The sequence below is a fragment of the Paenibacillus sp. J22R56 genome (genome assembly GCF_056269375.1).
The window spans coordinates 288,358-346,028 of the sequence record NZ_JBWDNV010000011.1 but is presented as its reverse complement, the minus strand read 5'-3'; the positions used below and the strand labels follow the sequence as shown (position 1 = coordinate 346,028).

Genomic DNA, 57,671 nt, shown 5'->3' with positions numbered 1-57,671 from the left:
CTACAAGGCTGCCAATCCCCGGCTGGTAGAAAAGGTCTGGACCTTTGCCTGCAGGACCATCGAGGGCAAGTACATCCGGCTGGTCGTTCATCGCTACCGGTTTGATGTTAATTTTGATCCCTGTTGCGGCTGTGTATTTGTCCGCTGCTGCTTGGATAACTGCAAGTTTATCTTCTGCAGTGTCTGGCCAGATTGTCAGTTCCGCAGGCTTCTCTTCCGTTGGACCTGTGACTTCTGTTGTTGCTGCTGCATCCGCACTTGGTGATTCCGAAGCTGGTGCATTAGCGTTTGTATTTGCGCTAGCGTTGGTTGATGCGCCTGTGTTACTGTTGCCGTTATTGTTGCTGCCGCATGCTGCGAGCGACATCGATACAGCCAGCAAGCTAAGCGTAATAAGCATTTTTTTGCTCTTTAACATGGTTGTTGCTCCCTTCCCTTTATCAACTCTTTGTCGTTTGTTGACCCCGGTTTGCCGTGGTTCATGAGTTAATTGTAAGAGTTCAGGGGGAGGCCTAACTACCAATCCGGTGACCTGAAAGGATACGATTGTGACCTGTCGTACACAGAAGGCTGTGTTGGATGATATCCAGTAAAAAGGCTGTCACGAGCGTTACTTGTTCGTCTACATTGGATTCTGTGCAGTAAAAAGATCACTAATAGCCAAGTAACCTTCATATTGCTGAAGTATGCTGGATGGAATCCAACATGGATATTGAGAAGAGGCAAAAGGGAGATTTATCTTGGAGCAAATCCAACATACGAGCACAGAATACTGGGCTTGAATTGCGATATGCTTTTGCAGGCCATCAATCAGGGGATGTGTAGATTACTGGGTGCTTAGAGCAGGTGGAGGTTTATAATCAGGTACAATTAAGAATCAGTCAAAAGGCTGCAATAAAATAAGGACCGTCTCCTTGGGAAGACGGCCCATTGCTTTATTGCGGTGCTGACAGCACCGTTCGGAAGCCCGCATTGCCTGTTGAGCTGTCCGGGGTGTTTTTATTACGTGCCGCAACCCGGTATCGGTTGCAGTAAGAGGTGTGGCATAGATAGGAACCACCTCGCATTACTCTTCCTTCCCCGCCGCGCGGGCCTTGCGGATTGTCATTCTCGCCGCTTTGGTAATAGGCTGGGCTGAACCAGTCCGAGCACCATTCCCATACATTGCCCGCCATATTATAGAGACCATAACCGTTAGGCTTGAAGCTTCGTACTGGAGCGGTTCCGAGGAAACCATCGCTGGCGTGATTTTTGACCGGGAACTTGCCCTGCCAAATGTTGCAGTGATGCTCGCCGCCTTGCTTCAGTTCGTCCCCCCAAGGATAACGCTTCTGAACAAGACCGCCTCTGCCGGCATATTCCCATTCCGCTTCCGTAGGAAGCCTTCTGCCTGCCCACTTGCAATAGGCCATCGCATCATTCCAGGATACATGAACAACCGGGTGATCCTCCCGGCCTTCGATACCGGAATCCGGTCCCTCAGGATGATTCCAATCCGCCCCTTCAATAGGGAACCACCATGGAGCAGACTGTGGAGTCATCGTTACTTTTGCCGCTTCCGCTTCCGATACAAAAGAATGGAACACATAAGACCAGCCGAATTGCTGGGCTTCCGTCACATAACCGGTTGCCGCGATAAACCGTTCGAACTGTTCATTCGTTACGGCACACTCATCCATATAAAAGTCCGAGACCGTAACCGCATGGATCGGTCCTTCTCCATCAGCAGGGAAACCTTCCTTATCGTTAGTACCCATAAGAAAGGTTCCTCCTGGAATGAGGACCATTCCTGTCGTATCCTCATTTGAAGGCTTAGCTTTCACCATTTGAACGCCAGCTTTTAGCTTAAGGTTCTTAGGCGCAATTACAACAGACGAACGTTGCGTTGAACAACAAGATTTCAATGGATTGTCTTGCGAATCTTCTGCCATATTCGTATTCCTCCCTGCTTAAGCCAAACCTAATCTGACATACTGTTCCTCTGGTGCTCCGGCTTGCTTCATTCCATTAATGAGCAGCTCGATCATTCGAGCCTCTGCCGCTTCATCATGCAGCGGATGTTCCTGGGCTTCATCATTCGCAAGGTCATAAAGACGTGTCTCCATAACGAATTGATTCCGTGCATACTTCGAGCCTTCCGTGCTTTCCGGAATCTTGAAGACTGGATAAGACGTATAAGGCAGGAATCGTCCCGCTTCGATCTTTTCAGGGGCGATACGTCCTAGATAAGAGCGGAATGTCGTTGGCATCGCCGTGTACGTATAACACGGATAATTATCCGGGGAGACCGGTGCGCGCATATAAGTATAACGACCGTCCGTTACGTTCACGCACATCCCGTGATAACCGTATAAAGCAGCCTCACGAATTTGCTCCTGCGTTCCTTCTATTAATAGTCGAAGCGAAGCTCCTTGTACCGTTTCCGGAATTTCCACGCCCATGTAATCAAGAATAGTTGGCATGAGGTCAATATTTTGTGTAAGCGCCTTGATCCGTGTCCCCGCTCCCTGACCTTCAGGAAACCTGATCATAAGCGGAATATTAGCTAGTTCATTGTAAACATGCATCACGTTTTTACCCGTCTGCTCATGTTCACCGAGTAATAAGCCATGGTCAGTCGTGAAGATAATCATCGTATCATCCAAGATATCCAGCCGTTCCATCGTTTCAAACAACTTGCCAAGCCACAAGTCAATCATAGTAAGGGTCGCAGCATAACGCTTCTGGATATGGGCAAGGGCATCGGGTGGTACATCAACCGTGCCATACTTTGGCCAGCTATAAGCCGGACCTTCATAGTTATCTTGATACATCTCCAAATAATGATCAGGTGTATCAAAAGGCTCATGCGGATCAAACGCCTCAACGGTCAGAAAATAACGGTCTTCGCGTCCATTCCTCTCCAGCCAATCACATGCCGCTTGAATCGTCCGTGGTCCCGGATAGTCTTCCTCCCGGATGAACTGCGACCGATTCTTATCACATTGCTCCCTCACTTGTCCGTAATACTCAGCCCGCTTCGGCAGATCTGCGACAGAAGACAACCAAGGATCATCCTCCTGCCCCCGGTGGAAATCCCAAGTCGAGAAAGACTGGCAGTAATTGTCTCCACCTGTCGCAAAGTAATGATAATGATCGGTGACGATGTGACTGAATACACCAGCTTCCCGAAGTGCAGCCGGCAAGGTTTGGTCAAACGGCTCGATGCCGCCCCACCCTTTTTCAAGAAAAGCAGCACGCCCGGTCATCATATCTCTGCGAGCCGGCATACATGGTAATGAGCCGGACCAGTGTTGGTCGAATACAACAGACTGCTCAGCAAGCCGATCTATGTTCGGCGTTATCACGCCTTCTCCGCCATACGCGGATAGAGCACGTCTATTCAAAGTGTCCAGCATAATCATAATAGTTCTCATTTGAGCACCTCTTATTTCCCAAATAGTGAGTACATATTAAATACCCCCTACTATAGCAAACTCTTAAAGGAGTGAATAGTAGCTACGGAATCACTATAAAAAAATGATCGCCTCTCCCAAGGGAGAAGCGATCACTCGTTTGCCTAACATTTATTATTTTGCACCTGCACTAACGGATTGGTACCATTCATTCACTTCTTGCGTAATTTTGTCGCCGCCGGAAGATTTCCACTTCTCTACGAATTTGTCGAAGGAATCAACAGAAGCTTTGCCGTAGATGATCTGGGAGAATGTATCTTTCTCCATCTTCGTTAAGATATCGCTGCTCGTTTGCATTGTTTCTGTTGGAGCACCTGTGAACATTTGCGGCATAACCGCATCCTTCTGTTCCAGAACGATCTTAGCTGCTTCGAGAAGTGGCTGAGTCGCGCTTAATTTGTTCTTCTTCTCAAACGGTGTAGTTGCCTCTTCGCCATTCGCCAGCTTTGCAAGCACTTGCATATTCAGACCTGGAATACGTGCTCCGTCAAATGTGAGCGTATACTTCTCTGGAGCAAAGCCGCCTGTGCTTGCAGCATCTTTTTTCACTTCACCGTCTACCATTACCCAGTCATAACCTTCTGCCATACCATTCTCGAACTCGCCGCCAGCTGGAGGATTCGCGAATTGTTCGAACAGGTAGTTCTGATATTCGAAGAACGCTTCTGGATGCTCCATCTCTGCATTAATCAACACAACACCGTTGGAGTTAGTTGTGCCATGACGTCCCACTTTACCGTCTGGTCCAGCAGGTAGCGCGTAAGCTTTGTATTGTGCGTCTTTATTGTTTTTCTTCACATCTTCAAGCGGCCATGCCGGCATCCAGTGAGGACCAACAACGATACCTGCTTTGCCTGCTGTGAAATCTTCCGACGCTTTCGTCTCGTCGTACAAGCCTGCTTCTGTCGGCAGGTAGCCTTTGCTCATCCAGCTTTGAAGCGTTGCGAGTGCTTGCTTCGAGCCTGCAGATACGGAACCGTATTCGAGGGTACCGTCTGCTGCTTTATTCCATTGGTTTGGCTGCGTGCCATACATGCCGAAGATCCAGCCTGCATCAGACATCCACGTGTTAAGCCAGTTTTTGAAGCCAATCGCGAGACCGTAAGTATCTTTCTTGCCGTTGCCATCCGGATCCTGATTGGTGAAGGCATCCATCACTTTTTCGAGATCAGCCAAGGTCTTAGGAGCTGGAAGTCCAAGCTTCTGCATCCAGTCTTCGCGAATCCACATAACCGGGTCGCCATTGTAAGCGTAATCGAGAATTGGAATACCAACTCGCTTGCCATCCTCCATGTACGGATACCATACAGTAGGATCTTCGTTCATAGCATCTTTCCAAGTTTGGCTGGCATATTTGTCGAATAGTTCACCAGCATCTATGAAACGTCCGGAGTCGATCAGTTCTCTTACGAGGGTGAAGTCACCGCGGTAGGAGATGATGTCCGGCATTTTCTCATTCGTCGCAAGAGACAAGCGAAGCTTTGTTTCAAAAGCATTGTTCGTCGAAGGAGCAATCCATTGGTTCTTCAACTGAATGCCGAATTTATCAAGTGCCCACTTCGTATGTACGTTATTGTCGGCATCTTCACCTTCTTTGAACGTTACATCCGGGCCCCATGGGCGCAAGTAGCTGATTGTAATCGGTGGATCATATTTCTTGAGCTCGTTTGTTGCATTTTCTGCAGCAGCGTTATTAGCAGGCGCATTGCTGGCATTTGTACTTGCATTGGCATTGTCCGGTGCATTGTTATTGTTGCCGCACGCACTAGTGATCGCTGTTAGGGACATAACTCCCGCGAGCACCATCGTAGGCAGCAACTTTCTTTTATTTTCTTTCAACTGCATTTCCCCCAGTGCAATGTAGTAGTTTACAAAACCTATATTAAGGAGTTGGACTACCTCGTTCTATACTAAGATTGCAACATCAATTGCACTTCCTTAGGATGTTAAAAATTGAATATATATCTTTAAAATTTTACTGTACGAGGCCGCTAACTACTAGCCGGGAATTATTTGCACAAAAACGGTGCAGGAGCCTCCTGCACCGTTTTCTCGCTTTAGTTGCTCGTATATTTCATCCAATCATATTCGGCATAGAGCGGATTGGCGCCGTTATAAGCACCAAGCCAGCTGTCTACACCTGTTCCGTTCCAGATGTTCATCATGATTTTGCCTGGATTGGTTGGGATCGTTGAAGTAGCCGTATGCTTGAGCACACCATCAACATACCACTTGATAGAGCCTGCCTGCCAATTAAAAGCATAAGTATGGAAGCCTTGCGACGCATCGAAGCCTAGATCTACCACTTTCTCATGTCCGCCTACGCCATTGGTGAAGTAATTAAACTGCACCTTGGTCGTATCTTTGCCTAGGAACTCAATATCAATCTCATCCCATGGCGTGCCATCAGCCGGGCCGGTGTAAGTGAAGAAAGAAGATACGATACCTGTGTTTTTAGCCGGCTTCATGCTGACCTCATAGAGACCATAACCATACTTGTAAACGGAACGGTATTCCGCGCAATCAAATACGTTGTAAGCAGAGCTTGTTAAGCCCAGCTTCAAATGGCCGTCGCTCGTAAAGCTCACATTATTTGCACGCCAGGTACAGTTAAACATACCGCCGTTCGAGTAGCCATCTGCCTTTTGCCAGGTTGCAGGATTATAGTACGTCAAAGGTTCCCAAAACTCAGTAGCTCCGTACGAACTTGAAACGAATAACATCGAGACAATTGCCGAACCAGCCATAACGAGTGATGCTTTCTTTTTCATACAACACCTCCAAATGTGATAGGACACTATAAATCAGCCAGCCTTCCCCTATCCCTCCTTCCAACCGTACATTTTCGATCTATAAAATGATGTTAGACCGGTCCCAAATTGACCAGATTTACATCCGAGATCGTAATGGTTGTATCACCGGCATTGCCGCCCGCAATATTACCCATATCGAAGGAAATACGAGAAGGATCATAGCTGCCATCTGTCACATCAAAGGTAAAGGTGAAGGTCTGCTCCTCTGTCGTCAGATCGACCTGCTGGCCGAAGTAACCATGCCACGCATATCCAGCCGGAACATCTACCCAGCCAATGCCAATTCCTAATTTTCTAGCCGTATTAGCCTTTGCTTTGAAAGTAAACTGATACTTAGAGCCTTGCTGAATCGCGAAGCCCTCTTGAATCACTTGACGATCCCAAGCGTTATCGCCTACTGAGCCGATGGAAGCCTCGAGCTTGTTATTATTTGCGGCGATAGCTAGTTGACCTGGAGCTGCCGTATAGGAGAACCATCCCTCTGTCCCACTTGTAAAACCGCCATTTTGCAGCAGGTTTACGTTAAGAGGCTGCCCTCCTGTCTCTGCCGAACCATTCACTTCATACAGCATAATGTGATCGATCGTAACCGAGTTTGCCCCTTCAGTTGCTGCCGAATTGCCTAATCCAAACACAAGGACAGAAGCCGGATCGGAATCACTATCCATTGTAAAATCGTAAGCAAAATGAGCCTGGTCTGCAGTCAGTCCAGCTGTCTGCTCCAGATACTTGGCGAATTCGCCGCTGCTCTGCGAGACAACAACCTGTATATTTTTCGAGCTCGATGCAGACGCATCAAACTCCAGCCTGTAAGATTTGCCCTTCACCATGTTCACATTGCTTTGCTGCAGCGTATAATCCCACCAGTTCTCACTAGTACCAGGCAAAGTCGCAACAAGCTCGCCACCACTTGACCTGCTGAGGGAAGCCGGGGCACCAGGAGTAAGATTCCAACCACTCACGTCCGTATCAAAATCACCGTTTGTTACGATATTAGGCGACATATCTACCCAAAGAGTGTTGTAATCGTATCCCTCGAAATCAATGTAATAGCTGTTATCAGCTTCCAATTCTACTGGGTCCAAATAAATCGTCTTATACTTCTGCCATCCGTCTGTGCTGCCAAGGTCATAAGTTGACTGTGCAATAAGGCCACCTGTCTCGTCTTTGACGTTCAAACGGACTTGCGAATCCTCTTGGCCACTCGCTACTCTCGCTGAAATCGCATACTTACCAGAACGCTCTACACGAATCTTGTATCTCAGCGTATCGCCTTCATCCATATAGGCGACATTCTTGCCACCTTCACTTGCGCTCTCAAGCTGCAAACCCTGCATTTCCCACGCGCCGGCAGCAGGAATATGAGTATAACCCGATACCGAGACAGGTGCGCCACGCTTCACCAATCGAACATTGTCTACCAGTACCTTGCCGTTCTCTCCGCCAAATAACAGCTTGAGCTCCGCTTCAGCCTTATCTGAACCATCCCCGATCACAACCTCTGTCGAGTAGGTTTGCATCGTTGTTCCAAGCGAAATTTCACTACCACTTGGAAACAAAACAGGGTGGCTGCTGGCCACATCAAGATTCATCTTACGTGCCGTGTCAGACTTCGCATCAAAATAAATCGCGTACTCGCTGTTTTTCTCCAGCACCAATCCTGGTTGAGAGACGGTTACAGCATCCGCTTCCGCTCCTCCATTGGCAACATCAACAACCAATTGCCGCTCCATCACAGGGAACGCGAGGAAATTATTCACGCTGAAATCAGCTGACGCATCCTCGGCTACTGAAGTTGTCCAGAAGGCCAGTCGATTCGAGCCTTGATCAAATGTACCGTTATAGATGAGGTTGCCATCCGGCAGCGTCGTCCGTTCCACCGGAACTTCCGGCTGCGGTGAGGCATCCCCAATCTCTACAAGCTTCACATTGGCGAAGTAGGCACTCGTTGCAGCATCTTTACCAAGGTTAAATTCAAATCTAGCATTATTGTCGGTGCTCTCTACCATATCAAAGGTATATTCATAAGACTGCCACTCCGTCGTCAAATGGCTCTGCTGTTCGCCAGAGTAGACCTTCCAGTTCTTCTCAAACTGGTTCACCTTCGACATAATGTTCAGTTCTGCATCCGCTTTGGCATCATAAGTTACTTTATATTTCTTACCCTTTTGCAGGTAGACCGGCATTTGGGTCAGTTGTACGGAATAGACCTGGGTACCGGCATTCATGATCGATACTTTAGCCGTTTTCCCTTTTGCCTCATCATCCACAACAGCCACTTGACCACTTCCGCCTTCGTTCAAAAGGAACTGCCAATATGGTGGAACTCCGTTTGCATCCGTAGCTTGCGTAAACTTCTCATTGTAGAGCAAATTACCGTCCTCTTGCGCCGCACGTTTTGGTTCAGGTGCAGGAGGATTACCCGTTACGTCTTGCCAGCTGTCCAAGTTCTTATATTCGTATACCCGTACAAAGTCCACGTTCATCTGATCTGCTGTAAAATCTCCGTTTGGCGCTCCCGGCCAATCTCCGCCTACGGCCAGATTCAGAATCATGTAAAAGGGTCTATCAAATGGTGCGGGATATGTATAATATTCTGGCTGCCCCGGTCCCTTGGTCTTCCAATCTCTAACTTCATGATAAAGCTGGCCATCAACATAGAAACGAATAACCCCTGGCAGCCATTCTAATTGAAAATCATGATAGTCGTCGGCAAAGGTCGCACCATTCTGCAGCACATAGCTGTTCTGATCGGAGCCATGCGAACCGTCCGGTTGAACACTGTCATAGTGAAGCGTACCAAAGACCTTATTTTTATTCGCTCCGCCAATTAGCTCCATTATGTCAATCTCACCGGAAGCCGGCCATCCGCCGTAATGCGCTTCATCGGTTGGCAGCATCCACAATGCAGGCCACATGCCCTGCTGAACAGGCAGCTTGGCGCGAACGACCATTTTACCGTAAGTCCAGTCGCCTTTTTCTTTCGTTATCAGCTTCGCAGACGTATAGCTGCTGCCCTTATACTCTTCTTTCTTAGCCTTAATGCTCAGGACACTACGGTCTCCATCCTTCTCAATAGCGGCATTATTTGGCGAGTAATATTCCAGCTCATTATTGTAGACAACACCCGTGTCCACAACTGTCCATTTGGTTGTATCAATAGCGGACTTATTGAATTCATCATTCCAGACCAGCTTCCAATCCTTGTCTGGGATCGTCGTAGACGGTACTGGTGTCTCGCCTGAAGCTACCGGCGGGTTTGTTGTGGTTGGCGGATTCGTTGTACCGGATGCTCCGGCTCCTAATGAAGTCTCCGTACCCGTAGGAATTGGCTTATCATTCACCGTAACACCATCGGACTGAACCTGAAGTGTCCCAACCTCACTATCTTCAGACCATTCGAAATCCGTTGGTGTTAGTATCCTTACCTGCTCTGCATGAGTACCATCCGAGAAAACAACTCGAACGGGGCTTCCAGGTTTGTTAATGGATACGTTATTCAGCTTTACACCATTAAAGACAACCGAGTGGCTTCCGCCGCCCTTAATAACGGTCTTGCCTGTCACCGTAACACCGGCAAGCGTTACGTCGCCTTCCTTAATTCCTTCAGCCAGCAGCAGACTGCCATGCACCGCTGTATTCTTGACCGTAACATCGGTTGCGCGGATGATCAGATTGCCCTCTACTTTGGAAGCATCATAGACGACTGGCTTCGTGATCAAATCACCAATCATGCCGGACAAGAGAACAGCAGATTCAGCACGTGTAATTGGCGAATTTGGCTGCAGCTTATCGTTGAAGCCTTTCATATACTTCTCATCTACCAAATAAGAAAGCGCTTTCTTTGCATAGCTGGAAACAGCCTCATAATCCTTAAACTGCTTAAGTTCGGCATCGGATTCGTTACCTGTTGAGAGCTCAAACGCCCGATCAATCATAACCGCAGCATCTTCTCTCGTAATCTGTGCATTTGGTGCAAAATGATCAGGGTCAATTCCATTCACAACGCCTGATCCGCTTGCTCTTGTAACCGCATCATAATACCAGGCATCCACTGCTACATCATCAAAGTCTGCTGATTCCGTGCCAGCAAAACCAAATACACGATCCAGCATCGTAATAAATTCAGCTCTGCTGATCGACGAGCCGGGTTTAAAGACCCCCGTACCGTAACCGCTTACAATACCAAGTGAAGCCATACGGTCTACCGCAAATTTTGCCCAGTGCCCTTCAAGATCTTGAAACGACTTCATTGGAGTTGACTCTGCAGCATACGTACTATTCACTCCGATAACGGGGCTGGCAAAGGAAGCCAACAGACTGCAAATGACCATTCGAGACATCCATTTTTTAACCATAGTATTTCCTCCTTATTTTGTTTTTTATAGATGAGGCCGCTTGCGCGGCCACTTCTTCCTACAGTTGTTATGGCTATTCTTTTACCGCGCCGATGACCATCCCTTTTACGAAGAAACGCTGAAGGAATGGATACACAAGAAGAATCGGAAGTGCGCCGATAAAGATCTGCGCAGCACGTACAGTACGATTCGAAATGTTCTCTAGTTGTTTCGCATCGACATTGATCTTACTGAAATCCTGCTGCACGATGATCGTTTGAAGCAATGAAGCCAGCGGATAATCCTTGATATCCCGCATATAGATCATCCCATCAAACCAGGAGTTCCACTGGTAAACCATCGTGAACAACGACAAGGTTGCAATGGACGGCATAGACAAAGGAATGAACACAAGAATAAGCGTTTTGAGCTGACCTGCACCGTCCAGATGTGCTGCTTCCTCAAGCTCTTTGGGCAAGCCGCGGAAAAAGTTCAGCATCAGAATGATGTTATAGACCGACACTGCACCAGGCAGAATAAGTGCCCAAATGGAGTCCATAAGTCCAATCTTTTGAATCAGAATGTAGCTTGGAATAAGTCCCCCGCTGAACAAGATCGTAAAGACAAAGATCCAGATGTACATCGTGCGTCCTTTGAAATTCTGGTCATCCTTCGACAGGGGGTAGGCAGTCAGCAACACAATGATCATACCAATCACCGTAGATAATACGGTCCGTTCAACCGATATCCACAAGGAGTTAAGGAAGTTGGAATTACCGAACGTCTTCTCATAAGCATCTGTCGTAAATCCCATTGGCCAGAAGCCTACGAGATTGGCATTAGCTGGTGCCATACTGCTGAGCGATACTGCAAGGATATGAATAATAGGCAGAATACATAAGAGCGATAGAAGGCCTAGAAATACATAGTTGCCAATATTAAAAAGCCTGTAGCCTAACGTTTTGTAATACAAAAGTAGAACCCCCTTAGAAGACGCGATAGTTCGCAAATTTATAGGCTAATCGGTACGAAGTGGCAATGAGCACAATTCCGACAACGGATTTGAACAGGCCAACCGTCGTTGCAAAGCTCATTTTCCCATTCAGAATCCCAAGCCGATAAACGAAGGTGTCGATAATATCTCCCTTCTCATACACGAGAGGGTTGTAGAGGTTGAAGACCTGATCAAAGCCTGCATTCAGAATATTGCCAATCGATAACGTTCCAAGCACAATGGCAATTGGCATCAGCGCCGGCATCGTAATGTGAATGGTCTGTCTCAGCCTAGTCGCGCCATCTACCTCTGCCGCTTCATAAAGCGCCGGATTAATTCCCGCCAAAGCAGCAAGGAAGACAATCGTTCCGAATCCAAATTCCTTCCAAACATCACTGATAATCAAGGTAAATCGGAACCAGTTATTATCCCCGAGGAAGAAGATTGGCTTCATTCCAAGTGTCGTCACTAACTTATTGACGAGCCCTCCGTCTGGAGACAAAATATCGAGCAAGATGCCCCCGAGAATAACCCACGACATAAAATGCGGCAAGTAGACCAGCGTTTGTGTTACCCGCTTAAATGCCATCATCCTAATCTCATTGAGCAGAATGGCGAATAGGAACGGAACAACCAGTCCGGCAGCCATCTTGAAGAAGGCAATAACGAGCGTATTCCAGATCACCTGATCAATATCCGGGTATTTGAACAGGAAGCGGAAGTTGTCTAGTCCTACCCATTCGGAACCGGTTAATCCTTTCCAAGGCTTAAAATCTTGGAAGGCAATAACAATCCCGGCCATCGGGACGTATTGAAAAATAATGACAAGCAAAAGCGCCGGCAAGAGCATCAAGTGAAGCGGCCAATTCCGTTTCATGTTCCATTTGTTTTTGGAAACACGGCGTTTTTGTTGTTGCGTTGTTGATGGTATAACTGTGTCTTTCACCGCGGCATCCCCCATGTTCTGACAAAATATTTTACTTTGCTAGGTCGTCCTGACCTTGTAATATAACGATTATAGCAACGCCGATTTCCGATCTATATCCTAATATTGCAACAACGATATTGATATTTTAACTATCTTAGGGGGTCCTCTCTTTGCTGCTTAGCTTTAATGTTTTCACCAAAATCTCACTTTTGGTCCTGCTCCTGCTCATCCCGGTCCTATCCCTTTACACTTACTCCAACCGGGAAAGTGTGCGTGTGATCGAGAATGAAATCCAAAGCGGCACAACCAATCGTTTGTCCTCCTTTGCTGCCCAAGTCGAGTCAAATATTTATCAATTATCACTCTATGGCGTATCGATTGGACAAGACTCCAGTATCCAGGAATTCCAGCGTCCTGACTTTAAAGGGCAGCCCTATGAGCGGGTGCGGTTGAGTGTAGCTATTCTGGAAAAAATGAACCTGTACAACGCGGCTAGCAAATGGCATTCCACAATTACGGTATACTTCCCGCGTACTGGAGATGCTCTGTCGACGGAATATTACAATACGATTTCGTATCAAGAGGATGCTTTTACCAAACCGTTCCTCAAATCATGGGAGTATATGGGGGACAGCTTCGTCTGGTACGCAACCGAGCCAACGACAGCGATGTCCAATCCCCGTCATGCTCGATTGATTACAAAAATCAACTTTCCGATCAATCACATAAAGACCATGCTGGACGAGAACAAAGTGAACAACAGCGGAGATCCTTTCCTGTTCAATGCCTCACAAGGTACAATCCGGAACAAAACGGCCAACGAACCACAGATCGCTCTTTTATCGCAAAAGCTGAAATCATCCCGTCTTGGCGACAAAGGAGGATTCCGCACTAAGCTGGACAACACCGAATACTATGTCTCTTACATCAAATCCAAAAGTCTGGATTGGTATTACGTCGATTATGTTCCGATGCAGCAAATTCTAAGTCCCATCACGAACAGCCGAAATTTATTCTATACCTCGATTGCGGTCCTGCTTGTCATGAGTATTGCGGTTATATTCGTTATCTACCGCAGTGTCCAGCTGCCACTTTTGCAGCTTGTCCGAGGAACCAAACGTCTGTCATCCGGTGACTTTTCGGTCCGTTTGCGCCACTCCGGCAACAGCGAGTTCAGCCTATTGCTGGCGAGATTCAACATTATGGCCCAGAGGATTCAAGAGCTGATTGAGAATGTATACGAGGAGAAGCTTCGCAGACGCGAGGCGACCTTAAAGCATCTTCAATCCCAGATTAACCCGCATTTTCTATACAACTGTTTGTTCTATATCAAGAACATGGCACGGATGAAAAATGAAAAGGCCGTGGTTGCTATGGCGCTGAATTTAGGGGAATATTTCCGCTACATTACAAGGTCCGAGAACGATGTCGCAACCATTCGCGAAGAGGTCAGAATGGTCACCAATTACTTGGAAATCCAGTCTCTCCGGCTTGAGAGGATGCGATTTACGATTGATGTGCCCGATGATATATTGGACAAGACGATTTCCCGACTAACCTTGCAGCCGATTGTTGAGAATGCCATTGTCCATGGTCTTGAGCCGCAGGTGGAGAATGGGGAGATCATCATCCGAGGTTTTCATGAAAATGATGGCGTTTACAGAATTACCGTAGAAGACAGTGGAGTTGGTATGTCCGATGAAAAGATAAATGAGCTGCAGCTCAGCCTTACCAAACCACTAAATGATAAAATGGGCTGTGGAACATGGAATGTGCATCAGAGACTGATTTATTTATTTGGCGAAGAAGCTGGACTCACCTATTCCCGCTCGGAATTAGGCGGAGTCAAGACGACTATTTCTTGGAATGACACAAGTTCTTAATATAAAAGAGTAGGTGAATCAGCATGTTACAGCTCTTATTGGTAGATGATGAACGGTCCGTTGTAGAGACACTAGCGGAGACGATTCCATGGGAAGAATGTGGAATTACGGTTGTCCATGAAGCCTTATCCGGCCCAATGGCCCTTCAAATGATGGAGGATCATGCCATTGATATTGTCATCACAGATATCCGAATGCCGGGAATGTCGGGGATTGAGCTAATTACGCAGATTAACAACAAATGGCCGCATATAAAAACGATTCTGCTCACCGGCTATGCCGATTTTGACTACGCCAAACAAGCGATCGCCCAGAATACTTTCGATTACCTGCTCAAGCCGGTTAGTGACGAGGATCTCCTTGAGTCCGTACAACGTGTCGTTAATCAGATCAAGGAAAAATGGGAAGAGGTTGCTTCCTACCAGAAGACACTTTATACCTTAAACGAGAATCTGCCGCTGCTTCGTGCGAATACGCTGAATGAGCTGCTTAGAGGCAGCTCGCAGGCTGCCGTGGCGGACAAGCTGAAGCTGCTTGGCCTGCCTTTTGCTGATGGAGATAACATAAGTATGATGCTTATTCGGATGGAAGAGCGTTTTGCAGAAATGCCCGGACAAGATGCGGCACTTATGGAATATGCCATCTGCAATATTACAAGTGAAATGATGCAAAATGATTATTATATCTGGCATACTCGCGATGCCCATGATTATATCGTACTGCTGGTCAAGCCAAGGGATTCTTCCTTTGCGGGAATAGATGCGAAGAGTCTGCTTGAACGTTATGCCGCGCAAATCCAAATGAATGTTCAGAACTATCTTAAGGGAGCCATCTCCATACTGGTCGGAGGTTGGGGGCAGTTCCCTAGTCAGGCTAAAGAGATCTACGAGCAAGCCGTTACTACTATGCGCAGGAAGATGGGACATGGGAAAGGATTATTCGTCACCACACAAGAAGCCGTGGAGACTGGCTCGATCCATACGATCTGGTCTTTATACGAACCCCCTACCCTGATCAGTCTTCTGGATGCCGGAAGGTTTGATGACATTGAGGCCAAAATCAGGCATATCTTCCGCGATATGCTGGAGGCGGGCAATGAGCAGGATGTATCCGAGCAGTTAATTGAGGCTTATCACGTGCTGGCAGGAGCTTTTTCGTATATCATCCACAAAAATGGCAAGCTGTTGTCAACGGTTCTGTCTCCTGAAGCCTTGAAGTTCTTCCATTCTCCTGCTTATACCACTGCGGCGCAATTGATGGAATGGTCGATTCGTATTTTGCAGGGAATCCGGGAAGATGCAGAGCAAGAACTGAAGGATAATCATAGTTCCATCGTCCGTTCAGTGCGATCCTTCATCGATATTCATCTGGCGAAGGATGTGTCTTTGCCTGCTATTGCTGACCATGTTCATCTTCATCCTGTGTACCTGTCGAAAATCTATAAAGCTGAGACCGGCGAGCCACTGACGGAATATGTGTATCGGCTGCGCATGGAAAAGGCGGCTTTCCTGCTGCGTACAACACCTGGTAAAGTGTTCGAGATTGCTGAGATTGTTGGCTATAATAACACGGCTTATTTCATCCGCGTGTTTAAGAAGTTCTTTGATGTGACTCCCCAAGAGTATCGGGACGATGCTCGGGTTTAGTTGTGGGTAACGAGGTGGAAGGATATGAAGGGCATGGCACTGCGCAAGTGAATGTTCTTCCGATCGCTGTTGTTTTCAAAGTTTTTCGAATTTAATTGTCTAAGGTTAAACTTTGAAAACAAAGGCGAACGCTCCGCTTCTCCAGAACATTTACTTGCTCCGTGCCACACGTTACGCCACAAAAAAAACTGTTTCATCGTTTTAGGATGAAACAGTTAAGACCTTTGCGGGTCTTTTTTTATTTACCCGCTTCTATCTGGCTCGACGAACCCTGCTGCTCGCACTTTCGACCCCTGTAGTACGGTTTTTGTGACTTATTAGTTTGGCGTGTTCACATGCAAAAAAAGACCCTAAGGGGTCTTTTTTTGCATTGGTTTCACTTGTTCGAAACGGAGCAAGTAAAGGTTCTGAGGAAGCCTTTGTTTCCGGATTCGGACCTCTAGTCCGATTGTTCAAAGAATCCGGAAACAACAGCTCGGAAGAACTTTTAATTGCGAAGTGCTTTTAATCCGTTTCTTCATCGCTTTTTGGACGGAACCGGTCGATAATGTCAATTACGTACTTGACTATAAGCGATAGTCCGCCTATGAAGTACAACGTAATAAGCGTCCATTCCGTCGGGTCCAAAGCTACAATCGATATGAGGAAATATAGCGGATATACGTAGAATAGAATGTCCTTCAGATAAGGAAGAAATGATGTCTGCTTGAAGCTTCCTTCCCAGAACGACTTGGAAAAGGCAATTACGAAATCAATAATCATGAATCCGAATACGCCCCACAACGTGTACTTAATCCAGTCGACAAGTGTAAATGTCACTTCATCATCACCACCTTACTACACCATATGCGATGAAAGGTGACATGTTGATTAAGGTGCCCAAAACTTTTCGACTGGCTTGTGTGAAAATTGACAAATTTCGAAACAGTTAACCTAGACCTTTAGGAAGGTTTCCTTACAGGCTGTTAGCCGCAAATCGTTTGAGTGTATTAATTGCATTAAAGTGAATCCCTTCATGGAACAGGGTATAGCTTAGGAATTCCTCAATGGTGCTTAGGGTCAAACCGTTACCAGTTGTGAGTGGGGCTTTCACCTGCTCGCCTAGACGATACTGCAATTCCTTTTTGATCCGTACAGGCTGCTCAGCAAGCAGCTTCAGCAATTCGTCGAGGGTTGGAAGCTGCTCCTCCTGCCAATCTGCAGGCTTCGTTCCTTTGGCAAACCAACGTTCAAAGTTATCCGGTAATTGCATAGGCTCACCTGCAAACTGAAAAGCGAACTTCTCTTGGATGACAAAAATATGGCCTAGATTCCATCTGATGTTATTATTAAAGCCCTCAGGTAAGTAATCCATCGCCTGTTCCGACAAGCCTTGTGCCGCAGTTATCGTAACTTGACGTACAAAAGCAAGATGATTAAGTAAGGTTTGATTCATATTAATCCTCTTTTCTCATTTTAGACTTCAATCCAAAACCGTCTGATCACATTCCCATTTTCCTCGATGAAGCGCTCATCTTCTTTACCGCCATTGTTTAGAATCGTCTTGGCTGACGCCACATTACTCTCATCGCAAACGACAAGAGCATGGTGAACGCCAAGCTCCTTCAATTTCTGAAGTGACTGCGAAAGCAGCTTCGTCGCATAACCTTTTCTTCTTGCCGAATGGCGGATTCCGTACCCGATATGTCCACCCCTGTCCATCAGCCACGGCGTCAGCTCATGACGGATATTGACTGCACCAACAATTTCCCGATCTGCTGTAGCAAGCCAATAGGTCGTATCAGGTACCCATCCTTCACGCAGATCAATACCACTCGAGTGATCATCCAACCACTGAATCATCGATTCAAAGTCGGAAGGGTCTTGCTCCACCACCCAAGGAACAATATCCTCTCCGCTTGTTATCCATTCCTGATAGAAATCCAGATATGCTTCTTTCCACTCCATAGCAGGACGAACCAAATAGACTTCGCTCATACTATTTGCTCCCCTTCTCCCTGTTCTGCGCCGCTCTATAGGCGGTAATTCGTCCGATTAACTCGTACGGAATAGGCTTATTGAAAGGGAATTGCACGGAGCCTTTGGCCCCTTTATAAGCGGACAACTCCTCCTGAAAAGCACTAACTCCGCCAGCTGTCGGATAGAATCCGATATGCTTTTTGAAAGCGGCATAATAAACCAGATTGCCGTTCAGCTCAAAAGCCGGCATCTGATAGCTGATCTTTTCTTTCGCATCTGGCGCAGCCTCTTTGATCACTTGCCTGATTTTTGTAAGAATGACCTGCAGTTCGGCGGGAAAATCGGCAATATATTCATCAATCGTGTTGTACGTTTTCTTGTTCGCTTCCATGTCAGACCCCTTTCGTCTTTACACATCGTAATTGACAACATAAGGATGCATGTCCGTATTATAAAAGCCTACGCTGTATTCAATCAACTCTTCATCTGCTCCATAAGCAAACCTGGACCTTTTTAGCAAAATAACGCTCTCCGTAGTGATCCCGAGTGATACCAACACGGCTTCAGAAGCTGGCGATACCGCAAACTCATCCCGATAGCGCACTGGCACTACCCCTTGCTCCTCCAGCCAGTCGTAAAGCGATTGAATGGTCAGATTATCATCTGTGCTTTGATGATAGAGCTCGGCATTCAGATAATGTGTGTAATGAATATATGGTTTGCCATTAAGCAGGTACAACCTCTCCACCTTTAACGCTTGTGGACCAAAGAAGCGATACGGCTCTGATCCTTCCTCATTATCGGTGAGTCCTGCACGTATTAGCTGCTTGCCAATCTGATGGCCTTCTTCTACCAACACCTCAGTGAAACGCTTGAGCTTGGACAGCTTGGAGGACGACGTATTGCGGATGACCCTCGTGCCTTTGCCGCTGCTCGTCTCCAAATATCCTTCCTGCACGAGCGCTTTGATCGCATTACGTACCGTTATTTTGCTTACTTGGAATTCTTGCTCGAGCTGCGGCTCCGACGGAATATTCGAATCAACCGGGTACACCCCGTGCAAAATCCGATCCTTAATGATGTCCATCACTTGTATATAAAGAGGCCTGTTATTTCGTATCAGCTTCATTACTGTCTGTTCCTACCTTTCTACCGCTCATTCATCCTAATATCGGCTATTATACTGTTAAGATACATCGATTACCATTGGAGGTCAATGAACATTATAATGTTTGACCGAAATAAAAAAAGAACCAACAAGTTAATGAAAAAATCTTTCAGTAACTTGCTGGTTCTCTTTGTGTAAGCAGTTGATTACAGCGTTGCCGATGCCTTATTCAGCAAGGATGCCAACAGGTCATAATCAACCGGTTGTCCTGACTTGAATTTAATCGTCTTCCGTTCAGGCGGACCTTCGAATTGTCCTTCCGGAAAATCCACTTCTGATGTATTAAAAATAACAAAGCTGACTGCTTCTTTCGCTGTTGAGATGACCGCGGCATACTTGCCATTTTTCAAAAAATGCGGTTTCTTATACTGCATTCTCTCCTCGACCCCTGGCACCGTCTGATGAACCATGTCCCGAAGCTTGTTACATATATCAACTTGCCAAGGCTGAACTAATACGGTGATAAAAGACGTAACCTCTTCCAGTTTCATACGATCCTCTCCCTTAGCTCACTTTCTACTATTCACTATACCATTTTGACCAAATAATAGAAAACATACTTATTGAATAAATATGTACTTAGTTGCATAATTATAGAAACTATTAATTTAATGGGGGAATTATTCTATGTCTTTCCGTTGTGAATCATCTTCATTAACCGACTATTTGGCCGAATCTGAATGGATTGATTATCGTCATCCCTCTATTCTGGCTTTAGCGGAGGAGCTTCATAGTCAGTCCACGAATGAAACAGCATTTATCCAATCTGCCTTCGAATTTGTCCGTGACCGGATCTCCCATTCTTGGGACATTCAAAGCACTCGTATTACCTGCAAGGCCACCGATGTTCTTGCCCACAAAGAAGGCATTTGTTATGCTAAATCGAATCTACTATGCGCGATATTACGGAGTCAGGGCATTCCGGCAGGTTACTGCTACCAACGGCTAACACTTGGGGATACACCAGAAACCGGCTACGTCATCCACGCATTAAATGCCGTCTATTTGCGATCTGCCGACAGGTGGATCCGACTAGATGCTCGCGGTAATAAACCGGGAATTGATGCTCGGTTCTCGCTGGTGGAGGAACAGCTTGCATTTCCTATCCGAGAGCATTTTGAGGAACTGGATTACCCAATCATCTATGTGACGCCTCATCCGAAGACCATCGATGTTCTCCAACGGCATAACGATTGCAGAACGATGTACCTGCATGGTTTACCTGCTGAGTTATAAGTCAGTGTAAACAAATAAATCCCTAGTCAAAATGACCAGGGATTTTCTCCAAAGCTATTTTCAAGCAACCGGTAGAGCTTTCGCTGCTTCAATCGCCTGCTCTAAATCCTGCACAATATCCTTAATCGACTCCGTGCCGATGGAAAGACGGATCAGTCCAGGTGTTACGCCGGCTGCAAGCTGCTCGGCTTCTTTCAACTGGGCATGAGTCGTGCTGGATGGATGAATAATGAGCGACTTCGAATCACCAACATTGGCCAGATGAGAGAACAGCTTCACGTTCTGAATCAGTCGTTTGCCCGCTTCCGCCCCGCCTTTAATCCCAAAGGTAAGAATCGCACCTTGGCCGTTCGGCAAATATTTTTGTGCGAGTTCATAGGATGGGTGACTTGGCAGACCGGGGTAGCTTACCCACTCAACATCCTCGTGGTTCTCCAGATAACGCGCCACTTCAAGCGCATTAGAGCTGTGGCGCTCCAATCGCAGATGCAGTGTCTCCAGCCCTTGAAGCAGCAGGAACGAGCTAAGTGGTGACAGAGCAGGACCCAAATCGCGGAGCAGCTGTACACGGGCCTTAATAATATAAGCGATTGGTCCAACTGCTTGCGTATACACAACGCCATGGTAGCTAGGGTCAGGCTCGGTCAGACCCGGGAATTTGCCGCTGGCTTCCCAGTCAAAGTTGCCACCGTCTACAATAACGCCGCCAATCGTAGTGCCGTGACCGCCGATAAACTTAGTTGCCGAATGCACAACGATATCCGCGCCATGCTTGATTGGCTGCAGCAGATAAGGGCTTGGGAACGTATTATCCACGATAAGCGGAATGCCGTTCTCATGGGCGATAGCCGCTACCGCTTCAATATCAAGCACATCACCTTTTGGATTGCCGATTGTCTCGCCGTAGATTGCTTTTGTGCGATCCGTAATTGCTTGACGGAAGTTTTCCGGGTTGCTGGAATCTACGAAAATAACCTTAATACCAAGCTTAGCGAAGGTGTGAGCGAATAAATTATAAGTTCCGCCGTAGAGTGAAGCGGAGGATACGATCTCGTCGCCCGCACCTGCGATGTTCAAGATCGATGTTGTAATTGCTGCTTGTCCGGAAGCAACCCCTAGTGCACCAACACCGCCTTCAAGCGCAGCAATACGCTGCTCGAATACATCGGTTGTAGGGTTCATGACCCGTGTATAAATATTACCGAACTCCTTCAGAGCGAACAGGTTCGCCGCATGTTCCGTATCCCGGAAGCCATACGAAGTCGTCTGGTAAATCGGTACCGCCCGGGATAAAGTTGTTGGGTCGATCTGCTGTCCCGCATGCACCGCCAAAGTTTCCAAGCCGTAGTTATTTGTTTCGCTCATTGTTCATTCCTCTTTTCCTTATCAGTTTATATAAGATCAAACGTATTGCTGCTCTTCACGGCGGTCCGTCGCAAGCGGCGGCTCAGCCGATAACCGGGAAATTTCATTTCTTTGCTCCTGCGTTAACGTAATTTCCGCTGCAGCCAGGGAGAACTCCAGCTGCTCCACACTACGAGCACCAATGATTGGCGCCGTTATAGCAGGATGGCTGCCAGCCCATGCAACGGCAAGCGAGGCAGGATGGTAACCATGCTCGGCAGCATAAGCCGTAAATCGGTCAGCCGTCTCATAGTAGCTGTCTTCCCCATACCGCGTAGAATAGTTTTTCACCTCAACCAACCGGCCGGAGTCCGGTTTATGGTTCGCGCCATACTTGCCAGTAAGCAGCCCGCCCCCAAGCGGGCTGTACGAGATGACGCCAAGCTGCTCCGACTCTGCTAGAGGCAGAAGCTCAACCTCAGCCTGCCGTTTGACCAGATTGTACATCGGCTGAATCAGTTCAAAGCGAGCGAGGCTCTGGTAAATGGAGATGCCAAGCGCCTTCGCAATTTGCCAGGCTGCCCAGTTGCTCACCGCAGGATAACCAATCTTGCCTTGCTTCTGCAGATCATCCAGCGCACGAATCGATTGCTCAATATCCGTTAATGGATCAAAACGATGGATGAAATAAAAGTCGATCCAATCCGTGCGCAGCCGCTTGAGGCTTGCCTCAACCTGGAGGGTCAAATGCCGGCGTGATGCTCCACGGTCATTTAAACCGGGACCAGCTTGAAACCCTGCTTTCGAGGTAAGAACCAGCTCATTCCGATGCCCGGCGATAAATTCACCCAGCCATTCCTCCGCTACTCCACCGCTGTACACATTGGCTGTATCAAAGAAATTAATACCGGCTTCCCGGCTGCGTTTGTACAGCTCCAGTGAGGTTTCCCGGTCCGCATTCCCGCCAAATGACATGGTGCCAAAACATAAACTCGATACTTGAACTCCTGTCCTGCCAATCGTTCTGTATTCCATAATTCCTCCTGCTTTTATCGAATTGTTTACATCTTGTGCTCATGGTATATGCCGTTCAGCACCCAGTTCCCAACATGATGCAGCTTCAATCTCGCTGGGTCATGAAGAGTGTGAATACGTGCATTTCTCCAATGGCGGTCATAATTGTACTTATGATCCATTGAAGCCGTTCCAGCAACCTCGAATAAAGCATTCGTCACCTCAATGACCGTCTCTGTCATGCTGTATTTCGCAGCATCCACAAGCAGGCCCGCTTGCCCTACATGGTCTTGGTTTGGTAGGATTTCTGATTTATCTATCGCCGCTGCAGCCTTCTCCAGCAAGGCTTCTGAAGCATACAAGCGAATACCCAGCTCACCAAATCGCCGGATCAAATCGGGTTCATCCGAAGCGCTCTCCACACCACTGCCATAGGCAGGTCGGCTCTTTTCCCTCACGAATGCTGCGGCATCTTCGAGTGCAGCTTGTGCAATCCCGGCGTCAATGGCAGCATGCAAAATCTGACCGTACGCCAGATACGTATTTGGCAAATCAAAAATTTGATAATTCGGTAAGACATAATGCTCAGGAATTTCTACGTCCTGCAAAATAACACTACCGCTCCCGGTTGTCCGCTGACCTATCCCGGACCAATCATCAATAACTGTCACCCCTTGGGCATGCCTCGGGACGTATACGATAACCCGTTTATCTTCCTCGTTCAGCGCAGCCACCGGAATCCAGTTGGCATATAAGGCGCCGGTTGAATAATATTTCGTGCCTGCTAACCGGTAGCCCACCTCTCCATCGCTCCTCGTTAATCGGGTCGACATATGTTTGAAGTCCTTCTTTACGCCACGCTCTGCTATTGCATTGCCTAACAATGCCCCTCGAAGCACCTCACCGAAAAAGAGCCTTTTCTGTTCTTCCGTTCCAACCAGCTCAACGACCTTCAAGAAATAATAATGATTCTGCGGAATTTGTCCAATCGAGCCGTCTGCTTTAGCAATTATTCGTATAGTTGCTGTTAATGCCGCCATTGAGATTCCCGCTCCGCCATATACCTTAGGAACAGTTGCCCCCAGCAGACCACTCTCGGATAACTCCCTTAGCTCTGCAAACGGTAATCGCCGTTCACGATCACGTTCCGATGCTCCATCCTTGATCGAATCGGCGTATCGCACTGCAGCTTCGATCACTTCCTCTTCTGTCTTCAGCAGCCTGACAGGCCGCCGATCGGTGAAATAATCCCGTGGCACATCTGTTATTGCATAAGGAGATAGCTCTTTGGGTTTCAGACTTGGAATGGTTCCGCCAGCGAAAAGCTCCCGTCCTTCGATTAGCAAATTCTTTGAAGGATATGCCCCTAGATCCAGCCTCTGCGTCTCCTGTAAAAAATGATTGTCTACGAGCCAGCCCTGAATCTCTTGGAGCTCTGCGATAAGATCAGAGGTCAACTCTATTTCAAGCTGGGCATGCAAATGATCCGAGAACACAGCCGGTATTTCCTTCTCAGGAACTCCCGTAAGATGACCCGTTAGACGGTAAGCTTCCTCTCCATGCCGGCCGGCCCATTCGGCTGCAGCTGCAATATGACCAAGAAGCCGCTTCGCTTCATCAGGATGCTGCTCTACGAACCGTCTCGGAGCGGTTAGAAGAATCGGTACGGCGTATCGTTTGGAATAAATGGAGCGTGCCCCGATGAACGAGCGCAGCCTTTGATCGAGTACTCCCTCCGCATACACAGCGTCAGCTTCACCCGACAGCAAGGCTTCCGTCAGCCTCTTCGCAACTGCTTGTTCCTCCGGAATAGCAGCCGACTGAACGATAAGCTGAGCGATCTTTATTCTGTAAGATTCATAGCTGTTCGTACTGCCTAGAAAATCCTGAACGGCCTTGCTTGCTGCAGCATGCCAAGGATCCAAGGAGCGGTCAGCCAGCTTTGGAATTCCTAGTTCCACCCCGTTCAAATCCTGAATGCCGCGTAGATCAGAATCAGACCGGACAAGCAACGAGCCCCGGCGGAATAACGGAGTTATGCCAAGAATGACACGACTCTCTTTCTCGCTTGCGAGCAAAGATAACCCTTCCAAAGGTTCATCCCAGCGTATCGTATATGTTTGCAAATCATTAAAGCTGATCTCGATTTCATTGGGCTTCATCAATAGTGATATTCCCCGCCGCTTGAAACCTACGATCAGCTCACCTAGTTGATAAGCAAGCCCAAGCGCATGAGGCAACGGTGTCACCGTTCTCGTCAAAAGTTGTACCGGAGTGGTCATCGCCATCCCCCTCCTCTCTACACCCTGCTTTGTACCAAGTTGCGAAGCCGTGCCCCGGGATGACCTTCCTGCAAATGGCGTTTGCCTTGCCCAAAGAGCTTCTCCCGATAGGTGCCCGGTGCATATTCCGTTTTATAAATCCCCCGCTTCTGCAGTTCTGGAACGACCAGATCAACGAAATCTACCAGGCTACCCGGCGTAATCATATGCGTAAGATTAAACCCGTCCACCCCGGTCGCCTCAAAATAACTTTGTATCCCGTCCGCCACCTCCTGAGGATTGCCGACAATCGCAAATCTCCGTTTCATCGTGTCGAAACCTTCCAGCACCTCGCGGACGGTGAGCTTCTTCGGATTATCTTTGGTCAAGGAAGCCGCCCGGGATTGTCCATGCTCCGTATGTTTATATTCAAATACCGCATCCAGATCGGTATATTCCGCTAGATCGTAGCCGCTGGAGCCGCCATATTGCGCTTTCGCCGCTTCCCCGCTCCATAACCGCTTGTACTCTTCGAATTTAGCTTCCGCTTCCTCCGTCGTTTCCGCAACAATGACATTCAAGAACGTAAATGCCTTGATATCATCCGGATTACGGCCGTATGATTCTGCAAGTCTCTTAATCTCTAGAATGGATTGCTTCGTCTGCTCCGGCGTTGGTCCTCCAACGAACAGGCACTCCGCATGCTTCGCCGCAAACTCCTTACCTTTAGGTGATGTACCTGCCTGATAAATAACAGGAGTCCGCTGCGGTGAAGGCTCGCTAAGATGCGGCCCAGGAACACGGAAGAACCGGCCTTCATGATGAATCTCATGCACCTTCGATGGATCAGCGAACACCTTATTCTCCCGATCATTGACGACGGCATCCTCTTCCCAGCTTGCTTCCCACAGCTTATACGAGACATCAAGGAACTCATCTGCCAGCTCATAACGATCATCATGCTTGATCATCTCATCAAGCCCGAAATTCCGCGCAGCGCTTGGAAGATAAGAGGTGACCACATTCCAGGCAAAACGTCCTTTCGTCAAATGATCCAGCGTGCTCATCCGGCGGGCATGCGCATAAGGATGCTCATAAGTTGTGCTGACCGTCAGGGCAAACGACAAGTTCTTCGTCACCTGCGCCATCGCGGGGATAGCAAACGCCGGATCATTGAGTGGTACCTGTACGGCATCCCGAATGGAGGCATCTTTGCTTTTCTTATAGACATCGTATACCCCAATTACATCCGCGAAAAAAACCGCATCAAGCTTCCCTCTCTCGAGCAGCAGCGCAAGCTCCGTCCAATAATCCAAATCCTTGTAACGCCGTGTTCTTTCGTTGTCCGGATGCTTCCAAAGCCCATGCGAATTATGCATCGCACTCGACATTTCGAAGACATTAAACAAGATTTGTTTAGCCAAGATGCCTCACCTTCCCTTTCTTCAAACCTATGCCAGAACAATCTTACTATTCCGATAAAATAAAACGGATATAGAATTTGAGGCTACTCTACCACTGGAGAAAGATGGATGTCAAGCGTAACCTTAGCTATCATAATTTTGAATTTTTAGGGATTGACAGCACCCTTCCTAACGCTTTATAGTAAATCCCAAGTTGGAGACATGGATATAAAAAAATCCGCCTCCAATAAGCAACAAATGGTTAAATAGTGTTGTTTTCGATACAGCTGACTGATCATTTCAGAACTGTGCGAACCATATCTCTGCCTGAGATAGAGGAGCCCAGTCTGATTAAGTGGCCTCTTCTTGCAAATAGAAGAGGCCACTTTTTATTTATTTTTCTGAGTATACATATGCGATTACTAAACTTTGTTCAAAGTAATACGCAATAAAGGAGAGAACTTCACTTGATCAAATTTGAATCGGTGTCTAAAACCTTCCTATCTCAAAAAAAGGTGGTTAACGCAGTCGATAACGTCTCTCTCTCCATTGATAAAGGAGAAATCTACGGGGTCATCGGCTTTAGCGGTGCAGGCAAAAGCACCCTGCTGCGGCTGGTCAATCTATTAGAGAAACCAACGAGCGGAAGAGTAGTCGTCAATGATCAGGACGTAACTTCGATCTCCTCCCGGGAGCTGAGGAAGCTGCGCAGACAGATCGGCATGATTTTTCAAACCTTTAATCTATTTAACTCACGTACCGTATACGGCAATATTGCTTATCCGCTTAAGCTGGCAAGAGTACCAAAAGAACAGGTCAAAGCTCGAGTTGCCGAGCTGCTCCGATTCGTTGGACTCGAGGATAAAGCCGATCAATACCCAGAGCAGCTGTCCGGTGGGCAGAAGCAGCGCGTAGGTATCGCAAGGGCGCTTGCTACTTCACCGGATATCCTCATTTGCGATGAAGCGACATCGGCCCTTGATCCCGAGACAACAGGCGAGATTCTAAAGCTGCTCAAGCGAGTGAATGAGGAGTACAACATTACGATCCTTCTTATTACCCATGAGATGCATGTGATCCGTACGATCTGTGATCGGGTGGCGGTAATGGAGAACGGTCGAGTCATTGAGGAAGGTCAGGTCTTTGATATTTTCGCAAATCCGCAAAAACAAACGACCCGAAACTTCATCAGCTCTGTTCAAAACGACAAGCTTTCTCCGAAGCTGCTGGACATTCTGAAGCAAACCCACAAAGGCAGGCTTTATCGAATCGTATTCAAAGGTGGTACAACAAGCGAACCGATCCTGTCGCAGACCTCCAGGAAATACAATATCGACTTCAACATTATTTATGGCAGCATAAATGAACTGCAGGGGCAGCTGTTCGGCAGCCTGATCGTAGAGTTTCCCGATCAGACGCCGCAACTCGATCCGATGATTTATGAGCTGAGTCAAAATGTGGAAGTAAGGGAGGTTATCGATCATGAAAGTTGATTGGAATACGTTCTGGCCGCGCATATTCGAGGCAACGGGTCAGACGATTACGATGGTGATTTTCACCTTAATATTCGGAGCTGTTCTGGGGTTAATTATCGGGCTCTTACTCTTTGTCACACGCAAGGGTAACATTCTGGAGAACGCCTTTGTTTTCTCCTTTCTTAATATTGCCATCAACATTATACGCCCTGTTCCATTCATTATCTTCCTCGTCACAATTAGTCCATTCACCCGCGCGGTCATTGGAACAACCATCGGTACATGGGCCGCAATCTTCCCGATGACAATCGTCGCCGCCTTCGTTATTGCAAGGGTTGTTGAGAACAACCTCGTCGCTGTTGATCCTGGCATTATTGAAGCAGCGAAGGCGATGGGTGCCAGCCCCGTTCAGATTATTGTAGGAGTTCTTATCCTCGAAGCGCTTGGTCCTCTTATTCTCGGGCTGACGTTTATGACTGTCGCGCTTATTGATTTCTCCGCAATGGCCGGCACGGTTGGCGGAGGCGGACTTGGTGATCTGGCGATGACTTATGGCTATCAGCGATTCGATGGATCCGTCATGTTCGTCACGATCGTAGTTCTTATTATCCTTGTGCAGATCGCCCAATTTCTCGGCAACACGATTTCACGTAAATTTTTACGCCGATAAGACGGGATCTCAATATACAAAAAATAAAAGGAGTGTGTTGAAGATGAAAAAGCAGGTTCTCTTCCTAAGTCTCATGCTGATTTTGATTGTAGGGGTGCTGTCCGCTTGCGGAAGCAACAAAGATTCCAACAATACGACGGCTTCGGCTAACTCGGAGAAGTCGGAGAAGACGGCAGCAGCCAATGCTTCCCCCTCTGCAGCCAATACGGCGGCTGAACAAACACCAGAGCCAGAGAAACCAAAAGAGCCGATTAAAGTGAAGATCGGAGTCTCGGGCACAGACGGTGAGACTTGGCCGCTCTTAAAGAAAAAGGCAAAAGAACAGCTCAATGTGGATATCGAGCTCATTGAATTCTCAGACTATACCTTGCCAAACCTTGCGCTCGCTAACAAAGAAGTAGATGTGAACTCATTCCAGCATCTCGCCTTCCTCAGTCAATTTAATATCGAGCATAATTTGAACATCGTACCTATCGGATCAACTGTCGTCTCTCCGCTAGGCCTTTATTCCAAAAAGTATAAAAATGTGTCTGAAATTCCTGACGGAGCACAAATTGCGATTCCAAACGATCCAGCTAACCAAGGACGCGGCCTTCTTGTCCTCCAAGCAGCAGGCTTGCTGAAACTGAAGGATAATGTTGGTTTGTACGGCACAACAGATGATATTGTAGATAATCCGCATAAGCTGAAAATCGTTACGGTAGTGGCTCAGCAAACGCCACGCGTGTTGCCAGACGTAGCAGCTTCCATCATTAACGGAGGGATTGCAGGTCAAGCAGGACTGAAACTGTCGGATGCGATTTTCCATGATGATCCGTTATCCGAGACAACTCGCCCGTACTTGAACGTATTCGCGACCCGCGTCGAAGATAAAGACAATGAAACCTACCGTGCAATCGCCAAGCTATACCAAGATCCTGAAATTATTGAAAGTGTGAAAAAGGACTCCAACGGCGGCAGTGTTGTCATCGACATTCCGGCCGAAACGCTGCAAGGTGAACTAGACAAACTCCAGTCCGAAATAAAAACAGCTCAGAAATAATCCTCCGCGATTATAAAAAGCCGACCTCTCTGTGCCATGCACAGAGAGGTCGGCTTTTTGACATTAATTAAACGTATACGTCCAGAACCGTTCCGTTCCGAACCGTTCCCGAAGCTCTTTGTCCGTATGATCCTTGTCTCCAAGAATCTCGCCTGCTTGGAACTGGGAGCGATGCGCTTTGATGGAATCCATCTTATTCTTCAGATAATCCCGGACATCAAATGAAATATCCGGCTTGCCAATTGCCTGTTCATGGTTCCGGGAGAACGCCATGCAATACACAGGCGGACGCTCTGCCTCAGGCAGTCTGCCCACCGTGCGAACAACAGCTTCGCCGGTCGCATCATGGTCGGGATGGACACTGTAACCCGGATAAAAAGTGACAACAAGGGTCGGGCGTACTTCTTCTATAAGAGCATTTATATGTTCATCGAGCAGCACTTTATCCTCGAACTCAATCGTTTTATCATGGAAGCCAAGCGTTCTCAAATCCTGTATGCCGATGGCTGCGCAGGATTCTTCCAGCTCCTTCCGGCGAATCTGGGGCAGTGTCACCCGGCTTGCGAACGGCGGAGTTCCCATGTTCCGGGCCATCTCCCCAAGCGTCAAGCACGCATAAGTGACATAAGCGCCTTGGTCTATTAATTGTGCAAGCGTCCCCGACAATCCAAAAGCTTCATCATCAGGATGCGGCAGGACGACTAGAATACGTTGTTCCATATTTATCTCTCCTTAAAGCTTTTTTACAGCACATTGCAGTATATAAGCCAGGAATTTTGTATAAAAGCTGCTTCGGAAGCATTAGTTGCGTCTAGAACGGTTCGCGGCTGAGCTGCAGCGATACAACTAGCTTGCCCTGCTGATCATGGCCGGCGAGAATAAGGCGTTCCGGCTCACTTTCTACATAATGGGTAAGACCTTCCGAGTATACCCATCCGTGATTCATTTTGAGTCCTACACGGAATGGACCATTGCCGGAGATCGAACCATGTGAATATTGAATAACCGCATTGGTTATAAAAGTAGCTGCCGGGTGCTTAGAGGCGTCCATATGAGCCGCGTAAGCTCCTGTCGTCATCTCAAGATGAATATACACATCCTGATCTTTCAAGCTGTCCAGACGTCTTTGTATTTCCGCCGGTTGAATCGGTTGTATCATCTTGGATCCTCCTTAAACGTACAAATCATTTCGAGTAATTGAGAAGATTGTATAGTAAAACGATCGGAATTACAACAATTAGATTAGCTAATCGTTACCGGCTTCTCATAAAGATTAAATTCACCAATCGGATTTACTGCCGTTCCTTTAAACGCATAGCCGCAGCTGTTCTTATAGAAATCGTTCAGCTTCGGATTATTGGCAATACAATCAAGTCGGATACGGTCTTTCCCCGGGAAATGAATGCCTGAGCTCGCCCAACGAATGATCTCTTCACCGAGATTTTTGCCCGCTGCCTCCCGGTTAATATTCAGCCTGTGCAGGTAGACGGAATTCTCATGCCCTTCTTCACCCCATAGCTCCTTGTCCCATGGACTTGCCTGCTGCATGAGCATAACCATACCCATTAAGGTATCGTTCTTGACAAAAATGTACACTTCGCCGCGCTTAATCGCTTCCGGCGTCCGATGGGAGTCTTCTCCTTGCAGCAGACCACTCCATTGCGTAGAACCTTTGCTTTTCAGCCATTCCGCTGTATTAACAAGAAGCTGCAGAACAGCCGCTGTATCTTCTTCCCTTGCCTGGAAGACTTCTATATCTGACTGAATAGTCCCAATATGATCTGTTCGAGTAAACATGATGACTGATCTCCTCCTAATCATAAAGCTACTATAAGTATACAATGTTCGTGCAAGATAAACGAATTTACATCATTAAGCTTTTGCCAAACTCCAGAGCATCCCGTTCTATAGGGACAGAAACACTGTATAAAACCAAACTCAACCACAGGTTGAGTCTCCTGAAAAATCAATTAGGAAGTTATTGTTCGTGCTAAATAACTTCAATAGAATAAGTAAAAACAAAGGAGTGTGAGGGGCTTATGAAAGAGAAGTTAGCGCGTAACATCAGCATTTATCGGAAAGAAAGAGGACTGACGCAAGAGGAACTCGCTACAAGGCTTGGTATTTCTTTTCAAGCTGTGTCCAAATGGGAGAACGCGCAGACGATGCCAGACCTTTCGCTTCTGCCTGAATTATGCCGTACCCTTCAAGTAAGCGTCGACAAGCTGCTTGGATATGTGTCGCAGGATCAGCCCATTACGATCTACGAAGAGGAATATAAAACAGAGAATTTTTACTGGGGAACTGAGCCAAACGGTGGTGTCTATGAGGTGCTGCAGCAATTGCCGCCAACTAGACGACTTAAGCTGCTGGATATCGGCTGTGGTGAAGGCAGAGACGCCGTATTTTTTGCGCGGAATGGGTATGAGGTTACGGGGCTTGATGTGTCGGACGCCGGGATTGAGAAGACGAAACGACTTGCTGACGGGGCCGGCGTCCATGTGGATGTTATCAAAGCGGATGTGTTGGATTTTAGGCTAGACTCGCACTACGACATTGTGTACTCCAGCGGTGTGCTGCACTATATAAAGCCGGAGTTCCGCCAAGAGATTTTCGCGAACTATAAACAGTTTACGAATCCAGGCGGAGTCCACGTTCTGAACGTATTCGTGAACAAGCCATTTATTGCGACACCACCGGAAAAAGAACCTCATGCCTACAAATGGCATTCGGGCGAGCTGCTTACCCATTACCATGACTGGCTGATCAAAGACAGCGCTGAGATCGTGTTCGACTGCAACTCCAGCGGCATCCCTCATCAGCATGCGATGAGCACGATTATGGCTCAGAAGGTACATCTAAAATCGTAAATAGCAGTTCTTGTTTTCATGCTAAAACCAGTCGGGATGCTCACCTCTCATAATTACTCCATCCATGGGAAAAATCATTCTATTAAACTTCCCTGTATTGGCATCAATGGTAATGAGAATATCGTCAAGGTAGATATCCCATACTGTATTCCCTGTTGCTCTATTCCAAAACGTATCATTGTCTAGAATAATATATGTAGGTATACTATCGGTTCTGTAAGTTAAGTCCAAGTGATGATTGACCGAATCGAGATACAATCTCGCTTTCGCTAGAGCCTCTTGTTGCGTAAGCAGCGGTTTTTGCATTTCGTAAACACCATAAATAACTGTAATAATAAACAAAGCGATAAAACAAGAAGCTAATAATTTCTTCACCATCTTAAAGTTACCTCGCTCACATCTTTCGCTAATTGCAAATAAGATGTTAGTCCTCACTTTCTACTCCCAAAAGGCAGCCGATCATTCTGATCAGTTGCCTCTACAGACTACTTATTTATAAAACCGCCCTCTGACACTATTCGCTGTCCCGTAACCCAGCCTGCTTCGTCACTCACTAAGAAGGTAATTAATCTTGCAGCATCTTCGGGCTGTCCAATTCTCCCCATTGGGAACATTGGCAGTAAATAGGACTTAACATCTTCATCCATCCAACCACTATCCGTTGGACCAGGGTCAACTGCATTAACTGTAATCCCGAGTGGAGCGAGGCCAACCGAAAGGGGTCCAATTAATGCGGTTTGTGCACCTTTTGTAGCTAAATAAGCAAGATTATTGGCATCATTACCTTTCGATACCATAAATATGATTCGTCCTGGTATTGAACCTGCATGTGCTTGTTCAAACCTTTGGGCAAATGTCGTAGATAGTAAGCCTGTACCTCTTATATTTACTGCATAATGGCGGTCAATTACTTCAGCGTCGAGGGTCCGGTAGTTTGACTCCGCCCAGTAAGTTGCATTATTTACGAGAATACTAGGAGTTCCCAACGTTTTCTCTGCATAATCAAGAATCTCATTCGCAGCAAGAGGATCAGCCAAATCAACTTCCATATGAGCAGCTCTTACACCTAATTCTTCTAGCTCTTTACGTAGTTGATTCTCCCAGCCGCTATCTTCACCGTATATTTGAATTTTGTCGAAAGAGCCCCAATGTGTAAAAAGAATATCAGCCCCTTCTAAGGCTAATGCTCTACAAATGGCTGTTCCTATACCCCGTTCACGACTGGCACCAGTAACGATGGCCACACGTCCCTTAAGTTTGAGTCCCATTAAGACAATGACCTCCTTTTTAACTCTTCAATTTATTTCCATTATCCTGCGAGTGAGCACAACAGGCAAACCCTTACTCTTCTATTTAATCGCTGAGTCCCAAGCTGCTTTAAATTCAACTACACTAGAATATCTGCTTAATCTATCATCATTCACTGCCTTTAAAGCAACCTCATAAAGCCCCTTTTCTGCTTCCCACTTCTCCAATGAACGGTCAAGCTTACCGCCTAATAGGGCAAAAGCAAACAAGCCCATTGTATACACGTTTGAACGTTATCTATCTCAGCACCTAATATAAACTCTTCAGGGCTCATAAAACGAAAGGTTCCTGAAGTGCGGGATCCCCAAACATCACCCGTGTTATTGTAATAAGGTTTCTTCTGATATAGATCAATATCACATATTTTAATTTCGTTTCTCGCAAAATCATAGAGTAGACTTCCATCAAAAAAATCAATGGCAACATAACCTTTTTGTTCTACAAATTCATGAAATGAAAAAATATGATCCAATGAAATCAACCTTTGTTCTACTGACAAATGTTTAAATCTATAAAACGGGGACTTCGGATCATTATATTTGGCCGGAGATGGAAAAGAGTAATGTGGGTTAAGCGTCTCACCTTCAAACCATTTGAAGATGATTGCATATCCAGAGTTCACTTCAAAATGATCAACCATTTCAATCAGATAGGGATGCCTTAATTGTTGATAAACGCTGACCGCAGCTTTAAGATTCTCAATCGGGATTTCGGTATTCCCGTAGAAGTTGTTTATCATTTTGGCACCTGCATATTTAATAAATAGCTTCTCGCCGTTTTGTTCAACACCAAAGCTAATGTTGCCAGAGTCTTGTTGGTCAAACACTTCAAATACTTTCCCTAATTTCTTCAGCCAATCAATTCAACAAAAGGTATGAACAATCAGGGAGTTTTATTCAATTACTGTCAGGTAAGACAACTACATAGAGATCACAACAAAAACACGCAAGACCATCAGGTCTTACGTGTTCATCCCCATAAAAGCTCATTCTACATTCATTATGTCATTATACTTCTGAGCAATCCTAGCCCAGTCTGATTCCTCTTGCCCATATTGTTGTAACAAAGCTTTAAGCTTATCATCCATCTCTTGATTGACGGCTTGCTGCTCGTGCAAATCGATATCAAGCGCGACCAGCAGGATTTTCGCTATATCCAGATCACTGGCAATAAGCTTGCTCGTATCCTCCGGGAAGAACTTAGTCCACATCAGCGAGGCCGAATGGCTGTCTTCCTTCGAGTACATCAAATCATACATAACCTCGAAATGGTTTAAATACTCCGGACTATCAATTGTTCTAAAAAATACGCTGTCGACAGATAGCTTCGTATTAGGTGTACCTACAAAAAACGTATTTCCCCCAACATCGGTCAATATAAACCGTCTGTCTTCAGCCAGATCCTTCAGCTTGGAAATGCGAGGTATTCCACTGCGTGAAATTTTGCCTGTCTTTTTTTTCAAGGATGAGGTAAAACGCTCATAGATTTGATCGACATCCTCAACCATGATATAGCACATATTCGGGTTTTCATTAGGCAATATTTTTTTGCTGCCATAGAAATGCAATTCAATTGAACCATACTTCAGAACGGCATACGGATTAGGACGTGTGTACAGCTTTTCGATTTGAAATCCTAGAATCTCATAGAATGCTGTCTGCTCTTTGAGCGATGGACATGGTAAAATCGGGATAATCTTCTCCAGACTTTCAACCCCTTAGCCAGATTAGTGTTCTAGACTAATACCTTACTATTCGGCATCAGGTTTCACCCGTGGACCAAACTTCGAAAAATCAATATCCTCCCACCTAAGCGTGTAAGCAGGTGACTCAGGCGCTAATCGATAATCTCCATTCGCCTCATCCACGAAACCAATAGGTGCAAGTATCGTCTGTGCATCAAACTTCCCATCCTGCAGTTCCCGCCATGACTCCCAGGCATATAACTTACCCCAGACTTTGCTTACTCCAATTGATGGTGCAGGCAGCTCACCCGATACGATTGGTGCTTCGCCGCTGCGCCAGTACAAATTGCGATCTGCATATGCCAATCGCTCCTCGCTCCAATTGACATGGCAATACATATTTCCTGAGTTGGATATGATGTTTGACTCAATTACAATATCCCGGTTGCTCTCGCCAACCATCTCTTGCGTACCAATGGCACATTCCGATTCATTATTTGTGATTAGATTGTTGATAATCCGGTTCCCGATCCCTTTCGAGAAAATCGCCATCCACAGCTTGCCTTCCCCCGTCTGGTACAAATGATCAAGTACATTGTGGGTAACCTCTACATCATTGGAGGCGTCATCGAGGTAAATGCCGAACCCAAAGGAGAAATGAATACCGCTGTGATGCAGATGGTTCCCGTGGATACGATTACCTCGGCCGATTCCCCAGGACTCAATAATCCCGCCATCCTGACTATCCGTCATAACGTTGGACAAATCATTATGCCGAATACGGTTATTGCGTGTAAAAAGAAAGGAAGCATGATTGTCCCACGTAACCGATGTCCCCCATAGCTTGGAAGGCATCACCTGATAACGCAGTCCTTTCATCGAAATGCCGTACCGGGGCATATTCGAGATCTGATTATGGGCAATATCACAATCTCCACATTGGTATAGGACAATTCCGCTCCCATGGCCAATGAGCTCTCCCCCGCAGGTAATTACATTATCCGTAATGAGATGACCTTTATTTTGATAGGGAGTTATACAGTCCTGAAACTCCCCCTCACCAGGAGCGTATCCCGATGCGTAAATACCAGTATGACCAACCCGCTCAATTCGATTGTGCACTAGCCTGACCTCTTCCGCACAGCGGTCTAAGTATACACCACAGGTTCCCGACTCCCGAATGACACAATGCGAGAGCTCAATGCTGCGAACATTACGCATATAGACAATACCGTTCCGATTCTCATCTGGTTCGGCGTTATCCATACCTGGTTCTTCTCTCATCATTCGGAAATCTTCATAGAAATCACTGCATTTAAGCGTTAATCCTGTGATGGTCAGCCCCGATACTCTTTGCTCCTCACTATCCCCCTGAATATCCACTAGCCTGGTCATTAAAGGCACTACCACGCGTTGGTCAAGTGGAGTCCCGCTTCGCGGACGATAGTAGAGTACACCAATCTTTTCATCCAAATGAAACTGGCCAGGCTCCCGCAGGAACGTAAGCGAGCCTTGCAAATAATAACGCGAGCCTTCTCCAATCCCCCAGCAGCTTGGTCTCTTAAACATAATTTTGTGCTCAACATCATCAATAACAGCAACCGGAATCGTCTCAGCAAACCAATTCGCTTCCCCGCCGCCCGGCCAGATATAGGCTTGAATCCCCTCTGCAGCTAGCCCTTTCGGAAACTCACCCTCTCGATAACCAATACCTGCCCGTCCATCACCATCAATGGAAAGCGAATGATAATAACCGGATGCCGGCATCCTGACCTTCGCAACACGCTCCCCGTCTGCATATAAGGTTTGAAACCTCACTCCCTCCGGAACTTTCGCCGTCCATATGCCGTCCCCGTAAGGCTCCCACTCCGTCAAAACCATCCCGCCGACCAGTTCAGGTATCTCTCCTTCTGCATTGCGGTAAATAACAGGACAGTTCTTAGCATCCGAATCCTCACACCCAAAGTGAAGTGGTTCATCAAGGGTATAAGTCCCCCCACGGACAATAACGGTTATTCCTCCTGTCACGCCTCTTGCGATCATCGACCGAACGGCTAGTTGTGCTTCGCGTATATCATGGAAAGGCTGCTCCTTACTGCCATTACCGCTCATACCTGCTGACGGACTAACATAGAGTACTTGTATTCCCTGCATTCCTGCACCGCCTTATGATCATCGTTTAGCTCCACACTGCCATATGTACGGAAAGGCTGTAAACTGCACAATATGCTAAAAAGCGTACGATCCCGGTATCTGCCATTTATAAGGTGATTTTAGCTAAAATAACCCTTGCGCAAGCGGTTGATAGCGTTTACAACTATAATATAGACCTCATGCTTGATAAAGGAGTAGGATGCTCATGAAGGCATACGGCTACTTTACATCCAAGAAATATTTTAAACGTGTATTATTCTCAATCATGCTGACCATGGCTCTTATCCTCACAGGCTTATCCGCAGTTAACACCTACTTGCTGGAGAGGTCGGTTAAGAATGTCCAAGAGGAAGCGAACTTAAAGGTTCTTACCCAGACGCAATACAACCTTTCTTATATGAATGAAATTATTGTCCATCTATCTTCTTTCGCCTATCGGGATAATGCCTTGATCCCTCTCATGTTTAGCAGCAATCTTCCCAAAATGGACTATATTCGCGGCTATCAGCAAATGTACAATATGCTCGAAAGCTCTTCCTTCCTGCACTCGATGTCTGTTTATAATGCTACATCCGGAGAGCTTTACGGCTCCTCCAGCGATTTTCTCGTAGACGGCGGTACGACAAAAAACAGCATTCTTCAGTGGCTGCTGCATACCAATGGCAGCTTGCCCGCATCCAGACTCATCCCGTTCAGCTTCAATAACTCCAATGGCATTGACGCCTTTGCTTTTATTGTGACAGATACGTATCGGCCTTTTACCCCGGATCAATCGGCGATTATTTTGTTTATCAAGCCTGACTGGGTATTCGAGAGTCTTAGCAAGCTTAATGGAACCGGGAATGGGAATACCGGGGACATTCTGATTCAGACATCCAGCGGCCAGTTGTTCGAAAGCGGTGATTCCGCCCAGACTTTCAATCAAGAAGATATCGGGCGATTGATTCGTAATGACAACGCAGGGGAACCAAGCGAATCCGGTTTTGTTATTGGCAAGGCCGGAGGGCAGAAGGTTATGGTGACTTATCTTCGTGGTATTGGTGACTGGACCATTCTTTACATGCAGCCTTACAAGCAATTAATGCAAGCCGTCTCAGATATGCGCACACGGAATTTAATGCTTACCGGCGCTTTTATCCTTATTTCCATCGGGATCTCCATCTGGCTGAGCTATAAACTTTATGGCCCCATTGAAACGATGATGAAGCGAATCCTGCCGCATATGCGAAACATTCAGGAGCCTTCCCCAAGATCGCGCAGCGAGCTCGATGCAATGAGTGATGTTTATGAGCAGTTGTCCGGACAGCTGCAGGAGATCAGCTCCGAGCAGATTGTGCGTAAATATTATATCCGTAAATTTTTGACCGACAGCCGGAGCCTTTCGGAAATGGATATGCGGCAGTTAATTATGAAGCATGAGCTGCAGCTTGCACCAAGCGGCCCTTATATGGTGTGTACCCTTCGGCTTGACCGTTACGATGAGTATGATCGAAGAACATCTCCAGAGATGAAGAAGCTGCACAGCTTTGCCATTACGAATATTACAAAAGAAATCATGTCTCAGACATTCGGCTGTGAGATCATCGACATGCAGCAGGATCATTTTACTTTCATCCTATCCGGCATGCCTCTTGATCCAGCGCTCATTAAGCCTTTAATAACTGATGTACAGCAAGTACTGGACCGCTTCTATTCCCTCTCTCTTACATGCGGTATCAGTGACAGCACGGGGCAGCTTAACCAGCTGTCTTCCAGCTACTATCAGTCCTACCAGCTTAGCCAATACAGTATACTGATGGGTTATCAAGCCACTATAGAAGCTCAGAATATACGTACAAATCTGGATAACAAGCAGAAATCTCTGCCTGATGATGTAGAGAAGAAGCTGTCCGAAGCGATCAGGAAAGGGAAACTGACCGACGCCGGAAGTGAGCTTGAACGGGCATTCGACATTCTAGCAAAGCTGCAGCTTGAGGATATGAGAAGGGCTATTTCGGATATGGCGTGGATTATCAAAAATGCAGCGGCCGATATTACGAGCAACCGGATTACCCACCTTTCGATGGATGTCGAGCGTATCCCGCTCCTGCCGCAGGACTACTATACACTCGACGAGCTTCATTTGGCTTTCTTATCTCTATGCACGGCCATTTGTGAAGAAGCAAAGCCCTCCAGTATGGAACGGAATGAAATGATTATTGAGACCGTCAAAGAGCTTATCTGGCAAAAATACGCCGACTACAATCTCAATCAGCAGTCCATTGCTTCAACGGTCAAATTAAGCTCCGCTTATGTTGGCAAGCTATTCAAAGACAGCTGCGGATTAACGATTACGGAATATTTAAATGATGTTCGCTTGAGCAGGGCGCAAGAGCTGCTGCTTAAGGAGGATAGTACAATCATGGAGATCATGGAGAAGGTCGGCTACGGCAATCAAAGCTACTTTTTCCGCTTATTCAAAAGCAAGTTCGGCAGCACGCCAAAAGAATTCCGGATCAAGAAATCAATATCCTAGGCCAAACCGCCTGCTATCCTACCAAGGATGCAGGCGGTTTTTGCATGCCGCAAACCTGTAATAAACAGTAATTCGCAATAAGTACACCTTGCTTCTACAGCTTTTCAATGATTGAACTCTATCTCTGACAATGATGGTCATGGCATGCTGGACTCAGCAAAGAATGGAGGAGATGCACTTGTCCAACGTCCCGTCTGCCGGTGTTCCCAGCGGCCCGGAAACGCCTGCTAGCCTTAAGAAGCCCAAACGAAAAAACTGGCTTGCCAAGGAGTTCTGGCATATCCGCCGAAACCGCGAGCTGCTCTTGCTTGCCCTGCCCGGCATCTTATTCAAATTAGTTATTGCTTACATGCCCATGGTCGGGTTAATCCTGGCCTTCAAATATTTCCGATATGATCAGGGGATATTCGGCAGCAAATGGGTTGGTCTTCAAAACTTCGAGTTTCTATTCAAGGCGCAGGATGCTTTCCGGATTATTCGCAACACGCTGCTGTACAACTTCACTTATATTTTACTCACGATGGCCGTCTCTCTCTTGCTGGCCCTGCTGCTCAATGAGCTTAGCGGAAAGCTGGTAAAAGTGTACCAGACTACCTTGTTCCTTCCCTACTTCATCTCCATGGTACTGGTCGGCTATATCGGCAGCGCCTTTCTGGATTTCCAGAACGGATATCTGAATACGGTTCTTACTTTCTTTGGTGTAAAGACGCATAACTGGTATTTGGAAACAACACCATGGCTGTTCATCCTGCCGCTTGTTGCACTTTGGAAAGGCGTGGGCTTCTCCACTCTTGTCTATTATGCCGGCATTACGGGGATCAGCACCGATTATTATGAAGCTGCAAGGCTGGACGGTGCTTCCCGTGTACAGATGATGACCCGTATAACACTCCCGCTTCTGAAGCCGCTTATCATCATCTTGTTTATTCTTGGTCTCGGCAATATTTTCAGAGGGGACTTCGGGCTGCATTACTTCGTTCCGAATAACGTTGGGCCAAACTTCCCGACCACTGATATTATCGACACCTACGTCTACCGTGCCTTGACGAAGCTTGGAGATATTAACTCCGCTGCTGCCGTTGGGTTCCTGCAATCTGTAGTAGGACTTATAACCGTCGTATCTGCCAACTTGATTGTACGCCGCATTGACAAAGACAATGCGCTTTTCTGACTGAGGAGGCCATCCGCCCATGAAGCTTAAATTCGCTGATTCTATCATTAATCTGTATTTCATTATCGTCTGTTTCTTGATCGCTATGCCCTTTGTTCTTGTGGTCGCCATCTCGCTCACTTCGGAGAACAGCCTTCACGATTTCGGCTATCAGTTTATCCCTAAAGAATGGAGCCTAGAGGCTTACCGCATTGTATTCGAGAAGCCCGAATCCCTGCTGCGGGGCTACGGAGTGACAATTACAATCACCATTGTTGGCACCTTGTTGTCGCTCTTCATGACTGCATTAATTGCTTACCCGATTTCCCGGAGTGATTTCCGCTATCAGCGGCCACTGACGTTTTATGTCTTCTTCACAATGCTGTTCAACGGTGGGTTAATTCCGTTCTACATTCTGATGACTCAGTACCTGCATTTGAAAAATTCACTCGCCGCTCTCATCATTCCTACCGTGATGAGTCCGTTCAACATCATGATTATGAAAGGCTTCCTCGATAAAATATCTAAGGAAATTATCGAATCGGCGAAGGTAGATGGGGCGAAGGAGTATCGAATCTTTTTCCAGATCATATTACCGCTCTCCACACCTGCTCTTGCAACTCTTGGCCTGTTCATCGCCTTTGGCTACTGGAACGAATGGTTCTACGCGCTGCTCTTTATCGACAACGATAAATATGTTCCGCTTCAGCTGCTGCTAGTAAGGATCTTATCGCAAGCCGAGTTTCTTGCAAATTCGCCGATGGCTGAAGTGGCAGATAAGCTCAAATTTGCTCAGTTCCCAACCTTGACCGTCCGGATGGCCATGGCGATTGTTGCGAGCGGACCGATGCTGTTCATCTTCCCTTTCTTCCAGAAGTACTTTGTGAAGGGGTTAACGGTGGGCTCCCTCAAGGGATAACTAATTGAGTGATGGCATCATTCTTTTTAGGAGGTGGTCTGGACATCTAGCTTGTTTTACTTGGCTTTAGCAGGTTTGCTTTAAAAAGTGTAGTAATACTAAACTAGGAACTATAATTGGAGGGTTCATGGTGAACAACAACAAAAAGAATCAATTGATCGCCAAACTTCTGTCTGTCACCTTATTGTTTGTCATTCTCGCTGCTTGCTCCAGCAATAACAACGGGAATAATAATGCAACGCCTGCACCTACTACAGAACCTACTACTGCTGCCAGCGAAACGCCTGCTGAATCAACGGAGCCTGCTTTGGACCCCGTTAAGCTTACGTTCATCTATCCAGTTGCAGCCGATCCAGGTAAAGACCAAAAGCTGGTCAATGAAGAGATCAATAAATATTTGCAGGAAAAAATCAATGCGACCGTTGAGCTGAAGCCACTCACATTCGATGAATACGAGCCGAAGTTGAATGCCATGCTTGCTGCTAACGAGAATTTCGATATTGCCTGGAGCTCTAAAGGCTGGCTCGGCAACTATCAGCCATACATTGACCGCGGTGCTTATCTTGAGCTTACCGATGACATGATCGCCAAATATGCGCCGGAGGCTCGCGCGAATATTCCAGATAAATTCTGGCCTGATATGCTTGCTGCAGACGGCAAAGTATACGGCTTCCCAATCTATCAAGTAGCTGCTAAGCAGAAGAGCTTAATTATCCAAAAACGTTTCATCGATAAATACAGCTTGGACGTCTCCACTATTCATAGCTACAGCGACATCGAGCCGTTCCTTAAAACTTTGAAAGAGAACGAACCAGATGTTGTTCCACTCGGGCTGGCTCAAAACTCCCGTGGTATGTACATTGATCCAAAAGCAGTTGGTACAGACGGCTCTCCGGTGTTCTATGTGAAGGATGATCCAGCCTATACGTTATCTACTTTCCTAAACACAGCAAATGATCGCCTTCCTTATTTCCAAAAGCTTCATGAATGGTACGAGAATGGTTATATCAATCAGGATGCTCCTGTCCTGCAGAACATTAATGATCTGAAGGCAAAAGGAAACGTTGCGGTATCCATCGAGTTCACTTCTAAACCAGGCGGCGAGATTGGCGAAAAAGCGATAAACGGCGGCAATGATGTCGTGTACGTTCCAATCTCCGACAGCTATTTCACGGGTATCGCAAGCGCTATGCATGTTATTAATAAAAGTTCTAAGAACCCAGAACGCGCTCTAATGCTTATTAATCTTCTGAATACCGATAAATATTTGTACAATTTGATTTGTAACGGAATCGAAGGCACGCACTACAAGAAAGTCGACGATACCTTTATTGAACCAATTGAAGGCTCCGGCTATGCTCCTAACGGAGACTGGGTATTCGGCAACCAATTTAATGCGTATCTGAAACCAGGGCAAGCAGCGGACACTTGGCAAAAAACAATTGAATTAAATGATAATGCCGTTGTACTTGCGAGCAGCGGATTTACCGTGAATGAGGAAAGTGTCAAAGCGGAAATCGCCAATATCAACGCCGTGAAAAACGAATATGAAACGGCGCTCGAGACTGGTGCGGTTGATCCAAACAAAGTTCTTCCCGAGTACGTATCTAAGCTGAAAGCATCCGGTGCTGAGAAGGTAGACCAAGAGGTTGCGAAGCAGTGGGATGCGTTCCTGACGCAAAAAGGATTGAAATAAATTAGAAATGGGTAGCCCTAAGAGCCAATGGCTTGAGGGCTGCCCTTTCTGTTTAATTCGTTATATCTAAACTTTATCTCGCATTACATTACTCTTTATAGCTATATTTAGGTAGTGGGTGATCATTAATGAACGAGATCGAATACAAACAATTTTATGATAAAGTGGGCAAGATTAACGGATGGGATTTAAGCCATGTGAAATGTATTTCAGAGGGTGTGCAATGGAATTTCTTTCTGTTGACCCACACGCCTATTATTCCTAATTTCGGCGAATAAGAGCTAGACTATCACATCCTTTATCAGTTTGTTTTAAACAACCAAACAGATAAAGGAATCAAGACCAATGCTGCGCGTTTTGTGATTACAGCTAGGCTGTAGAACGGTATTCGTTCGAATCGGGCAAACCTGGCTGTGCTAGATTGGAAACCATCCAACCTAAACTGCCGCAGATCCATTGTGGTAAAGCTATGTTGGAATTCATACAGTCAAATCGGCGAGTAATGCCACAGGGGACCCTTCCGTGCTAAATTTCATTGTATGGAATCCAACCTGCCAACTCGTACAGTAGAATCGAGGGCATTTTGCTGTACAGAATCCAGTCTAGCCAGTGTCTATAAAAAAAACAGCCGCGGAATCCTTCCGCGGCTTCTTAGCATTGCCGTTACGCATACTTGGCAATCGCTTGTTGATATACATCCTTTGGCCGTAGGCCAATAAACTTGTCTACAGGCTCACCGTTGTGAAAAACAATAACGGTTGGCATCGACATGACGCCAAACTGCGAGGCAATGTCCGGTGATTCGTCACAGTCTACCTGCAGGATCGATACCCTCTCTCCTTCTTCCTGCTGCAGCTCATCAAGAATGGGGAGCAGCACTTTGCACGGTGGGCACCATTTTGCTCCAAACTCGACTAGTGTTACACCTTGCTGCCGAATTGCATTCTGAAAGCCAACATCATCAATCTTAGTTACACTCATTTTCTCTCCTCCGCTTCCTTCTGTTCATCTAGAATCGACTGAATGCGGTCTTCGAGGTTGGTTTTAATATTGTTCAGCAGATGGATTTGAGACTCAATCTCTTCAAGCTTCTGACGGTAGATCGGGAGTACCTCTTGGCAGAACGACTCTTTATTCATCAAGACGCAATGTAAGAAGCCTGCAATCTGCTCCGTCGATAAGCCAAGATGCAGGTACAGCTGAATCGTCTTCACCTGCTCCTCCGCAAGTGGTGAATACTCCCGATAACCGTTATCCAGCCGGATTGGTGTTAGCAGGCCTTGCTCCTCATAATAACGCAATGACCGCAGACTAACTCCGGTACGCTCCGACAGCTCTCCGATTTTCATCCTTTTACGCCTCCTGCATCGTCGATTCGAGTTGATTATATACCCTGACATTAGTGTGAGGGTCAAGCGGCATTTTACACAAAGACCCTTCCGAATCGGAAGGGTCTCTCTCTTGCTTCATTGCAGTCTATAAGCTTGTGGCGTTACGCCGGTCATTTTGAGAAAAGCGCGGTGGAATTGACTGGTGCTTGAGAAACCAAGATCCACGCTTATTTGACCAATTGTAGCTTCTGAGCGGCGCAGCCGGTTCATGGCTTCCTTAATCCGCAGCTTGAGCAAATATTGATACGGCGTTGTGCCTGTTGCTTCCCGGAAGGAACGAATGAAATGATAACGGCTTTGCAGCGCAATTCCAGCCAGCTCATCAATGTTAATCATCTCTTCGTAACAGTCATGAATGTAGGATAAAGCCCGAAGAATATGCGGATCTGAAATACCTGAAGGCATTCGTTCCTTCTCACCAAGCTTCAGCATGCCGCCCAGATAAGAGACAACATCCTGCTCCACTTCCTGCACTGCGAGCGGATCGGCCAAGGCCTGACCCTGTATAAGAGCCAGCATCCATTGACGGAAACGGCCGACTATATCATCAGCCTGAAAAGTCTGCTTAATATCATGACCCGTTCCAGCTATGAATTGCGGATCAATAGATGCCATCCCACCGTTCCCGCGTTCGCGTACCTTCAGGATAATTACCGAAGACTGCTCTCCCAGATAAAAATGATGCTCCGTACCTGGCGGCTGAAGTAGGCCACTGCCTTCTCTCAAGCCGTAACTATGCTCTTCCTGCGTAAAATGACAGATGCCCTTGATCGGCAGCGTAACCTGCATCCAGTCCTCATGCTTATGGGGAACATTCTTGAAGTTATGGCTTCCTTGCCATAACTCGATCCAATCCGTTTCTACCTTCATCTCCATGTCTCTTCACCTGCCATCATTATAGCAAAAGTTGCTCGGTTTGCAGCACTTTTCGCAACGACCTTGTTCCCCTTCTCCCGCTATACTGGAAAAAAATCAAAAAAGGAGTACAACGCAATGAATCAAACCGCTGCCATACAGGCTCAGCGCAATCCAGCGATCTGGATGCTGTTTGGCGTCAGCTTCGCCCATCTGCTGAATGATGCGATGCAGACCGCCGTGCCTTCGTCTTTTCCACTCTTTCAATCCACCATGCATCTGAGCTTTACCAAAATCGGCTGGGTTGCCTTTATGCTCAACATTACAGCGTCCATACTACAGCCCTTCATCGGATACATATCCGACCGCCGGCCAATGCCGTTTCTGCTTCCTCTTGGGATGCTTTTCTCCCTAGCAGGTGTAATTGGCTTCGCTTATGCAGACACCTTCTGGATGTTACTTGTATCTGCGACTCTTATCGGCGTAGGCTCTTCCGTTCTGCATCCGGAATCTTCCCGGGTAGCCCGAATGGCTGCTTCAAGCGGCAAGGGTATGGCACAATCGGTCTTCCAAGTGGGCGGCAATACTGGCCAAGCACTGGCACCTCTGCTCGTTGCCTTCTTATTAATGCCGCATGGGCAGCAAGGCTTCTTATGGTTTACGATTTTCGCTGTCGTTGGCATCGCTGTCCAGATCATCATCAGCCGCTGGTATGCTAGTCAGCTTACATTCGCGGCATCCGCTAAGAAAGCTGCAAATAAAATGCTGGATGCAGAGTCGCCGCATTCGACTATTTTTATTGCAGGTACCATGCTGCTGCTTATCATTCTGCTCTTTTCCAAATTCGTCTATATTGCGGGGATGACCGGTTATTACTCGTTCTATTTCATTGATCATTACAATCTGTCATTCTCCCGTGCCCAAATTTGCTTATTCGCGCTGCAATTTGCCGGCATGGTTGGTACCCTTCTTGGAGGACCACTTGCTGACAAGTTTGGCCGTAAAACAATGATCTGGATCTCTATTACTGGAACAGCACCGTTCTCGCTGCTGCTCCCTTACGTTAATCCCGCCATTGCTATGGTACTCTGCTGTGCAATTGGCCTGATCCTCATGTCCGGTTTCTCCGTTATTATCGTGTATGCGCAGGAGCTGCTGCCACGTCATATCGGAACCGTATCCGGTTTATTCTTCGGGCTGGCGTTTGGCATGGGAGGCCTCGGCTCCGTCCTGCTCGGATGGCTTACCGACGTGAAGGATGTTGCCTTTACGATCGAGCTTTGCTCCTTCCTTCCGCTGCTAGGATTATGCGCCTTCCTGCTGCCCAAGGATTCGAAGCTGATGCGTAAAGCGATATAGAAATAAGCTTTATTTTCCAGATTCAATCTCCAATAAATTCTATTACAATTGATATGCTTATCTGCTAATTGAAGCCATTGTAAATAGAAAGTGAGAGATTGAATGAATGGGAACTAAATTTGGAAACATTCATGTTAGAACGAATCAGATTGATGAAGTGCTAGCAGCTCTGAAAGAAATGATAAGCGTGAGCAAGGCAGCAGAGGTCATGTATCTCAGCACATTCGAATCGGGCTGGGTGAGCATTCTCAATGACTCGTTTGGCTGGGGTTCCTCTGAAGCATGTGGTGAGACGCTATCCCGTTACCTATCCTATCCCGTATTAACCTGCTCCTACTTTGATGACGATGTGCTGGAGATCAATCTGTTCCAAAGCGGCGAGTATATGACTGGACACTTATGGTGCTCCGAATCGACTCAAGAAGAGTATGAACTGGAAAGCAAAGAGGCAGACATCACTACTCTCGCTGAACTGCTTGGTCATAACCATACCGAACAAATCATACAGACCCTTAATCAAGAAGACCTCGAGGCGGCTATTGGGCAGCTGGAATCGATTCTGCAAATTCCGCTATGGATTCATTCGGAATGGTTTGAAGATATAGAGGATGAAGAAATCATTAGTAAGTATGTAAAATATGATTTTTGATAGGTAAAAGAAAAAGAGGGGACAAATCCCCTCTTTTTCACGTCCTGCTGTTCAAATTCATTTATGAATCGTAACCTTAGTACCATTCGGTATCGTATCGAACAACCACTCTACATCTTCATTTAACATCCGAATACATCCGGCGCTGGCATTCGTACCAATCGACGATGGAGCATTCGTCCCGTGAATCCCATACCTCGTCCCTTGTGTATTCGGAACGCTGATCCCCAGCCATCGGCTTCCTAGTGGATTTTTAGGATCGCCGCCGGGAATTCCCTTAGCGGAATACCAGGGATTTTCTATTTTCGTCATAATCTCAAAACTTCCGGTTGGCGTTAGACCTGCCTTTTTCCCGCTGGCAATATTAAAGCTCTTTTTAACCGTTCCGCCGGATTTCACATAGAGCTTGTTCTTGGTAATGTCGATATCAATGGATAGCTTGGCCGGAATAGTCCCTGCAGCCTTGCTTTCGGATTTGGTCATATAATACGGGTTTGGTATTTGCAGAGCATCTCCCGCCTGGATCTTGCTGGAGGCTGCATCCATTCCATTTGCCTGGACGATGGCCTGCTGATAGTCCTGCGCTTTGAAATATCGTACCGACAGATTATACAAGGTATCCCCTTTTAACACCGTATGTTTCCCTTCTCCTGACGGAAGCGGAATCCGGAGTGCCATACCGATTTTCAATCCGGTATCCGGAGACGTTATCCCATTGTAAGTCATTAAGGCGTCCATATATTTCGTACGGTTGAAATAACGGTTCGTAATGGCATAAACGCTATCTCCTTGCTGTACCGCATAGTAATCCAGGACCAGCGGATTGTTTAACTTGAGGACAGCTCCAGCCTTTAAGCCGGCTTTTGGATCCAGACCATTAGCCTTTGCTACCTGCTCATATTGGCCGGTCAAGTAATACTTCTTGGAGATGGCAAACAACGTATCCCCCGGCTTCACTGTGTACGGAACACTAATAGAGGACTCTTTGTTTTTGTTTTCCTCTGCGGCGCCTGAGCTGCCCGGGTAACTTACCACGGCCATCATAACAATAATCATACAAAAGACCCACTTCAACTGCCTACTCAACGATGATCACACCTTATGACAGAATAATTGCGGCTCATCAGATTCGATGCTATTCGTCATAATTCCTTCTCATTCGTCAGAGGAACCCCATAAATGATACAAACGTAGGACAAATAAAAAAAGAAACCCGTACACTACGGGTTTCTTTGGTATCACTACTCTGCTGATATGCCTACTTGCAACAAAGGAACAAAGTCCCATTACGACTATTCCATCCCCCAGCTGAACATGGACAGCATCATATTTCTTAAAGGTTCCACACTCTTGTTCATTAAAGTTACGGTGGTGCCTGCTGATACCTGCCAATCCAAGACAAGTCCAATAGCTAAAACACCACTCCAGGTCAACAGCACGATATAGACGACCAAATCCTTGTACCATCTCTTGCGAGTAAGCGGCCTGCAGCCTGCTATGAGCAGCGCGACATACACCAGCACTATGAGAAAAACCAAGTATCGCATAGGCTCACTTCTCCCTTTTGTCCATCAAATATTGAAATGATTTATTGCTGAGTCCCATTCGAGCCATTCGAAACTTTACTTTCGTCTCAAGCGGTGCCTCCTTAAAAACTTCATCCCAGTTCTTTCCCCACTCTTTCCATTGCTTCGGGTATTTACGATGCGTTTTCTCTGCGGCCCCGAATATATCGGCATTCATCTGCTGACCTTTCTTCCAAGCATCCTGGAGCAAGGAGTTGATCTGCACTTTTCCACCTTGCTCCAGCCCTTCAATTACACCGGGCTTATATAGATCCTGCGCGCAATTGGATTCCATTAATGTCCCAGAGACATCAACATCTGCCGTAAAGGTAAGCTTGCTTCCGCGCAGCTTAGGAATAATCTGGGTTGAAGACTTTAAGATTTGAACCGTATCATATCCTTTCTTTCCTTTTCCATCTTCACAAGGAACAACTATGAAGGATTGTTGTACACTATCACGCAAATAAGCAGCACCAAGCGATTCTTTCCGGCTCATCCAGCCTATCATTTTGTCATCCTTCATCACAGCCAGGCGCCCGAGCTTCAGCTTGGATGGAATGGAAGTGCTGCTGAACGAATCCAGGGAAGAGGTATCCCCCGCTCCTGATACGAAGATTTCCGGTACTACTGCACTTTTGGCATCGCCAGTCAGTTCCATTGCCAGCTGGTATACCGGAATATTCGGCAGAATAGAAGTGTTCTTCATTTCGGATAAAATAATTTCTTTCATTCCTGCACCCGAAATAGCCTGCAGCTGCATGAACTGCTCCATGATCCGTCTAGCCGTGCCGGGAGTCGCGAGCACGCTTACCGTTTCCCTTGAACCCGAATTGCGGAAGTAGACATCGATAAGCTCATTAACCCCGCGGTTCATCGCTTTTTCTCCAATCACAACGACCCGGTTATGGGCGAAAAACAGCTTGCGGGGGCTCTCGGAAAAGCTGTGCATAATCGCATCACGAATCGTCTTGCCCTTTGTGGAGTACACAATAATAGGCGACTTTGGTCCTCCGCCCCCTGAACCGCCTGTTACCGTAGAAATCGCTGCGGGTATGACGACCTGATACGATACAATCCAGCTCTCACCATCCCAGTCGATTCCGGTTGCCGATGTAATAGCTATCTCATTCAGCTCGATTCGGTTCCAGCAGCCTGTTATTGCGAAAGCTATGAACAGTAACAGAGCAGCACAAGCTGTACGTTTAATAACAAGAATACTCATGGTTTCTGCCCCCCCTGCTTCCTTTTCCCCCGTGTTATCAAAAGTCCCAGGGCAATTAATAGGGGCAGCGCAATATTCATGATGATCAACTGCGGCATATTAACCAAGTTCATATAACCGCCCTCCATATTACGCGGCCATTCGCCCAGCGTCGTCACGACGGCAAGAAGGCTTAACCCGAGCAGCACATGATGTTCACTCTTCAAGCGAAGAGAACGGGTCAAACAATGCACCCCTGCAAACAGAAATACAGCTAATTTGATATACATCGTCAAACACCAGACGGACACCGTAAAAACTTCTATCCGCTCCAGAAATTCACCGACCTCTACGATTGCCATGACGTTAACAAAGGTATAGGACATCAATGGGACGAGCTGCGGTCCAAAGATGGTTAATGCCAATAAAATAACTATCACCAACTGTAGAGAGCCAAGGATCGAACCCATTATTCCTACCCGCACAACGGATTCTGGTTTTTTCATTAAAGGAGTCAATAACAGCAAAATTGACACTTCAGATAGAATTCCTATTGGAGGGAAGGACGCAATCGACATTCTTGCTGCGCTGGTATCAAACAAGGGAATCAGCCTCTTGAAGTCAATATCTGTGTATAGGATACAGATGGATACCGGCAAAACAATTAGAATCAGTATCAGCACCATAAAAGCAGAGCGTGCAATTGCCTCTATCCCCTGAAAGACCGTAAAGGCAGATACCGCTACCATCAAGCCTGCCAGCATAAATAGCGGAGTCTCATCAAGTACAATATCCGAAACAAAATTAACGAAAATTTTCACAATAACACAAAAGGAGTTGAAATAGTAAAGACCTATCAGTAAACCAATAGCAATCCCAATAGGCTTGCCAAAGCAGCTCTCCATCCACTCGACAAAGGGCTGCCCAGTATTGGCCTTGCTTATAGCCGCTATGACTAGAGCCATAAGGATACCAACTATGCCCGCTATAACACCTGAAATCCATGCATCATGGTGAGCAATGCTGACCATCATGCTTGGCATCTCTAGTACCATTGTAGGCGTAATGGTGCTTTGGATTAAGGCAACTGTCTGCATGGTCGAAATAGCGGGTTTCATAGCTCTAGGCTCCTTCCTGATCAGGGCTAGGCTTCTGCCCGGCACCTGCCCTTGTTATGTTTTTCTTGCTTGCAATATTTTTTGGACGATTGCGCATCGCCCACCAAGGTACACGGACCAGCACATCCTTCAAATTCGACACAACAAACGGTGCAAAAGGCATCATGTACGGCTTGCCGAATGAACGTAAGCCACACAAGTGAGCAAGCAGAATCATAAGTCCCGACATGATGCCAAACAAACCAAATGTCCCCGCGAGTATCATAAGAACAAAGCGGATAAGCCGCGCAGCTATCCCCATATTTACTGCGGGAATTACAAAGCTCGCGATCGCCGTAAACGATACGACAATAACCATTGCTGCCGAAATAATACCGGCTTGAACCGCAGCTTGACCAAGTACGAGCGCCCCAACAATCGAAATAGCAGGTCCGATAATGCGCGGCATTCGAACGCCTGCTTCCCGTAATATCTCGAAGGTGATCTCCATCAAGAAAGCTTCAAGCAATGCAGGAAACGGAATACCCTCGCGCTGTGCAGCCAAGCTAATGAGCAGCGAGGTCGGCAGCATCTCCTGATGGAAGGTGGTAATGGCAATATACAGGGATGGCAGCAGCATGGAGATAAAGAAGGAGGCCATCCGAATAATCCTTAGAAATGTCGCAATATCATATCGCTGGTAGTAATCCTCGCTGGATTGAAAAAACTTCACAAAGGTTACCGGAGCTTGAAGAACAAACGGTGTTCCCGACACCATAATAACGACCTGGCCTTCTAATATACCCGCGCATGCCGCATCTGGACGCTCCGTATTTTGGAGGAGAGGGAATGGCGTAAAGGCCCTATCCTGAATAAATTCTTCAATATAACCACTCTCGAGCACGCCATCTATATCGATGGCATCTAGCCTGCGGTGAACCTCCTTAATAACCTCAACCTCTGCGATCCCCTCCAGATAGACGATCGCAATATTTGTCCTCGTCTGATGTCCTATCATTTTGTAATCAAAACGTAAGTCTGGTGACTTAATTATTCGACGGATAAGTGAAGTATTGGTCCGCAAATTTTCGGTAAAGCCTTCTTTTGGTCCCCGTATAACAGTCTGGCTGCTTGGCTCCTCCACCGCTCGGGACTTGCCTCCGGTTGTATCAATAATAATGGCCCGAAGGCTGCCATCTACAACAAGAATGGTGCTTCCTTCTAGCATCGCATAGCATGCTTTATTGATCGAATTGACCTCGCCAAGCTTGCCGTTTGCGATCACCCGCTCGGTTAGATGATGATAAAGGCTCGACTCCACTCCGCCTTCGATATATCGATTGGCATCATCAAGTAGACCAAGCAGCATCGTGTTAAGTGAGACACCATCTACAATGCCATCAATATAGAGCAGTGCATAACGGGCATTATCAAATGAACGATGCTGGAGGGTACGGCATACGATATCCGCGCCACCGCCTAGAAAGCGATGCAGACGTTCAATATTAATGTCCAAATCGGGAATGAGCACTTGCTCGGGTTTCTTTTCTTGTTGTGGAGCTTCCGCCTCGGATTGTTTGGTTTTTTTATCATTTGGCATGGTTGCTTTCCTCACTAGATGGATGGCTTGGTTGCTTATGAGTCCTGCCAGAGCGTACACCTTTTCTTAACAGCATAACGATCAGCAGTACAGCTGGTATAAGCATTTGGAAAATTGGAAAGTGATACTTCAAGTTTTGCTCGAAGCCTACGTTAACCTGATGCATATAGCTCTTGAACCAAAACGAGCCGATGAATATACCAAGCCCGACCGGAATCGCAGCTATCCGCAGCGAGATGCCGAGCAAATAAGCAAGGGCGAGTGAAGCGCCCAAGTAGTAGGCAGTCAATTTGACATACACGGCAGTGAAAAAGAGCAGGGCTACAAGTGGATCAATCCGCTCAAATACGTTGCCAATTGAAATAAAGGTTGCTGCTTGAAGCAGTGGGACAGTACTCCAGCCGGCAAACGATCCAAGACTGGAGATAATGACTACATTCATAAAGGTAATGAACACCCCAGCGAATAAATAGCCCTTGATCGTCATTTTCATAACTTGGCTGAACTGCTTAAACTCAACATAACGCCAGAACATGAGGAACAACACCATTTCACCAAACGGAAACGAAATAATCTCAGGAATGGCGGCGTCCCAGACCGGCTTGAATCCCTTCTCCAAGAACGGCAGCAGCCGGTTAAAATCAATAAGCCCTGAGCTGATCAGCAGAATATACAGCACTATATAAATCAACAGCAGAACAGGCAGCAGCATTTCAACCATCCGGAAGAATACACCTGGCCCTCCCATTACCGCATAGCCGCCAATCAGACAGATGATGAGCATAACGACCGATAAAGGCGTATCCGAGAGCAGGAGCATAATAGACAAGTCCGCAAACTCACGAACGTTACGAATACACTTGTAGCAGTAGTAGATGACATAGATGAAACCAAATGCGAAGCCAATGACTTTGCCGAAATACAGTTTATAAATTTCAATAAGGTTCTTCTCCGGCTCCAGCTTTTGAATCTGCAAAGTCACTAAGCTAAGCAGTACCAGCCCGGCTAACACCCCTATAAAAACGGACATCCAGGCATCCTTCTCAGCCTTACCTCCGAGCGCAAACAAGGAGGAGCTACCGATCAAAAATAATATGACCGTCGAAGCCATCTGCCTCAGCGTCACCATGACTTATCTCCCCCTTTCACGCGACGTGCCCAGTTTTGGTTTCCTTATCATGCACAGCCGGGTGGAAAAAAATGCATTAGCAAGAAAAGGCCAGGATATAAAAAAGACATGGAGCGCTCTCCATGTCTTCAATCGTTATGCATTTATTTTTTATACGGATTCTGCATCTGCCATGACTGGAGCCACGGCTGCTGCAACAACCTCCACTACCTCCCGCACCATCAAGTTCACTGACCTTCGCTGAGGATTACGGCTCCACTGCAAAGCTGTCCCAAATATACCCCAGCTAATGACCATAGCAGTCGTTTCCAGCATTTCTTCGGAGCTCGATGCGCGATGCTCCTCCTTCAACCACCTAAGCAGCAGTTGATCAAGCTCCTTATGCATGGCGATTTCAAACAGCGGTTCAAATTGATTATCGCCGGGCGTCATGTATTGCCTGAACCGAATTAGAAACTCGAATACGGTTTGAATAATAATTTGAAGGCTGTTCATCCCCGTAATTCTAAGGTCGGGCAATTTGTCCTTCATGATCATCAGAAACTTCTCTCTCATCCAGCATTCCAGAAAAGCATTCTTATCTTCGAAATGCGCATAGAAGGTGGCGCGATTGACAGTCGCTTGATTCGTAATATCCTGAATCGATATGGAGTAAATGTTTTTCTTTTGCTCGAGCAGCTCCATGAAGGCAATCATCATCAACTGCCTCGTACGTTTCACTCGTGGGTCATTTGGATTAACAGGCATATTCTACCTCACTCTTCAGGATACAAAACCGACAGAAACAGGTATCTGTTGTCTACACAACGATAGCTCTCTATTGCTGATTGTTCGGCTAATGAAATCCGCTTATCCTTTCATTATGCCGTGTATGACGATGGCTAAGCAACACAGGAAAGGATGATAGAGATGATTATTGTAACAGGAGCAAACGGACAGCTAGGACGGGCCGTAGTGGATCAATTACTTAAGCGAGTACCAGCAGAGACGATTGGCGTGAGTGTCCGCGATGTGACTAAAGCACAAGCACTTATAGAACGAGGAGTACGAGTCCGCAGAGGAGACTACGATGATGCTGCAAGTCTTGCCAATGCCTTCGAGGGAGCATCTCAGGTTCTTATTGTTTCTTCCGACAGCTCGGGAGAGGCAACGATCCGTCAGCATCAAACAGCTATTGATGCAGCGAAGATAGCTGGAGCCGTCCGTATTCTCTACACAAGCCAGATGGGCTCATCACATACTTCGCATTTCGCCCCAATGGTAGACCATGCAGCCACCGAAGAGATGCTGCAAGCCTCAGGAATACCATACACTTCTCTTCGTAACGGCTTTTACACCGCTTCGGGCATTATGCTGCTTGGCCAAGCCATTCAGACAGGAATCTTGGCAGCTCCGGCAGACGGCCCGGTTGCCTGGACTTCCCACTCCGATCTCGCGGAACTAACGGCAATCCTGCTTACTGAGCAGCCTATTGACGGCGTGACCCCCGTGCTGACGTCTTCTGAGATGCTGGACCTGGAAGGCATCGCCGCGGTAGCATCGGAACTGACAGGACGTCCAATCCGCCGGGTTGTTATATCGGATGAAGAGTATCGTGACCAGTTGATTTCCTATGGCCTTCCCGAAGAACGGGCAGATCTGCTGCTCGGTATTTTCCTCGCAAGCCGCAAAGGGGAGTTCGCACGAACAGATTCCACATTGGCTAAGCTCATCGGCCGTGCGCCACTGACTTTCCGAGATGTGCTGAAGACATCACTATCACTTGGTTAATCATAAAATGAACCTGGTTAATTGCAAACGGAGCAATTCGAATGATTCTGTAGAAGCGTCAGCGTTCGCTTTTGCTCGGGGATTCCAACCTTAACTCGTTGATTCATAGGAATCCCCGAGCAATGGCGATCGGAAGAACATTCGAATGCGTAGGTTGCTGCTTAACCCAAATAAAAAAGGGCTGCCCATAGTCATATCAATGACCCAATGGTGTAGCCCATTATTTTTCTATTATCGAGAGAACAGCTTGAAGTTTGATTTATCTGGGGTTAGACCAGCAACCGGCAGAATGTTTAAGCCGAACTCCACATCAATGTGGGATGAGGATAAAAAACAAAAGGACGCCTCCCGCTCCGCGTCCGTCCCGAGATTGTTGCCGCCTCTAACCTAGGAATTGTCTCTTGGTGGCTGAAAGAAAAACACCGTTCAGCCCTAAATATATGGCAAGCCAGCTTGAGGCTTTATTTATGAATGGGGATCAGTGAAATTCATGGATTTCATTTTGCATATACTCGGCAAACTCGACTAACTGCTTGTTATCAAACTCCAGCTTATTTCCCCCACCTCTACCGTTGTATGCCTCTAAGCATTTGTTAATCATAGAATGGAACTTGCTCGGCAATGTGCGCAATCCCCACTCTCCCCCTTCTAGCTTGGAGGATATGGTACCTTCCCGCAAATACAAGAGAACTCTGCACAAATTCAAAGAATAATACATCGGCTGGTCCACAATTTCTTTAGAAGCATCTCCAATATCATTAAGTATGGACTGTACATAATATTTACGCTCTACGGGTTGGAATAGTTCTCGAATGGGACTGCCGTAAAGGGTAATCCCCCTATGATAGATGACTGTACAATGTGCAGCTAGATCTGGATCCTCAAACCCGCCGCAAAGGTAATCCGAATCTGATTGATACCGCTGACGATGATAATCAGAGTAATGGTATTCAAATGGAGTCGGATAAACAAAGCTGCGTACATAAGTTTCTAAGACCACACTAAGCTCAATTCCCCGTCCACTTGGCCATTCATCATGGAGCATTAACAAGTGCTCTGTCATCGCCTTTTGTTCGTCTTTTGATAACCTGTTCTTCACAACAATTAATAAATCCAAATCACTTTTATCCG

At 46.8% G+C, this 57,671-nt stretch carries 50 protein-coding genes and 2 pseudogenes (2 of these 52 only partly in view); 15 read left to right on the top strand and 37 right to left on the bottom strand.

Features of this window, described 5'->3' with window-relative positions; genetic code table 11:
- The 8 genes from AC0YNT_RS26085 to AC0YNT_RS26050 all read right to left on the bottom strand — a co-directional run.
- Positions 1–418, bottom strand: the beginning of a protein-coding gene (locus AC0YNT_RS26085; RefSeq protein ID WP_475807226.1) for an extracellular solute-binding protein. The gene continues 932 nt to the left of window position 1, outside the view; 418 of the gene's 1,350 nt are visible here — the first part of the coding sequence; the start codon lies at positions 416–418; its stop codon lies off the left edge, out of view.
- A 517-nt stretch (positions 419–935) separates the two neighbouring features.
- Positions 936–1,931 (bottom strand): formylglycine-generating enzyme family protein, encoded by a 996-nt coding sequence (locus AC0YNT_RS26080; protein ID WP_475807225.1) that lies wholly within the window; start codon positions 1,929–1,931, stop codon positions 936–938.
- Between the two features lie 18 nt (positions 1,932–1,949).
- Positions 1,950–3,416, bottom strand: coding sequence for a sulfatase (locus AC0YNT_RS26075; RefSeq protein WP_475807224.1), 1,467 nt, complete (start codon positions 3,414–3,416; stop codon positions 1,950–1,952).
- A 153-nt stretch (positions 3,417–3,569) separates the two neighbouring features.
- Positions 3,570–5,300 carry an extracellular solute-binding protein gene (locus tag AC0YNT_RS26070; protein ID WP_475807223.1) on the bottom strand — a complete coding sequence of 577 codons (1,731 nt, stop codon included), beginning with the start codon at positions 5,298–5,300 and terminating at the stop codon, positions 3,570–3,572.
- A gap of 212 nt (positions 5,301–5,512) precedes the next feature.
- On the bottom strand, positions 5,513–6,202 hold the full coding sequence (gene bglS, locus AC0YNT_RS26065) for a beta-glucanase (RefSeq protein ID WP_475807243.1): 690 nt from the start codon (positions 6,200–6,202) through the stop codon (positions 5,513–5,515).
- Positions 6,203–6,318: 116 nt separating this feature from the next.
- A complete protein-coding gene (locus AC0YNT_RS26060) occupies positions 6,319–10,626 on the bottom strand; it encodes a carbohydrate binding domain-containing protein (RefSeq protein ID WP_475807222.1) in 4,308 nt (1,435 codons plus the stop codon).
- Positions 10,627–10,699: 73 nt separating this feature from the next.
- Positions 10,700–11,578: a carbohydrate ABC transporter permease gene (locus AC0YNT_RS26055; RefSeq protein WP_475807221.1), complete on the bottom strand. Its 879-nt coding sequence runs from the start codon at positions 11,576–11,578 to the stop codon at positions 10,700–10,702.
- 13 nt (positions 11,579–11,591) lie between these two features.
- Complete coding sequence (locus AC0YNT_RS26050; protein ID WP_475807242.1) at positions 11,592–12,476, bottom strand: ABC transporter permease; 885 nt, start codon at positions 12,474–12,476, stop codon at positions 11,592–11,594.
- Between the two features lie 221 nt (positions 12,477–12,697).
- On the opposite strand from AC0YNT_RS26050, the gene AC0YNT_RS26045 reads away from it, so the two are divergent.
- The gene (locus AC0YNT_RS26045; RefSeq protein ID WP_475807220.1) at positions 12,698–14,410 is read left to right on the top strand and encodes a sensor histidine kinase; all 1,713 of its coding nucleotides are present in this window, start codon (positions 12,698–12,700) and stop codon (positions 14,408–14,410) included.
- Positions 14,411–14,433: 23 nt separating this feature from the next.
- Positions 14,434–16,056 (top strand): response regulator, encoded by a 1,623-nt coding sequence (locus AC0YNT_RS26040; RefSeq protein ID WP_475807219.1) that lies wholly within the window; start codon positions 14,434–14,436, stop codon positions 16,054–16,056.
- Between the two features lie 504 nt (positions 16,057–16,560).
- On the opposite strand, the gene AC0YNT_RS26035 is transcribed toward AC0YNT_RS26040, so the two are convergent.
- The 6 genes from AC0YNT_RS26035 to AC0YNT_RS26010 form a co-directional block, all read right to left on the bottom strand.
- On the bottom strand, positions 16,561–16,875 hold the full coding sequence (locus AC0YNT_RS26035) for a hypothetical protein (RefSeq protein ID WP_475807218.1): 315 nt from the start codon (positions 16,873–16,875) through the stop codon (positions 16,561–16,563).
- Positions 16,876–17,011: 136 nt separating this feature from the next.
- Positions 17,012–17,491, bottom strand: a complete 480-nt coding sequence (locus AC0YNT_RS26030) for a DinB family protein (RefSeq protein WP_475807217.1) — start codon at positions 17,489–17,491, stop codon at positions 17,012–17,014.
- 20 nt (positions 17,492–17,511) lie between these two features.
- Positions 17,512–18,033 carry a GNAT family N-acetyltransferase gene (locus AC0YNT_RS26025; protein WP_475807216.1) on the bottom strand — a complete coding sequence of 174 codons (522 nt, stop codon included), beginning with the start codon at positions 18,031–18,033 and terminating at the stop codon, positions 17,512–17,514.
- 1 nt (position 18,034) lies between these two features.
- Positions 18,035–18,406 (bottom strand): iron chaperone, encoded by a 372-nt coding sequence (locus AC0YNT_RS26020; RefSeq protein WP_167278866.1) that lies wholly within the window; start codon positions 18,404–18,406, stop codon positions 18,035–18,037.
- An 18-nt stretch (positions 18,407–18,424) separates the two neighbouring features.
- Positions 18,425–19,144, bottom strand: coding sequence for a GntR family transcriptional regulator (locus AC0YNT_RS26015; RefSeq protein WP_475807215.1), 720 nt, complete (start codon positions 19,142–19,144; stop codon positions 18,425–18,427).
- Between the two features lie 185 nt (positions 19,145–19,329).
- On the bottom strand, positions 19,330–19,674 hold the full coding sequence (locus AC0YNT_RS26010; protein WP_475807214.1) for a DUF1801 domain-containing protein: 345 nt from the start codon (positions 19,672–19,674) through the stop codon (positions 19,330–19,332).
- A 136-nt stretch (positions 19,675–19,810) separates the two neighbouring features.
- Between AC0YNT_RS26010 and AC0YNT_RS26005 the strand changes: the two genes are divergently transcribed.
- Positions 19,811–20,419, top strand: coding sequence for a transglutaminase-like domain-containing protein (locus AC0YNT_RS26005; RefSeq protein ID WP_475807213.1), 609 nt, complete (start codon positions 19,811–19,813; stop codon positions 20,417–20,419).
- A 60-nt stretch (positions 20,420–20,479) separates the two neighbouring features.
- Here AC0YNT_RS26005 and AC0YNT_RS26000 read toward each other — a convergent pair whose 3' ends face one another.
- Genes AC0YNT_RS26000 through AC0YNT_RS25985 form a run of 4 tightly spaced genes read right to left on the bottom strand, consistent with a single transcriptional unit; the run spans position 20,480 to position 26,462 of the window.
- Positions 20,480–21,784: a homocysteine synthase gene (locus tag AC0YNT_RS26000; RefSeq protein WP_475807212.1), complete on the bottom strand. Its 1,305-nt coding sequence runs from the start codon at positions 21,782–21,784 to the stop codon at positions 20,480–20,482.
- A gap of 36 nt (positions 21,785–21,820) precedes the next feature.
- Entirely contained in the window at positions 21,821–22,798 is a 978-nt protein-coding gene (locus AC0YNT_RS25995; RefSeq protein ID WP_475807211.1) for an aldo/keto reductase, read from the bottom strand.
- Between the two features lie 26 nt (positions 22,799–22,824).
- Complete coding sequence (locus AC0YNT_RS25990) at positions 22,825–25,059, bottom strand: SfnB family sulfur acquisition oxidoreductase (protein ID WP_475807210.1); 2,235 nt, start codon at positions 25,057–25,059, stop codon at positions 22,825–22,827.
- A 17-nt stretch (positions 25,060–25,076) separates the two neighbouring features.
- Positions 25,077–26,462, bottom strand: coding sequence for an LLM class flavin-dependent oxidoreductase (locus tag AC0YNT_RS25985; RefSeq protein ID WP_475807209.1), 1,386 nt, complete (start codon positions 26,460–26,462; stop codon positions 25,077–25,079).
- A gap of 446 nt (positions 26,463–26,908) precedes the next feature.
- Between AC0YNT_RS25985 and AC0YNT_RS25980 the strand changes: the two genes are divergently transcribed.
- From AC0YNT_RS25980 to AC0YNT_RS25970, 3 genes are read left to right on the top strand one after another with little or no spacing between them, the layout of a single operon-like run.
- Entirely contained in the window at positions 26,909–27,934 is a 1,026-nt protein-coding gene (locus AC0YNT_RS25980) for a methionine ABC transporter ATP-binding protein (protein ID WP_475807208.1), read from the top strand.
- On the top strand, positions 27,924–28,586 hold the full coding sequence (locus AC0YNT_RS25975) for a methionine ABC transporter permease (protein WP_475807207.1): 663 nt from the start codon (positions 27,924–27,926) through the stop codon (positions 28,584–28,586). The genes AC0YNT_RS25980 and AC0YNT_RS25975 overlap by 11 nt, the downstream gene beginning before the upstream one ends.
- A gap of 43 nt (positions 28,587–28,629) precedes the next feature.
- A complete protein-coding gene (locus AC0YNT_RS25970; protein ID WP_475807206.1) occupies positions 28,630–29,628 on the top strand; it encodes a MetQ/NlpA family ABC transporter substrate-binding protein in 999 nt (332 codons plus the stop codon).
- Between the two features lie 63 nt (positions 29,629–29,691).
- On the opposite strand, the gene bshB2 is transcribed toward AC0YNT_RS25970, so the two are convergent.
- From bshB2 to AC0YNT_RS25955, 3 genes are all read right to left on the bottom strand, one after another.
- Positions 29,692–30,348: a bacillithiol biosynthesis deacetylase BshB2 gene (bshB2, locus tag AC0YNT_RS25965; protein WP_475807205.1), complete on the bottom strand. Its 657-nt coding sequence runs from the start codon at positions 30,346–30,348 to the stop codon at positions 29,692–29,694.
- A gap of 91 nt (positions 30,349–30,439) precedes the next feature.
- Entirely contained in the window at positions 30,440–30,787 is a 348-nt protein-coding gene (locus AC0YNT_RS25960) for a YojF family protein (RefSeq protein WP_208420346.1), read from the bottom strand.
- Positions 30,788–30,870: 83 nt separating this feature from the next.
- Positions 30,871–31,425 (bottom strand): GNAT family N-acetyltransferase, encoded by a 555-nt coding sequence (locus AC0YNT_RS25955; RefSeq protein WP_475807204.1) that lies wholly within the window; start codon positions 31,423–31,425, stop codon positions 30,871–30,873.
- Between the two features lie 242 nt (positions 31,426–31,667).
- Between AC0YNT_RS25955 and AC0YNT_RS25950 the strand changes: the two genes are divergently transcribed.
- The gene (locus tag AC0YNT_RS25950) at positions 31,668–32,498 is read left to right on the top strand and encodes a methyltransferase domain-containing protein (RefSeq protein ID WP_475807203.1); all 831 of its coding nucleotides are present in this window, start codon (positions 31,668–31,670) and stop codon (positions 32,496–32,498) included.
- Between the two features lie 21 nt (positions 32,499–32,519).
- Here the strand turns inward: AC0YNT_RS25950 and AC0YNT_RS25945 are convergent, their stop codons facing one another.
- From AC0YNT_RS25945 to AC0YNT_RS25925, 5 genes and pseudogenes are all read right to left on the bottom strand, one after another.
- Positions 32,520–32,876: a hypothetical protein gene (locus tag AC0YNT_RS25945; RefSeq protein ID WP_475807202.1), complete on the bottom strand. Its 357-nt coding sequence runs from the start codon at positions 32,874–32,876 to the stop codon at positions 32,520–32,522.
- Between the two features lie 107 nt (positions 32,877–32,983).
- Positions 32,984–33,766, bottom strand: a complete 783-nt coding sequence (locus AC0YNT_RS25940; protein ID WP_475807201.1) for an SDR family oxidoreductase — start codon at positions 33,764–33,766, stop codon at positions 32,984–32,986.
- An 81-nt stretch (positions 33,767–33,847) separates the two neighbouring features.
- Positions 33,848–34,668 (bottom strand): annotated as a pseudogene (locus tag AC0YNT_RS25935) (serine/threonine protein kinase).
- 123 nt (positions 34,669–34,791) lie between these two features.
- Positions 34,792–35,346 (bottom strand): VOC family protein, encoded by a 555-nt coding sequence (locus tag AC0YNT_RS25930; RefSeq protein ID WP_475807200.1) that lies wholly within the window; start codon positions 35,344–35,346, stop codon positions 34,792–34,794.
- Positions 35,347–35,556: 210 nt separating this feature from the next.
- Positions 35,557–37,644, bottom strand: coding sequence for a right-handed parallel beta-helix repeat-containing protein (locus AC0YNT_RS25925; protein WP_475807199.1), 2,088 nt, complete (start codon positions 37,642–37,644; stop codon positions 35,557–35,559).
- A 205-nt stretch (positions 37,645–37,849) separates the two neighbouring features.
- Between AC0YNT_RS25925 and AC0YNT_RS25920 the strand changes: the two genes are divergently transcribed.
- The 5 genes and pseudogenes from AC0YNT_RS25920 to AC0YNT_RS25900 form a co-directional block, all read left to right on the top strand.
- Complete coding sequence (locus AC0YNT_RS25920) at positions 37,850–40,159, top strand: helix-turn-helix domain-containing protein (RefSeq protein WP_475807198.1); 2,310 nt, start codon at positions 37,850–37,852, stop codon at positions 40,157–40,159.
- 178 nt (positions 40,160–40,337) lie between these two features.
- A complete protein-coding gene (locus AC0YNT_RS25915; protein WP_475807197.1) occupies positions 40,338–41,330 on the top strand; it encodes an ABC transporter permease subunit in 993 nt (330 codons plus the stop codon).
- Between the two features lie 19 nt (positions 41,331–41,349).
- Positions 41,350–42,228, top strand: coding sequence for a carbohydrate ABC transporter permease (locus tag AC0YNT_RS25910; protein ID WP_208420345.1), 879 nt, complete (start codon positions 41,350–41,352; stop codon positions 42,226–42,228).
- Between the two features lie 130 nt (positions 42,229–42,358).
- A complete protein-coding gene (locus AC0YNT_RS25905; RefSeq protein ID WP_475807196.1) occupies positions 42,359–43,924 on the top strand; it encodes an ABC transporter substrate-binding protein in 1,566 nt (521 codons plus the stop codon).
- 128 nt (positions 43,925–44,052) lie between these two features.
- Positions 44,053–44,160, top strand: a pseudogene (locus tag AC0YNT_RS25900) (SAM-dependent methyltransferase); the annotation flags it as partial.
- Positions 44,161–44,587: 427 nt separating this feature from the next.
- On the opposite strand, the gene AC0YNT_RS25895 reads toward AC0YNT_RS25900, so the two are convergent.
- The 3 genes from AC0YNT_RS25895 to AC0YNT_RS25885 form a co-directional block, all read right to left on the bottom strand.
- Positions 44,588–44,905, bottom strand: coding sequence for a thioredoxin family protein (locus AC0YNT_RS25895; RefSeq protein ID WP_475807195.1), 318 nt, complete (start codon positions 44,903–44,905; stop codon positions 44,588–44,590).
- Complete coding sequence (locus tag AC0YNT_RS25890) at positions 44,902–45,273, bottom strand: MerR family transcriptional regulator (protein WP_475807194.1); 372 nt, start codon at positions 45,271–45,273, stop codon at positions 44,902–44,904. The genes AC0YNT_RS25895 and AC0YNT_RS25890 overlap by 4 nt, the downstream gene beginning before the upstream one ends.
- A gap of 117 nt (positions 45,274–45,390) precedes the next feature.
- Entirely contained in the window at positions 45,391–46,185 is a 795-nt protein-coding gene (locus tag AC0YNT_RS25885; RefSeq protein WP_475807193.1) for a helix-turn-helix domain-containing protein, read from the bottom strand.
- 123 nt (positions 46,186–46,308) lie between these two features.
- Between AC0YNT_RS25885 and AC0YNT_RS25880 the strand changes: the two genes are divergently transcribed.
- Together AC0YNT_RS25880 and AC0YNT_RS25875 are read left to right on the top strand one after the other, a co-directional pair.
- Complete coding sequence (locus AC0YNT_RS25880; RefSeq protein WP_475807192.1) at positions 46,309–47,529, top strand: MFS transporter; 1,221 nt, start codon at positions 46,309–46,311, stop codon at positions 47,527–47,529.
- Between the two features lie 106 nt (positions 47,530–47,635).
- Positions 47,636–48,178: a hypothetical protein gene (locus AC0YNT_RS25875; protein WP_475807191.1), complete on the top strand. Its 543-nt coding sequence runs from the start codon at positions 47,636–47,638 to the stop codon at positions 48,176–48,178.
- 57 nt (positions 48,179–48,235) lie between these two features.
- On the opposite strand, the gene AC0YNT_RS25870 is transcribed toward AC0YNT_RS25875, so the two are convergent.
- The 7 genes from AC0YNT_RS25870 to AC0YNT_RS25840 all read right to left on the bottom strand — a co-directional run bounded on the left by AC0YNT_RS25870 (position 48,236) and on the right by AC0YNT_RS25840 (position 55,517).
- Complete coding sequence (locus AC0YNT_RS25870; RefSeq protein WP_475807190.1) at positions 48,236–49,234, bottom strand: LysM peptidoglycan-binding domain-containing protein; 999 nt, start codon at positions 49,232–49,234, stop codon at positions 48,236–48,238.
- 236 nt (positions 49,235–49,470) lie between these two features.
- Positions 49,471–49,725: a hypothetical protein gene (locus tag AC0YNT_RS25865; protein ID WP_475807189.1), complete on the bottom strand. Its 255-nt coding sequence runs from the start codon at positions 49,723–49,725 to the stop codon at positions 49,471–49,473.
- Positions 49,726–49,729: 4 nt separating this feature from the next.
- Positions 49,730–50,965: a Ger(x)C family spore germination protein gene (locus tag AC0YNT_RS25860; RefSeq protein ID WP_475807188.1), complete on the bottom strand. Its 1,236-nt coding sequence runs from the start codon at positions 50,963–50,965 to the stop codon at positions 49,730–49,732.
- A complete protein-coding gene (locus tag AC0YNT_RS25855; RefSeq protein ID WP_475807187.1) occupies positions 50,962–52,062 on the bottom strand; it encodes a GerAB/ArcD/ProY family transporter in 1,101 nt (366 codons plus the stop codon). Before AC0YNT_RS25855 ends, AC0YNT_RS25860 begins: the two co-directional genes overlap by 4 nt.
- A 4-nt stretch (positions 52,063–52,066) precedes the next feature.
- Positions 52,067–53,641: a spore germination protein gene (locus AC0YNT_RS25850; RefSeq protein WP_475807186.1), complete on the bottom strand. Its 1,575-nt coding sequence runs from the start codon at positions 53,639–53,641 to the stop codon at positions 52,067–52,069.
- Positions 53,631–54,770 carry a GerAB/ArcD/ProY family transporter gene (locus AC0YNT_RS25845; protein WP_475807185.1) on the bottom strand — a complete coding sequence of 380 codons (1,140 nt, stop codon included), beginning with the start codon at positions 54,768–54,770 and terminating at the stop codon, positions 53,631–53,633. The genes AC0YNT_RS25850 and AC0YNT_RS25845 overlap by 11 nt, the downstream gene beginning before the upstream one ends.
- Before the next feature lie 150 nt (positions 54,771–54,920).
- Complete coding sequence (locus tag AC0YNT_RS25840) at positions 54,921–55,517, bottom strand: TetR/AcrR family transcriptional regulator (protein WP_475807184.1); 597 nt, start codon at positions 55,515–55,517, stop codon at positions 54,921–54,923.
- 162 nt (positions 55,518–55,679) lie between these two features.
- Here AC0YNT_RS25840 and AC0YNT_RS25835 point away from each other — a divergent pair, with 162 nt between their 5' ends.
- Positions 55,680–56,540 carry an SDR family oxidoreductase gene (locus AC0YNT_RS25835; RefSeq protein ID WP_475807183.1) on the top strand — a complete coding sequence of 287 codons (861 nt, stop codon included), beginning with the start codon at positions 55,680–55,682 and terminating at the stop codon, positions 56,538–56,540.
- A 478-nt stretch (positions 56,541–57,018) separates the two neighbouring features.
- On the opposite strand, the gene AC0YNT_RS25830 is transcribed toward AC0YNT_RS25835, so the two are convergent.
- Positions 57,019–57,671, bottom strand: the 3' portion of a protein-coding gene (locus tag AC0YNT_RS25830; protein ID WP_475807182.1) for an aminoglycoside adenylyltransferase domain-containing protein. 112 nt of this gene lie beyond the right edge of the window; only the last 653 of its 765 coding nucleotides appear in the window; the start codon falls outside the window, past its right edge; its stop codon occupies positions 57,019–57,021.

What these genes read in the sequence shown, in the direction of transcription:
- AC0YNT_RS25845 (WP_475807185.1), bottom strand. Translation starts at nt 54,770, where the DNA reads ATGGTGACGCTGAGGCAGATGGCTTCGACGGTCATATTATTTTTGATC.
- bshB2 (WP_475807205.1), bottom strand. Translation starts at nt 30,348, where the DNA reads ATGGAACAACGTATTCTAGTCGTCCTGCCGCATCCTGATGATGAAGCT.
- AC0YNT_RS25840 (WP_475807184.1), bottom strand. Translation starts at nt 55,517, where the DNA reads ATGCCTGTTAATCCAAATGACCCACGAGTGAAACGTACGAGGCAGTTG.
- AC0YNT_RS26010 (WP_475807214.1), bottom strand. Translation starts at nt 19,674, where the DNA reads ATGAAACTGGAAGAGGTTACGTCTTTTATCACCGTATTAGTTCAGCCT.
- AC0YNT_RS25955 (WP_475807204.1), bottom strand. Translation starts at nt 31,425, where the DNA reads ATGTTTACTCGAACAGATCATATTGGGACTATTCAGTCAGATATAGAA.
- AC0YNT_RS25880 (WP_475807192.1), top strand. Translation starts at nt 46,309, where the DNA reads ATGAATCAAACCGCTGCCATACAGGCTCAGCGCAATCCAGCGATCTGG.
- AC0YNT_RS25970 (WP_475807206.1), top strand. Translation starts at nt 28,630, where the DNA reads ATGAAAAAGCAGGTTCTCTTCCTAAGTCTCATGCTGATTTTGATTGTA.
- AC0YNT_RS25870 (WP_475807190.1), bottom strand. Translation starts at nt 49,234, where the DNA reads ATGATTATTGTTATGATGGCCGTGGTAAGTTACCCGGGCAGCTCAGGC.
- AC0YNT_RS25855 (WP_475807187.1), bottom strand. Translation starts at nt 52,062, where the DNA reads ATGAAACCCGCTATTTCGACCATGCAGACAGTTGCCTTAATCCAAAGC.
- AC0YNT_RS26040 (WP_475807219.1), top strand. Translation starts at nt 14,434, where the DNA reads ATGTTACAGCTCTTATTGGTAGATGATGAACGGTCCGTTGTAGAGACA.
- AC0YNT_RS25835 (WP_475807183.1), top strand. Translation starts at nt 55,680, where the DNA reads ATGATTATTGTAACAGGAGCAAACGGACAGCTAGGACGGGCCGTAGTG.
- AC0YNT_RS26075 (WP_475807224.1), bottom strand. Translation starts at nt 3,416, where the DNA reads ATGAGAACTATTATGATTATGCTGGACACTTTGAATAGACGTGCTCTA.
- AC0YNT_RS25925 (WP_475807199.1), bottom strand. Translation starts at nt 37,644, where the DNA reads ATGCAGGGAATACAAGTACTCTATGTTAGTCCGTCAGCAGGTATGAGC.
- AC0YNT_RS25995 (WP_475807211.1), bottom strand. Translation starts at nt 22,798, where the DNA reads ATGGAATACAGAACGATTGGCAGGACAGGAGTTCAAGTATCGAGTTTA.
- AC0YNT_RS26050 (WP_475807242.1), bottom strand. Translation starts at nt 12,476, where the DNA reads ATGAAACGGAATTGGCCGCTTCACTTGATGCTCTTGCCGGCGCTTTTG.
- AC0YNT_RS25950 (WP_475807203.1), top strand. Translation starts at nt 31,668, where the DNA reads ATGAAAGAGAAGTTAGCGCGTAACATCAGCATTTATCGGAAAGAAAGA.
- AC0YNT_RS26015 (WP_475807215.1), bottom strand. Translation starts at nt 19,144, where the DNA reads ATGAAGCTGATACGAAATAACAGGCCTCTTTATATACAAGTGATGGAC.
- AC0YNT_RS25850 (WP_475807186.1), bottom strand. Translation starts at nt 53,641, where the DNA reads ATGCCAAATGATAAAAAAACCAAACAATCCGAGGCGGAAGCTCCACAA.
- AC0YNT_RS25885 (WP_475807193.1), bottom strand. Translation starts at nt 46,185, where the DNA reads ATGAAGGTAGAAACGGATTGGATCGAGTTATGGCAAGGAAGCCATAAC.
- AC0YNT_RS26005 (WP_475807213.1), top strand. Translation starts at nt 19,811, where the DNA reads ATGTCTTTCCGTTGTGAATCATCTTCATTAACCGACTATTTGGCCGAA.
- AC0YNT_RS25875 (WP_475807191.1), top strand. Translation starts at nt 47,636, where the DNA reads ATGGGAACTAAATTTGGAAACATTCATGTTAGAACGAATCAGATTGAT.
- AC0YNT_RS26070 (WP_475807223.1), bottom strand. Translation starts at nt 5,300, where the DNA reads ATGCAGTTGAAAGAAAATAAAAGAAAGTTGCTGCCTACGATGGTGCTC.
- AC0YNT_RS26000 (WP_475807212.1), bottom strand. Translation starts at nt 21,784, where the DNA reads ATGAGCGAAACAAATAACTACGGCTTGGAAACTTTGGCGGTGCATGCG.
- AC0YNT_RS25860 (WP_475807188.1), bottom strand. Translation starts at nt 50,965, where the DNA reads ATGAGTATTCTTGTTATTAAACGTACAGCTTGTGCTGCTCTGTTACTG.
- AC0YNT_RS25895 (WP_475807195.1), bottom strand. Translation starts at nt 44,905, where the DNA reads ATGAGTGTAACTAAGATTGATGATGTTGGCTTTCAGAATGCAATTCGG.
- AC0YNT_RS26080 (WP_475807225.1), bottom strand. Translation starts at nt 1,931, where the DNA reads ATGGCAGAAGATTCGCAAGACAATCCATTGAAATCTTGTTGTTCAACG.
- AC0YNT_RS25940 (WP_475807201.1), bottom strand. Translation starts at nt 33,766, where the DNA reads ATGGGACTCAAACTTAAGGGACGTGTGGCCATCGTTACTGGTGCCAGT.
- AC0YNT_RS26025 (WP_475807216.1), bottom strand. Translation starts at nt 18,033, where the DNA reads ATGAGCGAAGTCTATTTGGTTCGTCCTGCTATGGAGTGGAAAGAAGCA.
- AC0YNT_RS25945 (WP_475807202.1), bottom strand. Translation starts at nt 32,876, where the DNA reads ATGGTGAAGAAATTATTAGCTTCTTGTTTTATCGCTTTGTTTATTATT.
- AC0YNT_RS25990 (WP_475807210.1), bottom strand. Translation starts at nt 25,059, where the DNA reads ATGACCACTCCGGTACAACTTTTGACGAGAACGGTGACACCGTTGCCT.
- AC0YNT_RS25910 (WP_208420345.1), top strand. Translation starts at nt 41,350, where the DNA reads ATGAAGCTTAAATTCGCTGATTCTATCATTAATCTGTATTTCATTATC.
- AC0YNT_RS25960 (WP_208420346.1), bottom strand. Translation starts at nt 30,787, where the DNA reads ATGATACAACCGATTCAACCGGCGGAAATACAAAGACGTCTGGACAGC.
- bglS (WP_475807243.1), bottom strand. Translation starts at nt 6,202, where the DNA reads ATGGCTGGTTCGGCAATTGTCTCGATGTTATTCGTTTCAAGTTCGTAC.
- AC0YNT_RS25975 (WP_475807207.1), top strand. Translation starts at nt 27,924, where the DNA reads ATGAAAGTTGATTGGAATACGTTCTGGCCGCGCATATTCGAGGCAACG.
- AC0YNT_RS25920 (WP_475807198.1), top strand. Translation starts at nt 37,850, where the DNA reads ATGAAGGCATACGGCTACTTTACATCCAAGAAATATTTTAAACGTGTA.
- AC0YNT_RS25865 (WP_475807189.1), bottom strand. Translation starts at nt 49,725, where the DNA reads ATGCGATACTTGGTTTTTCTCATAGTGCTGGTGTATGTCGCGCTGCTC.
- AC0YNT_RS26060 (WP_475807222.1), bottom strand. Translation starts at nt 10,626, where the DNA reads ATGGTTAAAAAATGGATGTCTCGAATGGTCATTTGCAGTCTGTTGGCT.
- AC0YNT_RS25890 (WP_475807194.1), bottom strand. Translation starts at nt 45,273, where the DNA reads ATGAAAATCGGAGAGCTGTCGGAGCGTACCGGAGTTAGTCTGCGGTCA.
- AC0YNT_RS26030 (WP_475807217.1), bottom strand. Translation starts at nt 17,491, where the DNA reads ATGAATCAAACCTTACTTAATCATCTTGCTTTTGTACGTCAAGTTACG.
- AC0YNT_RS26020 (WP_167278866.1), bottom strand. Translation starts at nt 18,406, where the DNA reads ATGGAAGCGAACAAGAAAACGTACAACACGATTGATGAATATATTGCC.